41 protein-coding genes and 1 pseudogene are annotated in these 45,382 nt (G+C 61.5%); 17 read left to right on the forward strand and 25 right to left on the reverse strand.

The genetic code is table 11. The features are described from left to right. Positions 1–136: 136 nt before the first annotated feature. From CRO06_RS18645 to lnt, 6 genes are all read right to left on the reverse strand, one after another. Complete coding sequence (locus tag CRO06_RS18645) at positions 137–1,594, reverse strand: SLC13 family permease (RefSeq protein WP_097059121.1); 1,458 nt, start codon at positions 1,592–1,594, stop codon at positions 137–139. A gap of 344 nt (positions 1,595–1,938) precedes the next feature. Beyond that, complete coding sequence (locus CRO06_RS18650) at positions 1,939–3,693, reverse strand: SulP family inorganic anion transporter (protein WP_022996045.1); 1,755 nt, start codon at positions 3,691–3,693, stop codon at positions 1,939–1,941. Positions 3,694–3,721: 28 nt separating this feature from the next. After that, positions 3,722–5,395, reverse strand: a complete 1,674-nt coding sequence (locus tag CRO06_RS18655; protein WP_097059122.1) for a bifunctional protein tyrosine phosphatase family protein/NAD(P)/FAD-dependent oxidoreductase — start codon at positions 5,393–5,395, stop codon at positions 3,722–3,724. Positions 5,396–5,410: 15 nt separating this feature from the next. Further along, a complete protein-coding gene (locus tag CRO06_RS18660; RefSeq protein ID WP_022996047.1) occupies positions 5,411–6,277 on the reverse strand; it encodes an MBL fold metallo-hydrolase in 867 nt (288 codons plus the stop codon). A 110-nt stretch (positions 6,278–6,387) separates the two neighbouring features. After that, positions 6,388–6,771: a nuclear transport factor 2 family protein gene (locus CRO06_RS18665; RefSeq protein ID WP_097059123.1), complete on the reverse strand. Its 384-nt coding sequence runs from the start codon at positions 6,769–6,771 to the stop codon at positions 6,388–6,390. 99 nt (positions 6,772–6,870) lie between these two features. After that, positions 6,871–8,340 carry an apolipoprotein N-acyltransferase gene (gene lnt / locus CRO06_RS18670; protein ID WP_097059124.1) on the reverse strand — a complete coding sequence of 490 codons (1,470 nt, stop codon included), beginning with the start codon at positions 8,338–8,340 and terminating at the stop codon, positions 6,871–6,873. A 355-nt stretch (positions 8,341–8,695) separates the two neighbouring features. Between lnt and cynS the strand changes: the two genes are divergently transcribed. The 9 genes from cynS to CRO06_RS18715 all read left to right on the forward strand — a co-directional run bounded on the left by cynS (position 8,696) and on the right by CRO06_RS18715 (position 19,037). Continuing rightward, positions 8,696–9,136, forward strand: coding sequence for a cyanase (gene cynS, locus CRO06_RS18675; RefSeq protein WP_022996050.1), 441 nt, complete (start codon positions 8,696–8,698; stop codon positions 9,134–9,136). Between the two features lie 153 nt (positions 9,137–9,289). Continuing rightward, complete coding sequence (locus tag CRO06_RS18680; protein ID WP_022996051.1) at positions 9,290–10,240, forward strand: LysR family transcriptional regulator; 951 nt, start codon at positions 9,290–9,292, stop codon at positions 10,238–10,240. A gap of 122 nt (positions 10,241–10,362) precedes the next feature. Next, the gene (locus CRO06_RS18685) at positions 10,363–11,316 is read left to right on the forward strand and encodes a Bug family tripartite tricarboxylate transporter substrate binding protein (RefSeq protein WP_097059125.1); all 954 of its coding nucleotides are present in this window, start codon (positions 10,363–10,365) and stop codon (positions 11,314–11,316) included. Between the two features lie 3 nt (positions 11,317–11,319). Beyond that, positions 11,320–11,787, forward strand: coding sequence for a tripartite tricarboxylate transporter TctB family protein (locus tag CRO06_RS18690; protein WP_081706002.1), 468 nt, complete (start codon positions 11,320–11,322; stop codon positions 11,785–11,787). A 10-nt stretch (positions 11,788–11,797) separates the two neighbouring features. Next, entirely contained in the window at positions 11,798–13,300 is a 1,503-nt protein-coding gene (locus CRO06_RS18695; protein ID WP_097059126.1) for a tripartite tricarboxylate transporter permease, read from the forward strand. Between the two features lie 231 nt (positions 13,301–13,531). After that, entirely contained in the window at positions 13,532–15,079 is a 1,548-nt protein-coding gene (locus CRO06_RS18700) for an acyl-CoA synthetase (protein ID WP_097059127.1), read from the forward strand. A gap of 60 nt (positions 15,080–15,139) precedes the next feature. After that, on the forward strand, positions 15,140–16,333 hold the full coding sequence (locus CRO06_RS18705) for an acyl-CoA dehydrogenase family protein (RefSeq protein ID WP_097059128.1): 1,194 nt from the start codon (positions 15,140–15,142) through the stop codon (positions 16,331–16,333). A 240-nt stretch (positions 16,334–16,573) separates the two neighbouring features. Further along, complete coding sequence (locus CRO06_RS18710) at positions 16,574–17,713, forward strand: porin (RefSeq protein WP_097059129.1); 1,140 nt, start codon at positions 16,574–16,576, stop codon at positions 17,711–17,713. Between the two features lie 103 nt (positions 17,714–17,816). Next, positions 17,817–19,037, forward strand: a complete 1,221-nt coding sequence (locus CRO06_RS18715; protein WP_218839904.1) for a serine hydrolase domain-containing protein — start codon at positions 17,817–17,819, stop codon at positions 19,035–19,037. A 223-nt stretch (positions 19,038–19,260) separates the two neighbouring features. On the opposite strand, the gene CRO06_RS18720 is transcribed toward CRO06_RS18715, so the two are convergent. The 9 genes from CRO06_RS18720 to miaB all read right to left on the reverse strand — a co-directional run bounded on the left by CRO06_RS18720 (position 19,261) and on the right by miaB (position 28,826). Then, entirely contained in the window at positions 19,261–20,136 is an 876-nt protein-coding gene (locus tag CRO06_RS18720; RefSeq protein WP_022996059.1) for a CorC family transporter, read from the reverse strand. A gap of 47 nt (positions 20,137–20,183) precedes the next feature. Further along, positions 20,184–20,672 (reverse strand): rRNA maturation RNase YbeY, encoded by a 489-nt coding sequence (gene ybeY / locus CRO06_RS18725; protein ID WP_022996060.1) that lies wholly within the window; start codon positions 20,670–20,672, stop codon positions 20,184–20,186. After that, on the reverse strand, positions 20,644–21,633 hold the full coding sequence (locus CRO06_RS18730) for a PhoH family protein (protein WP_022996061.1): 990 nt from the start codon (positions 21,631–21,633) through the stop codon (positions 20,644–20,646). Before CRO06_RS18730 ends, ybeY begins: the two co-directional genes overlap by 29 nt. A gap of 117 nt (positions 21,634–21,750) precedes the next feature. Further along, positions 21,751–22,845 carry a sulfate/molybdate ABC transporter ATP-binding protein gene (locus CRO06_RS18735; RefSeq protein ID WP_022996062.1) on the reverse strand — a complete coding sequence of 365 codons (1,095 nt, stop codon included), beginning with the start codon at positions 22,843–22,845 and terminating at the stop codon, positions 21,751–21,753. Between the two features lie 14 nt (positions 22,846–22,859). Next, positions 22,860–23,660, reverse strand: a complete 801-nt coding sequence (cysW, locus tag CRO06_RS18740; RefSeq protein ID WP_022996063.1) for a sulfate ABC transporter permease subunit CysW — start codon at positions 23,658–23,660, stop codon at positions 22,860–22,862. A gap of 166 nt (positions 23,661–23,826) precedes the next feature. After that, the gene (locus CRO06_RS18745) at positions 23,827–25,419 is read right to left on the reverse strand and encodes an oleate hydratase (RefSeq protein WP_097059131.1); all 1,593 of its coding nucleotides are present in this window, start codon (positions 25,417–25,419) and stop codon (positions 23,827–23,829) included. A 92-nt stretch (positions 25,420–25,511) separates the two neighbouring features. After that, entirely contained in the window at positions 25,512–26,351 is an 840-nt protein-coding gene (gene cysT, locus CRO06_RS18750) for a sulfate ABC transporter permease subunit CysT (protein WP_055098739.1), read from the reverse strand. Further along, positions 26,352–27,353, reverse strand: a complete 1,002-nt coding sequence (cysP, locus tag CRO06_RS18755; RefSeq protein ID WP_022996068.1) for a thiosulfate ABC transporter substrate-binding protein CysP — start codon at positions 27,351–27,353, stop codon at positions 26,352–26,354. Between the two features lie 135 nt (positions 27,354–27,488). After that, positions 27,489–28,826, reverse strand: a complete 1,338-nt coding sequence (gene miaB, locus CRO06_RS18760; protein ID WP_055098738.1) for a tRNA (N6-isopentenyl adenosine(37)-C2)-methylthiotransferase MiaB — start codon at positions 28,824–28,826, stop codon at positions 27,489–27,491. 340 nt (positions 28,827–29,166) lie between these two features. On the opposite strand from miaB, the gene CRO06_RS18765 reads away from it, so the two are divergent. Genes CRO06_RS18765 through CRO06_RS18775 form a run of 3 tightly spaced genes read left to right on the forward strand, consistent with a single transcriptional unit; the run spans position 29,167 to position 31,139 of the window. After that, positions 29,167–29,760, forward strand: a complete 594-nt coding sequence (locus CRO06_RS18765) for an SCO family protein (protein WP_097059132.1) — start codon at positions 29,167–29,169, stop codon at positions 29,758–29,760. Next, entirely contained in the window at positions 29,741–30,169 is a 429-nt protein-coding gene (locus CRO06_RS18770) for a copper chaperone PCu(A)C (protein WP_097059133.1), read from the forward strand. The genes CRO06_RS18765 and CRO06_RS18770 overlap by 20 nt, the downstream gene beginning before the upstream one ends. A 1-nt stretch (position 30,170) precedes the next feature. Then, positions 30,171–31,139, forward strand: coding sequence for an endonuclease/exonuclease/phosphatase family protein (locus tag CRO06_RS18775; protein WP_080530574.1), 969 nt, complete (start codon positions 30,171–30,173; stop codon positions 31,137–31,139). Positions 31,140–31,254: 115 nt separating this feature from the next. On the opposite strand, the gene CRO06_RS18780 is transcribed toward CRO06_RS18775, so the two are convergent. The 3 genes from CRO06_RS18780 to CRO06_RS18790 form a co-directional block, all read right to left on the reverse strand. Beyond that, the gene (locus CRO06_RS18780; protein ID WP_097059134.1) at positions 31,255–31,917 is read right to left on the reverse strand and encodes a TorF family putative porin; all 663 of its coding nucleotides are present in this window, start codon (positions 31,915–31,917) and stop codon (positions 31,255–31,257) included. A gap of 228 nt (positions 31,918–32,145) precedes the next feature. Further along, a complete protein-coding gene (locus tag CRO06_RS18785) occupies positions 32,146–32,616 on the reverse strand; it encodes a hypothetical protein (protein ID WP_022996074.1) in 471 nt (156 codons plus the stop codon). A 325-nt stretch (positions 32,617–32,941) separates the two neighbouring features. Continuing rightward, a complete protein-coding gene (locus tag CRO06_RS18790; RefSeq protein ID WP_055098734.1) occupies positions 32,942–33,979 on the reverse strand; it encodes a M14 family zinc carboxypeptidase in 1,038 nt (345 codons plus the stop codon). A 136-nt stretch (positions 33,980–34,115) separates the two neighbouring features. Between CRO06_RS18790 and CRO06_RS18795 the strand changes: the two genes are divergently transcribed. Further along, complete coding sequence (locus CRO06_RS18795; RefSeq protein WP_022996076.1) at positions 34,116–34,880, forward strand: YiiX/YebB-like N1pC/P60 family cysteine hydrolase; 765 nt, start codon at positions 34,116–34,118, stop codon at positions 34,878–34,880. Here CRO06_RS18795 and CRO06_RS20345 read toward each other — a convergent pair. Further along, positions 34,858–35,217, reverse strand: a pseudogene (locus CRO06_RS20345) (methyltransferase family protein); the annotation flags it as partial. The gene CRO06_RS18795 and the pseudogene CRO06_RS20345 overlap by 23 nt on opposite strands. A gap of 230 nt (positions 35,218–35,447) precedes the next feature. Between CRO06_RS20345 and CRO06_RS18805 the strand changes: the two are divergent. Further along, positions 35,448–36,899 carry a PhoH family protein gene (locus CRO06_RS18805; RefSeq protein WP_022996078.1) on the forward strand — a complete coding sequence of 484 codons (1,452 nt, stop codon included), beginning with the start codon at positions 35,448–35,450 and terminating at the stop codon, positions 36,897–36,899. A gap of 42 nt (positions 36,900–36,941) precedes the next feature. On the opposite strand, the gene CRO06_RS18810 is transcribed toward CRO06_RS18805, so the two are convergent. Further along, positions 36,942–37,952 (reverse strand): hypothetical protein, encoded by a 1,011-nt coding sequence (locus CRO06_RS18810; protein WP_022996079.1) that lies wholly within the window; start codon positions 37,950–37,952, stop codon positions 36,942–36,944. A 208-nt stretch (positions 37,953–38,160) separates the two neighbouring features. On the opposite strand from CRO06_RS18810, the gene CRO06_RS18815 reads away from it, so the two are divergent. After that, complete coding sequence (locus CRO06_RS18815) at positions 38,161–38,835, forward strand: OmpW/AlkL family protein (protein ID WP_014993480.1); 675 nt, start codon at positions 38,161–38,163, stop codon at positions 38,833–38,835. Positions 38,836–38,895: 60 nt separating this feature from the next. Here the strand turns inward: CRO06_RS18815 and glpE are convergent, their stop codons facing one another. The 5 genes from glpE to CRO06_RS18840 form a co-directional block, all read right to left on the reverse strand. After that, complete coding sequence (gene glpE / locus CRO06_RS18820) at positions 38,896–39,213, reverse strand: thiosulfate sulfurtransferase GlpE (RefSeq protein ID WP_022996080.1); 318 nt, start codon at positions 39,211–39,213, stop codon at positions 38,896–38,898. A 69-nt stretch (positions 39,214–39,282) separates the two neighbouring features. Next, complete coding sequence (rhlB, locus tag CRO06_RS18825; protein ID WP_022996081.1) at positions 39,283–40,515, reverse strand: ATP-dependent RNA helicase RhlB; 1,233 nt, start codon at positions 40,513–40,515, stop codon at positions 39,283–39,285. A 135-nt stretch (positions 40,516–40,650) separates the two neighbouring features. Beyond that, positions 40,651–41,232 carry a DUF938 domain-containing protein gene (locus CRO06_RS18830; RefSeq protein ID WP_097059136.1) on the reverse strand — a complete coding sequence of 194 codons (582 nt, stop codon included), beginning with the start codon at positions 41,230–41,232 and terminating at the stop codon, positions 40,651–40,653. 82 nt (positions 41,233–41,314) lie between these two features. Next, entirely contained in the window at positions 41,315–42,151 is an 837-nt protein-coding gene (locus CRO06_RS18835; protein ID WP_097059137.1) for an SDR family NAD(P)-dependent oxidoreductase, read from the reverse strand. Positions 42,152–42,267: 116 nt separating this feature from the next. Continuing rightward, positions 42,268–43,020 (reverse strand): lysophospholipid acyltransferase family protein, encoded by a 753-nt coding sequence (locus tag CRO06_RS18840; protein ID WP_167374817.1) that lies wholly within the window; start codon positions 43,018–43,020, stop codon positions 42,268–42,270. Positions 43,021–43,328: 308 nt separating this feature from the next. On the opposite strand from CRO06_RS18840, the gene CRO06_RS18845 reads away from it, so the two are divergent. Continuing rightward, complete coding sequence (locus tag CRO06_RS18845; protein WP_026949581.1) at positions 43,329–44,609, forward strand: sialidase family protein; 1,281 nt, start codon at positions 43,329–43,331, stop codon at positions 44,607–44,609. Beyond that, positions 44,609–45,238, forward strand: coding sequence for a hypothetical protein (locus CRO06_RS18850; RefSeq protein WP_022996087.1), 630 nt, complete (start codon positions 44,609–44,611; stop codon positions 45,236–45,238). Before CRO06_RS18845 ends, CRO06_RS18850 begins: the two co-directional genes overlap by 1 nt. Positions 45,239–45,382 lie beyond the last annotated feature (144 nt).

The following is a 45,382-nucleotide window of genomic DNA, read 5'->3' on the forward strand; positions in this document are numbered from 1 at the left end:
ATTGAGGCTTCCTCGAACAGGCCTGATACATAGATGCCACCGGGTAGCCATGTTCAAGGCAGGGTTGACAGCAACGGGCGAGTCCATACATAGGAGCTTGCCGGCAAGCTCCTACAACGGCTAACGGGTTAAAGGTTTACCAGATGGTCCTCACCAGCACATAGCTGAGCAGGGTCACCACCACGATTCCCACCAGGTTGAGGAAGAAGCCGGCGCGGATCATGTCGCCGATGCGCAGATGGCCGGTGCCGAAAACAATGGCGTTGGGCGGCGTCGCCACCGGCATCATGAAGGCGCAACTGGCGGCGATGGCGGCGGGAATCGCCAGCAATTCCGGTGACATGCCCTGGGATACCGCCAGGGCGCCAAGCAGGGGCAGAAAAGCAGCGGCGGTGGCGGTGTTGGACGTAACCTCGGTGAGGAAAATGATCACCATCACCACCATGCCGATCAACAGGATCAACGGCAGGAAACCAAGCGCGCCCATGCCCTGGGCAATCCAGTCGGCAAGGCCGGTGGCGCGGATCTGGGCGGCCAGGGACAGGCCGCCACCGAACAGCAGCAGCACGCCCCAGGGCAGCTTGCCGGCGTGACCCCAGCTCATCAGGAATTCCCGGTTCTTGAGACTCACCGGCACCAGGAACAAGGCGATGGCCGCCGCCATGGCAATACTGGTGTCGTTGATTCCCGGCACGACTTTGGCGATCAGAGGCTGGAATACCCAGGCGAAGGCGGCGCACACAAAGACCACCGCGACCCCTTTCTCGCCTCGGGACAACGGCCCCATTGCCTTGAGCTCGTCGTGGATCAGGGCGTCGCTGTCGGCCAGCTTTGCCGCTTTGCGCAGGCCGCCCCGGGTCAGCCACAGCCAGGTGACGCCCAGCATCACCACCGACACCGGCACCCCCACCAGCATCCACTGGCCGAAGCCAATGTGAATATCGTAGTTGTCCTTCAGAAAGGCAATCAGCAGCGCGTTGGGTGGCGTGCCGATCAGGGTGGCGATGCCGCCGATGCTGGCGGCGTAGGCGATGCCTAGCAGCAGCCCGATGGAAAGACGCTCACTGTGCGGGTTGTCATCGCCCAACAGAGTGATCACCGACATACCGATGGGCAGCATCATGATCGAGGTGGCGGTATTGCTGACCCACATACTGAGGAAGGCGGTGGCCAGCATGAAGCCCGCCACCTGGTAGGCGGGCTGGCTGCCGACGGCACGCAACGTCATCAGGGCGATGCGTTTATGCAGATTCCAGCGTTCCATGGCCAGCCCCAGCATGAAGCCGCCGAGAAACAGAAAAATCGCCGGGTTGGCGTAGGGCGCGGACGCCTTGTCCACGGTGCTGATGCCCAGAGCCGGAGCCATCAGGATCGGCAACAGGGAGGTGACCGGAATCGGGATTGCTTCGGTGGACCACCAGGTGGCCATTAACAAGGTCAGGCCCACGGTGCGCCAGCCCGCTTCGCTCAGGGTGCCGGGCGGATCGGTCAGCAGACAGGCCAGTAGCAATAGAGGGCCGAGGAACAGGCCGATCCAGGCGGCGAGATCGGTGTCTTTCTTGATTTCGGCCTGGTGCCGGGCAGCGTCGGTCATTGACGACTCCTGAGGCGCATAACGAAAAACAAACAAGTGTGCACTCGGAGCCGGGCGTGGGGAATTAGACTTATTGCTAGGGCCTGTTCACGCTATTTTTATCCCGTCTGCTGGGTGCCCTTTTTGCCTCCAGCCAGGCGGAGGGCGCGCGGTTTGGTCATTCCAAATGAGCAACCGACAACGACGCGGGAGGTAAAAAGGGTTCCAGCCCTTCGGGTTGCGGCTAAAACGTCACCACTCTGCGTTACTCGTCGTTCATTTGGAACGACCAAACTTCTCTCCTCACGCCTGGATTGGTGACGTTTTAGCCGCAACAGGCGGGATGAAAATAGCGTGAACAGGCCCTAGGGCGGCGGGGCGAGACTCGCCGGATCCAGGGCGCGCAGGGCATCGAAGTGCGTCAGAAAGATCCGGCCGTGCAGGTGCTTCGGGAAGGGCGAACGGCGCAAACGATCCATCACCGGGCCCTTGACCTCGGATAAATGCAGTGTGACACCGGCGTCCCCCAGCCGTTGATTGAGACTCTCCAGGCTGTCCAGGGCGCTGGCGTCGATTTGATTCACCGCCGAGCACAACAGCACCACATGGCGGATTTGCGGCCGCTGCATGACGCAGTCGTAGATCTGATCCTCCAGATGGCGGGCGTTGGCGAAGTAAAGGGATTCGTCCACCCGCAGCGACAGCACGGAGGGAGAGACTTGCACCTGATGCCGCTGCACATTGCGGAAATGCTCGGTGCCCGGCACCTGACCCAATTCCGCCACATGGGGCTGGCCGGTGCGCCACAGAAACAACAGCAGCGACGACAGCACCCCGGCGATCACGCCCACCTCCACGCCCATCAGCAACACACCGGCCATGGTCACGGCCATGGCCAGGCCGTCCGCGCGGGAATAGCGCCAGGTACGGGCCAGGGCGCCGAGATCCACCAGGCTGAGCACGGCAACGATGATGGTGGCGGCCAGGGTGGCCTTCGGCAGGGCCTGGAACCAGGGTGTGAAGAACAGCGCGGTCAAGGCGATCCCCATGGCGGTGAGAATGCCGGCCAGGGGGCTGCGGGCGCCGGCATCGAAATTCACCACAGAACGGGAGAAGCCGCCGGTAACCGGGAAGCCGCCGCTGACCGCCGAGGCCAGGTTGGCCATGCCCAGACCGGTCAGCTCCGCATTGCTGTCGATGCGTTGCCGGCGTTTGGCGGCCAGGGTCTGGGCCACCGACACCGACTCGACGAAGCCGATCAGGCTGATCAGCAAAGCCGGTAACAGCAGAGCCCGCCACAGTTCGGCATCGAAAGCAGGCAGACTCAGGGCCGGCAGGCCGCCGGGAATGGCTCCCACCGTGGCCACCCCGGCCCGCCGCAGATCCAGGCCTTCCACCGCCAGGGTGGTGAGGATCACCGCCAGTACCGGCGCCGCTTTGCTGACGAGATCCGCCGCCGATGCGGAAAGACGAGTGCGGGCGAGAAGGGATTTCAAACCTGAGCGGGCCCAGAACAAGAACGCCAGAGTGAGCAGGCCCAGGATCACCGTGGTCCATTGAATCCGGCCGGTTTGCGCCAGCAGGGAAGCGCCCAGGGCCCACAGCGTGTCACCGTGCAGAGGAATCCCCAGCAGATGTTTAAGCTGGCTGGCGGCGATCAGCAGGCCGGAAGCGGAAATAAAACCGCCGATCACCGAATGGCTGAGCAGATTCGCCACCCAGCCGAGACGCAGCAGGCCCATGCCGACCAGCATGAGTCCGGAGAGTAGGGCCAGCACCGTGGTGGCGAGCAGGAAAGTAGCGCTGTCGCCGCCGGCCACCTGGCCGGCCGCCGCCGCGGTCATCAGAGAGATCACCGCCACCGGCCCCACGGCCAGGGTGCGGCTGGAACCGAACAGCGCATAGGCCACCAGCGGCAGTATGCTGGCATAGAGGCCCATCTGGGCCGGAACGCCGGCCAGCAGCGCGTAGGCCAGGCTCTGCGGGATCAGCATGAGGGTGACGATCACCGCCGCCAGACCGTCGGCGCTGAGATCCCGGCGCTGATAATCCGCCAGCCAGCGTGACGCCGGCAGCCAGGACGGCAGCGGCAGGCGACGGCGAGGGGAGGCCGGACTCACCGCTGGTGAGTCCGGTGGGGGAACAGGGTCATTTGGCTGGACCGGTGAGCCATTCGTGGCCTTTCAACATCAGATCGAAATAGATGCGTGGCATGGCCTTGGCCTTGAGCCACCAATACAACGAGCGGGCCTGGGTGGGCGCCAGCGGAAAGGTGGGTTGCAGCACGCCCTGGTAACCGAATTCCGCCAGGATCACCTTGCCTTTCTCCACCGTCAGCGGGCAGGCGCCGTAGCCATCATAGGCCGCGCCCGGAGACCGGCCATCGAGTACCGACAGCAGATTTTCCGCCAGTACCGGCGCCTGCTTCCGCACCGCCGCGGCGGTTTTGGCGTTGCTGGTGCCGGCCACGTCGCCGAGGGCGAAGACATTGGTGAAGCGGGGATGTTGCAGGCTGGCCGGATCCAGATCGACCCAGCCGGCGTTGTTGGCCAGCGGGCTGTCGGCGACAAACGCCGGGGCTTTTTGCGGCGGTGTCACATGCAGCAGATCAAAGCTTTCTTCCCGCTCCCGCGCGTTGCCGTCCTGATCCCTGTCCACGAACCAGGCTTTGCGATGGCCCGCGTCCACCGCCTGCAGAGTGCTGCGGAAGTTCAGGGTGGCGTTATAACGGCGTATGTATTCCATTAGCGGCGGCACGAAGTCGGCAACGCCGAACAGGGCCTCTCCGGCATTGTGGAAGTGCACTTCGATGTTCTTCAGCACACCGCGTTGCTCCCAGTGATGACAGGACAGGTACAGGGCTTTCTGTGGCGCGCCGGCGCATTTGATCGGCATTGGCGGTTGCGTGAACAGGGCGCGGCCGTGTTTCAGGTTCTGTACGCATTCCCAGGTATAGGGCGCGTGCTCGAACAGATAATTACTGGTTACGCCATTGTGACCGAGGCTGTCGCGCAGGCCTTCCACCGCGTCCAGATTCAGTTCCAGCCCTGGGGCGACGATCAGCGCGCGATAGCCGAGGCGATCACCGTCATCCAGGATCACCTGGTTGCGCTCCGGATCGAAACCGGCGACCCGGGCCCGGATCCACTTGCTGCCCCGAGGCATCACCTGGGTCATCGGCCGGGCGGTGTCGCGGCGGCGGAAGGCGCCGGCTCCCACCAGAGTCCAGGCGGGTTGGTAATAGTGCGTGTCGCGGGGCTCCACCACCGCCACGTTCAGGGACGGACGCCGCTTCAGCAGGCTGGCGGCGGCGGCCAGACCACCGGCGCCGCCGCCGATGATCAATACGTCCCAATCGTTGGCCGGCGAGCGTCGGGCGGCGTCGGCGTTTTGCCCCTGCTGCCAGCGTTGCTCCAGGCGAGGACGCTGTTTTTCCAGGTCGTAACCGGCGGCGGAAGTTGTGGCCAGAACCGTTTGCGGATCCAGCCGTGAGGATTGCGACAACGCCCACAGCGTGCTGGAGCGGTTGCCGGTGCGGCAGAAAGCCATGACCGGGGCGCGGTTGTCCGTCAGCAGTTGCCCGAAGCGCTGGATCTGTTCATCGCTGATCTCGCCGGGGATGATTGGCAGATAGTGATATTGCAGGCCGGCTTCGGCGGCGGCTCCGGCCAGCGCATCGCTGGTCGGCTGATCCTCGCCTTCGCCGTCCGGGCGATTGTTGATGACGGTATGAAAGCCGGCTTCGGCCAGGGCTTTCATGTCCTCGGGCTGCAACTGACCGGCCACCGAAATGGCCGGGGTCAGAGTCTTGTAGTCGTTCATTGCGCTCCCGTTCGTTCAAATCGAATTCAGTGGAATCTTCAGATAGTGGACGCCGTTGTCCTCCGCCGGGGGCAGATGGCCGGCGCGCATGTTGACCTGTACCGACGGCAGGATCAGGCGTGGCATGTCCAGTCCGGCATCGCGGTTCTCGCGCATGGCGACGAACTGATCTTCGTCGACACCGTCGTGAACATGAATGTTGGCGCGTCGTTGCTCCTCCACCGTGGTTTCCCAATGATACTGGTCGCGTCCTTCCGGCAGGTAATCGTGGCACAAAAACATACGGGTGGAGCCGGGCAGGGCGAGAAGCTTGCGAACCGAGCGATACAGGGTGCGGGCATCGCCGCCGGGGAAGTCACAGCGGGCGGTGCCGTAGTCGGGCATGAACAGGGTGTCGCCGACGAACACCGCGTCGCCGATCAGGTGGCTCATACAGGCCGGGGTGTGGCCCGGAGTATGCAACGCCACGGCCTCCAGATTACCGACCCGATAGTGTTCACCGTCTTCGAACAGGTGGTCGAACTGGCTGCCGTCACGGGCGAATTCGGAACCGGCGTTGAAGATTTTACCGAAGGTGTTTTGTACCGTTCGAATATGGGAGCCAATGGCGAGCTTGCCGCCCACCTGTTGCTGAATCCAGGGCGCCGCCGACAGATGATCGGCGTGGACGTGGGTTTCCAGCAGCCATTCCACGATGAGATCGTGCTCATGCACGTAATCCACCAGCCGCTGGGCACTGTGGTATCGGGTGCGCCCGGCGGCCGGATCGTAGTCCAGTACCGAATCCACCACCGCGCAGTGGCGGGTACCGGGGTCGATCACCACATAGCTGACGGTATTGGTATCAGTGTCGAAGAAGCTTTCCACTTGCGGACCGGTCATGACCCTATCCATCCAAAACGTTGCGGGATGGCACCGTTATAGGGGGCACGGAAGCGAAAGTCAAATAAGTTATATGCTTATTCTTTTTAGGGATAAGCAATTCGGGCCGGTTATAATACCGGGGCTCCATAAAGAGCCTCGCCGTAGACCTGGCGCCCGTTGTCAAAGCGCATGATTTCGCAGGCGAAGGCCCGTTTGCCATTGGCGCTGGCGATGTAATGCACCACCAGCTGCTGTCCCGGTTCGTCACAAATAGCGGCCACCAATTCGAAGTGCAAACCCGGCCGGTCGGCAAGAGCCGCTACCCAGTAATCGCGCAATGCCGCTTTGCCCTGAATGCGGCTGGTGCCCACGTAGAGTTCGGCCACCGCGCTGATGAACTCGGCGTCGTCGCTGAAGGCGGACACCACCGCCTCCACATCACCCCGGTTCCAGGCCTCTATCCAGTGACGGGCATGGTTCTGCAGATCGGCATGATTGAGTCGGTGGGGCATGGGACCTCCGCAAGGGGACATGGAATTACTCAGTATGCGCGCAACCGCGAAGGGTCGTCACGGTACAGATGACGGCCGGTTTAGCGGTACTGGCGCGGCTCAGCGTGAGGCACGGCGGCGGCCTTCTCCGCCGGCCAGCACCGCCATGGCCAGAGCCAGCAGCAGCGTGGGCCAGACGCCGGCCACCATGAACGGAGTCTGGCCCCGGCGCGGCTGGTATTCGCTGATCAAAACGCCGCGCTCGAATTGCGGTAACCGGTCGCGCACCTGGCCGTGCGCGTCCACTACGGCGGTGACACCGTTATTAGTGCCGCGCAACAGCCAGCGTCCGGTTTCCAGGGCGCGCAAACGGGTCATCTGAAAATGCTGCAGGGGCCCGGCGGAGTGGCCGAACCAGGCATCGTTACTGATGGTCAGCAGTACGTCCGCGTTGCCGGTGCGCTCCGCCACCTGGGCCGGGTAGAGCATCTCGTAGCAGATCGCCGGCGCGATCTCCTGGCCCAGGGCGAAAAGGTTGGGTTGGTCGGGGCGGCCTGGCGTGAAGCTGGACATGGGCAGATCGAAGAACGGAATCCAGCCGCGGATCAGACTTTCCAGTGGCACATATTCGCCGAACGGTACCAGCTTCTGTTTGTGGTAAACGCCGTCGTGACCGGTGCCCACCACCGCCACGCTGTTGTGGTAGCGCGGCGGGTAGGTGTTGGCGTCGCGCCAGGGCAGGCCGCTGATCAGGGCGCCGCCGTTGGCGGCGATCCGTTCGCCCTCGCCATCCACGAAGCCGCGAATATCCTGATAGAACTCGATCATCGCCGACTCCGGCCAGATCACCAGGGTGTCCTCGGGCAGGTCGGCGCTGAGCGAGTGATAAATCTCCTGGGTCTCGTCACGCATGGTGACCAGCCACTTCAGATCCTGCGGAATATTGCCCTGTACCAACGCCACTTGTTGGCGAGGGCCGGAAGGGTGGGTGAAGGCATGGCGCCCGGCCAGCAGGCCCGCGGTCACCAGGATCAGTACCACCGCCAGAGCCGCCCCGGCGCTTACCCGTGGCCGCGCCAGATCCACCGCCGTGGCGGCGGCCAGTACCAGCGTCAGTGTCAGGGCCCAGACGCCGCCCAGTGGCGCCAGCCCGGCCAGTGGCGTATCAATGGCGGCGTAACCGGCATAGAGCCAGGGGAAGCCGGTCAACAGCCCGCCACGCACCCAGTCCAGCACCAACCAGGCGCCGGCGAAGACCATGGCGCGGGTGCCGCGCCGCTTGGTGAACCAGAAAGCCAGCCCATAAAACAGCGCCAATCCCATGGCGAACAAAGCGGTGAACGGAATCGACATCCACAACGGCATGAAGCCGTAGTCGGTCATTGAGACGTGCAGCCAGCTGATGCCAAACCCGAACATGCCGACGCCATACAGCCAGCCGGCGGTGAAAGCGCGGCCCGGGGTCGGCGACCGTACCAGAGCCGTATAACCCAGAGCGGCGCTGACCAGCACCAAAGGCCACAGATCATAGGGGGCAAAGGCGAGGGGAAACAGTAGCCCCGCGATCAGGGCGAGCAACAGGTTGGGCATGGCTATCGGCGATCCCCGAGGTGAAATGGGAAACAGGGCGTATCAGTTGGCCCCAACATAATGAGGCCACGTTATACGCAAATTAATCGCGGGGTGCCATGCCGAAAAAAACGGTTGTTCGGGGCACTCGCGCCGCTCTGGTACAGCACTTGCAAATGAACCTGATTAAGACGCGGCCAATATGAGGATGGCAACAGCGGAGCCTCGCGGTTGGTTGCCTGAAAGAGCCGCCGCGGGATGTGACGGGGGTAAGCGGGTGCCCCCGAGAAACTTAATGTGCACCGATATGGGGCGTTCTGACGGACCGGATACCGGGCAGAGCGCTGGTCGAACATCAATGATCAGGAGAAACACCGTGGATAAACAGCAAATGACCGACCTTATCGTCACCACCAAGGCCGCGCGCGGTCTGACCTGGGAAAAAATGGGCGAGGACCTGGGGATGTCACCGGTGTGGCTGGCGTCCGCCTGCCTCGGCATGAACGGCGCGCCGCCGGAAAAAGCCATGGCGATCACCGAGTATCTGGGGCTGGATCAGGACGTGGCCAAGGCGCTGGAAGCCTTTCCCACCAAGGTCTGGGATCAGACCGTGCCCACCGATCCGTTGATTTACCGGTTCTATGAAATCGCCGGTGTGTATGGCCCCACACTGAAGGAAGTGATCCAGGAAAAATTCGGTGACGGCATCATGAGCGCCATCGACTTCACCATGGAAGTGGACAAACAGGAAGATCCCAAGGGGGACCGTGTGGTGGTGACCATGAACGGGAAATTCCTGCCCTACAAGCACTGGTGACAGGAACACCGGCCGGCGAGGAAAGTGCCCGGCTGGCCGGTGTCCGGCTAGCGGGAATCTTGCCTTGCCATAAAAAAATAGTATATAAGCTGCTTGTGCATTAAAAAATGCGATCCGGAAGGGCCGCCTCAGGCCTGTTGAGAGAGCAGACTCATGAATCTCAAGCAGCTTCGCGCGTTGGTCGCGGTGTTCGAGGAAGGCAGCTTCTCCGCCGCCGCCAGTCGTCTGAATATCGTGCAACCGGCGCTCAGCCAGCAAATCATCGGTCTTGAGAAGGAACTCAACGTTCAGTTATTCGAGCGCACCAATCGTGGTGTCGCTCCCACGCCCTATGGTCAACGGTTGGTCAACCATGCCCGGCTGATCCTGCGGCAGATGGAGATCGCCCGCAACGACCTGAGAACCTCCATGGAGTCGGAACCGGCCGGGGAGGTCATCATTGCCCTGCCGGTGACCGCCACCGCCAATCTGGCGCCAAGGTTGCTGGTCTGGTTGGAACAGCGCTATCCGCGTATCACCCTGAACATCGTCGAGGGGCTCAGTTCCGAAAGCGGGCATGTGGTGGAGACCGGCAAGGTGGAACTGGGGGTGATTCCCAATGCGGCGGAACTGGATGACGTGGAATCCATCCCGGTGCTGCGGGAGTACCTGTATCTGATCGGCAGCCCGGAGCTGGTGGGGCCGGAGAGCGGAGACATTACGCTGGCGGAGGCGGTGCAGCGGCCGCTGGCGCTGGGCGACCGGACCCATTACCTCAGGCGCGTGATCGATGAGCACGTGGTCGCCGCTGGCGCCACCCTCAATCTCCGCTATCAGCAGAACGGGCCGAAGACACTGGCCAGCCTGGTGGACCATGGCCTGGCCTGCATCATTACCAGCTATCCGCAGCCGCTGGAGCGCAATCGGGATCTTCCCCGCATGGCGCGGCGCATTATCGCGCCGGAAGTGACGCGTCTGATGGCGGTGGCCTGGCCGCGCAAACGGCCGTTGTCGAAACCGGCGGAGAAGGTCCGTGATGGCTTGATCCAGTTGATGGTGGAATCCGCGGAGCAGGGAGATTGGAAGGCCGATATCGTGCTTCCCGGCAGCCATAAAGAAACATGATGCCAGATATCGCGAAATAGTATTTTTTTCTCCACAGACCCCGCCGTACCCTGCATGCCACTGAATTGGGGCCGATTGGCCCTGTAGACAGACAAAGGCCACAGGGCCTCTGGAGAGACACAATGACACTAATAAAACGAATCGCCGTCGCCTTGCTGGCGGCGCTGAGCATCACGTTCGCTTCCTTCCCCGCCCTGGCGGTGGCCGGGGAATGGCCGACCAAACCGATTACCCTGATGGTGGGGTTTTCCGCCGGCGGCGGTGCCGACACGCTGGCCCGATTGGTCGCCAAGGCGCTGGAGGAGGAATTGGGCCAGCCGGTGGTGGTGGACAACAAGGCCGGTGGCGGTGGTGTGGTCATGGCCACGTTGCTGCAGCGCGCCAAAGCGGATGGTTACACCATCGGCTTTACTTCCGATTCCACCTTCGATGGCCTCCCTTTCATCGTCCGCACCGCCTACAAGCCGGATGATTTCGACTACCTTGTTACTGTCACCGAACTGCAGAATGCACTGGTAACCGGTGCTTCGGCGCCCTTTTCCAACTGGCGGGAAATGTTGGACTACGCGCGCGAACAGGGCGGCCTGACGTTCGGCTCGCTGTCTCCGATCACGGCCAAATTCGCCGAGCGCATCGCCGCTCAGGAAAATATCGAGATCCGCACGGTTCCGGTCAAAGGCGGCCGTCAGGTGCTCACCGATGTGATGGGGCGTCATCTGGATGTGGGCTGGAGCGCCGGCGTGCACCAGGCCTATCTGAACGATCAGGGCGTCAAGGTGCTGGCGGCCCTCAACGACAAGCGTATCGCCACGTCTCCGGACGCGCCGTCGCTGAAGGAATTGGGCTACGACCGCAGCTACACCAGTTATTTCATGCTGGCGGCGCCCAAAGGCCTGCCCGACGACATCCGGGCACGGTTGGTGGAAGCCTTGCGCAACGCCGCCACTTCCAAGGATGTGGCGGATCTGACCGAGAACAAAATGAAATTTCCCAATGTGGTGCTGAGCCCCGAGGAATTGACGCGCTTCATCGAAAAGCGCAGCGCTCTCAACGCGCAAGAGTTCGGTCAAGAATAATCGATGACGAGGTATTCCCTGATGAATGCTCGTACCGTGGACCTGTGGGCCGGGGTCGGCATTGCCGCCGCCGGCCTGATCACGCTGTTCTATCTGATTCCCAATTACGTCAGCGCCGGTTTCGGTTTTGGCTTGTCGCCGCGCGCTTTCCCCTATCTGTGCGCGGGTGCGATCACGGTTCTGGGGGTATTTCTGGTGTTGTTGAACCTGAAAGCCAGTCGCCGCGATCAGATCAAGGCGCCGGTGGCACGGCCGGCGTTGCGCCGCTTGCTGGTGGTGCTGTCGGTGCTGGTGGTAACGCTGGCGTTGATGCAGTGGGCGGGCTATCTGGCCGCCGCCGTGGTCTGCGTGGCGTTGCTCATGTGGATGATGGGCGAGCGGCGCTGGCTGCCGATCCTGCTCACGTCTGTGGGCTGGAGCCTGTTCCTGTGGTTCCTGTTTGATCGTCTGTTGGGAACCCCGCTGCCCTGAGGCCCGTACCATGCAAGAGATTTTAAACGGCCTCTCCGAGGCCCTGACGCTGACCAATGTGCTGTTCGTGATCCTCGGCGTCTTGATCGGCCAGATTTTTGCCGCGGCGCCGGGTGTGGGATCCTTGATCGCCATCACCATCGCGGTGCCTTATACCTTTTATATGAGTCCGGTGGCCGCGCTGGGCTTTCTGATCGGCATCAACAAGGGCGGCACCATCGGTGGTGCCGTGTCGGCGATCCTTATGAACACCCCGGGGTCGCCGGAAGCCACCGCCACCACTTTCGACGGCTATCCGATGACACGCCAGGGGCAGGCCCGGCGCGCTTTGCGCACGGCGCATTTCTCCTCGGTTACCGGCGATACCCTGAGTGATCTGGTGCTGATCTTCGTGGCCGCGCCGTTGTCGGTGGTGGCAATGAAAATGGGGCCGCCGGAAATGGCCAGTGTGATTCTGGTGGCGCTGGTGATCATTGCCGGCCTGGTCGGCAGCTCCATGGTCAAAGGACTGATCGCCGCCTTTCTGGGATTGCTGGTGAGCCTGATCGGCATGGATTCAGCCACCGCCGCGGAGCGCCTTACCTTCGGTGTGCCGGAATTAATGGATGGGATCTCCATCACCGCCGCCGGCATTGGTGTTCTTGCCCTGGGTGAAATTCTTCGGCAAATCGTCTATGTGGAAACGCTGCCGAAGCTGGAGCCGGATGAGGCGAACTCGGTAAAGCTCGGTGGACGTTTTACCTGGAAGGATTTTCGTACCATTTTCCCAACCATTCTGCGTTCCACCTTTATCGGTACCTTGATTGGCGCCATCCCCGGCATCGGTTCCAGCGCCGCCGGGTTCCTGGGCTACACCGCCGCCAAGAAAGCCTCGAAAACACCCGAGCGGTTTGGCAAAGGGGAGATTCGTGGTGTGGCGGCGTCGGAGGCCGCCAACAGTTCCGTCGTCGGGGCCAACTTCATACCTTTATTGTCGTTGGGTATTCCCGGAAACGTGGCGGCGGCGATCATTCTGGGTGCCTTTTTGATCCATGGTATTACACCGGGGCCACAACTTTTCTCGGAGCAGCCGGATCTGATTTACGCATTGTTCGCGGTCATGCTGATCGGTGACCTGGTCAACCTGATTACTGGCCTGTTCACCATGGGACTGTTCGCGCGGGTCATCCGTATCCCTCTCAGCTATATCATCCCCTGTGTGGTGGTGCTTTGTATAACCGGTGTCATCGTCGCCGACAGTCTGTTCAACGCCTGGCTGTTGATCGGCATGGCAACGGCGGGTTTCTTCATGCGCATGCTCAACTTCTCGTTCGTCACTTTCATTATCGGTTATGTGCTGGGGCCGATGTTCGAGGAGGCATTTGGCCAGACGTTGATCATGGCCAATGGCGATCCACTTTATCTTCTGCAAAGGCCAATAGCCTGTTTGTTTATTGGCATGGCCGTGCTGGTTCTGTTCGCGCTGTTACGGCAGCACCGCCGTAGTAGAAGAACTGCGGTGATGGCGGAATAGCGCCTGTATTTCTCCCTTGTTTGAGCCGGTCTTCATGGAGGGCCGGCTTTTTTTTATCTGAAGGAAATAATTCGGATACGACGGAAATAAAAAACCATGATGGCAAGAATCATAAAATAATATTTTTAAATCGAAATCGGGTTCTTCATTCTCTCCTGGCCTCGCCAAAGCGTGTGCTTTCGCTGTCGATCACCGTCCGGCGAATCGAATAAAACGAACAGGGAGAATCTAGTGAACCTTGGTCATCTGGTCACTCGTAGCGCTCGATACTGGCCCGGCCGCGTGGCCGTCGCCGATCGGCATCGCAATGTCACCTATCGCCAGCTCGAAGAGCGTTCCAACCGTCTCGCCAACGCCCTGTTGGGGCTGGGGCTGAATCCCGGTGACCGCGTGGCAATCTACAGCCTTAACCGTTCCGAACTGGTGGAAGTCGAAGTCGCGCTCTATAAGGCCGGTCTGGTCAAGGCGCCGTTGAACGCGCGGCTGTCCACCGAGGAAGCGCTTCATGTTCTGGAAGATGCCCAGGCCCGGGTTTTGATCGTGGGGCCGGAGCATGCGCCCGCCATCATGGACCAGAGCACGGAGCTGCCCTGTGTCGAGCACGTGGTGGTTATCGGCAGCGAAGGCGGCTATGAATCCTTGGTGGAAAAAGGCGCCACGGATCTGCCCGCGGTGGAGGTGGACCCCGATTCTCCTGCGGTGCTGCATTATACCTCCGGCTCTTCCGGCCGTCTGAAAGCCGCGGTGCAGACCTTCAACAACCGTATGGCGCTGGTGCGAAAATCACTGATGCTGCCCACGGAAGGCCGTTACAGCGATCGTGAATGCGTTGGCCATGTGGGCCCGGTGACGCACGCCAGCGGCATGCAGATCATGCCAACCCTGACCACGGGAGGCTGCAACTACCTGATCGACCGCTTCGATATTGATGAGCTGTTCGCCACTATCCAGCGCGAAAAGATAACCCGCTTTTTCGCCGTGCCCACCATGCTTTACCGGTTGATCGACAGCGGTCTGGCGGAACGCTATGACCTGTCCAGTCTGACGCGCATCACCTATGGCGCCGCACCCATGGCGCCGTCACGGTTGCGCGAGGCGATGGATGTATTCGGCGCCATTTTCACCCAAGGCTACGGTGCCGGGGAAACCACCTCCACCATTTCCATCCTGACGCTGGAAGATCACTTGCGGGGGCTGGAGGAAAAACCGGAGCTGTTGGGTTCCTGCGGCCGTCCCTATGGCGAGTCCGATGTTATCGTCGCCGATGATGACGGCAATCCTCTACCCGACGGTGAAGCGGGTGAAATTCTGGTGCGTGGTCCGGACGTCATGCAGGGCTATTGGAACGCGCCGGATCTCACCGCGGAGGTGATCAAGAACGGCTGGTACCACACTGGTGACGTGGCCCGGCGTGACGAGGAAGGCTTCTTTTTCATCATTGACCGCAAGAAAGACATGATCATTTCCGGCGGCTTCAACATCTACCCGGCGGAGATCGAAACCGTGTTGTTCCGTCATCCGGCGGTGGCGGAGTGCTGCGTTATCGGAGCTCCCGATCCGGAGTGGGGCGAACAGGTGATCGGCTTCGTCGTCCGCCGGCCGGGAGAGGAGGTCTCCGAGGCGGCACTGGTCGAGTATTGCGCCGAGCATCTGGCCGGTTTCAAGAAGCCGCGACAAGTGCGTTTCGTCGATGAATTACCCAAGAACCCGAATGGCAAGGTCGCCCGCCGGCTGGTACGCGACACCTTCTGGAAAGGGCATGACCGGCAGGTGGGCTGAGCCTGAACCGCCTGGAGAGAACCGATCCGGCGGTAGCCAATAACGAAACGGAGCCTGAACATGTACGAGTATTTCTCCGGTAGTGAGAACGGCGAGCGAGTACGCGCTGAAGCCCGCGATTTCATCGAAAACTATCTCAAACCGCTGGAGGCGGAGCACGGTATCGACTTTGAAAGCGAGCCGTCGATGGATCTTCTGCGCGGGATCTGGAAAGCCTCCCGCGAGGCCGGCCTGTATGGTGCTCAGTTGCCCGAGGAACAGGGAGGGCGCGGTCTGAGTGTCTATGACCAGTGCTTGCTCAAGGAAGACGTCACTGCCTCCGGTGCCAAGCTGGCGGCCCATGTGCTGGGCGAGCTGGGCGGCCCGGGACGGGTCGGGCATCTGTTCCACATCGCCACCGAAGGACAACTGGAAAGTCACTTCCTGCCGGTGGTCCGGGCGGAGCGGACGGTCTGTTTCGCTCTGACCGAGCCGGAAGCCGGCTCGGACGCCAGCCGTCTTACCACCACCGCGGTGCGTGACGGTGACGACTATGTGCTCAATGGTCACAAGCGGTTTATTTCCGGCGCGCCCTACGCGGATTTCGCCATTCTCATGGCGGTCACCGATGCGAACGCCGGGCCGCGCGGGGTCACCGCTTTCCTTGTTGATTTCGATCTTCCCGGCGTGACCATGGGCGCTGATTACACTCCCATTTCCGGTAAGCGTATCCATGCGGATATTGTCCTCAAGGGCGTCCGTGTGCCGGCTACACAGGTGCTGGGTGGCGAGGGGCAGGGCTTCTTTCTCGGTATGTCCCGGATCACCGTGAACCGTCTGCTGCATTGCCCGACCATGACCGGTCTGGCGATTCAATCACTGGACGCGGCGGCGCACTACGCCACCCGGCGCCAGCAGTTTGGCCAGCCCATCGCAGGGTTCCAGGCGATCCAGCACATGCTGGCGGATATGGCCACTGAGCTGCACGCGGCGCGTTCGATGATGTTGGATGTGGCCCGGCGTATTGATAACGGCCAGGACACGCGGGAAGCATCGGCCATGAGCAAACTGTTCTGTTCGGAGAAAGCCTTTGCTATCGCCGATCGGGCCATCCAGGTACACGGTGGCGTCGGTTTGATGCAAGGCTCCACCGTGGAGTGGGTGTTCCGCATGCTGAGGATGTACCGCATTGTCACCGGCACCAGTGAAATCCAGCGTAACACCATCGCCAAAGGCTATCTGAAGCGCTTGTCCGGGAAGGGAGTTCAGCGGTGAGCGCGGCGGGATTCCTCGGCGCCTTCTAGCGTCGGACTTTCATTCTTTCCACTTTTTCAGCGGACCGCCGGGCTCCGTCGGAGCCCCTTGTGTCCTGGTAAACGCCGCCAGCAGGGTGACGCGGCGTAAGTGACGACATGGAAGCGCTTCCTGGTCGGGCTCCGCGAAGCGGAGAGGGAAGCCAGGTCATTCCCGACCTTGTATCCAATAACAACATCAGGCTCCAGGAGGCCTAATGCCATGAATAACAAGATAACGGCCCTGTGTGTGGGCACCGCTCTGACAATGCTGCCGGCGGCGGGCTTCAGCGCCGGAATTTCCACCATCGAGGACATCAAGAACATCGTTCACCCCGGTGTCATTACCGGCAAGAAGATGGAGTTGTACGGCGCCGTCCGGGTTTCGGTGGATTATGCGGATTCCGATGTCAGCAGTGCCGAAGCGGAAGGCGGGGACCTGCTTACCGACGGCGGCCTGAGTGTTTCCAGCAACACCAGCATGATCGGTTTTCGCGGTGAAGTGCCCTACAACGACAAGGTCATCTTTCTGTGGCAATACGAGCAGCAGGTGGATATCGACGACAAGGATGAAGGCGACACCTGGACCACCCGGGACAGCTTTCTTGGGCTGAAAACACCGGTAGGGCGGTTTCTGGTCGGGCGGGTGAACACGCCATTCAAGAACATGAGCACGGAGTACGCCCTGTATTTCGCTTCCAGCGTAGGTGAGTCGCGCAGCATCCTTGGCGCGCCATCCTCGGGGGCGGGTGCCCATGTGGATCTGATGGGGGCCAACAGCCTGAACTGGCGTTTCCAGTATCGCAGGGTCAATTTCGCTTTGCAGTATTCCGCGGATCAAAGCGGTTCGGTCAACGCGGTGGACGACAACGACCGTGACAGCACCAGCGCCTGGCTGGACTGGAAAGGCGAGCATCTGCAACTCAGTGGCGCCTATATCCACTACTCGGATTTCTTCGCCACCGGAAAACTGGAAGGTTATCGGGCCTTTGCCAAATACACGATGGGACCGGTGACCCTGGGGGCGATCTACGAGGATCTTCAGCCGGAACAGTTCGATACGCTGGATCGCGAGGCTTACGGTGCTCAGGTCACCTACCGTTACCTGCCGCGCTGGGTGTTGGTGGGACAATGGAACCATGCGGACGAATCCGAACGCGGTGACGATGCCGCCGATCAGTACAGCCTCGGACTGTTTCATCATCTGAGCAAACAAGTACTTCTGCATGGCATGCTGACCCATACCGACAACGATGGGCAAGGTACCTACCGTGCCGTTAATTATGCCCATGGTGACAAGGTCGCCACCTTGCCGGGACGGGATCCCTGGGCGGTTTCCGTTGGTGCCCAGCTGCGATTCTGAAGAGGACGATGTCATGGCAATGATGTTACGAACGACGGCGATGGCGGCACTTTTTACCATTACTCAGGTAGGAAGCGTTTCCGCGGCTACCAGGAGCGACACCATGGCGGAAGGCGTTATGCAGGGTTTTCCACCGCCGGCGGACAAACAGGTCAATCGTGGCAATGCGATGACGATGCCCTATATGCGCTGGACATTTCGGCATACAAGAGAGCGGGCTCCCACCGCCGGGCTGCGCCACTCCGATACGCCGCTACCCTTGCCGGAGGGAACAGCGCTCAATCTCGATAAAGTGACCTTCCGCGCAGGCAAGGAAACACTGTCGGTGGCCGAGTATCTGCAACGCACTTTCACCGATGGGTTCATGGTTCTCCATCGGGGCCACGTGGTGGCGCAAGGTTATTACGATGGTCTTGATTACCACGACACCCATATCTGGGCATCGATGACCAAGTCCGTCACCGGCCTGCTGGCGGGGTTCTTCATCGAGGAAGGGCTGCTCGATCCGCGGGCGAAACTGTCGCGCTATGTTCCGGAACTGGAAGGCACGCCGTTCGGGGAAGCCACCTTACAGCAAAACCTGGACATGGAAGTGGCGGTGAGCTATCCGGAAAAAATGCCGCCAGACCTGGGATTGTTCGCCGCCGTGGGGGTGGTTCCCCGGCGCGATGGCATGCCGGACAACATTTACGATTTTCTGCGGGTTCCATCACAAACGGAGGGGGTCGACAAGGTCTGGTTTTATCAGAACGGATCCGCCGAGGCGGTGGCCTGGGCCATTCGCAAAGTGGCCGATGAGCGTTGGAGCGAGTTGGTGTCACAGCGGATCTGGTCGCGCTTCGCCGACGATGACGCCTATATTCTGGTGGACCGTTTGATGACCGAGATGGCCAGTGGCGGCATCAATGCCACCTTGTCCGATACCGCCCGCTTCGCGGAAAGCGTGCGCCGGGCGCTATCCGTGACGGAGCCGCGAACAGCGTTTGACCGCGCGGTGCAACGGGTGTTGTCGCCACGGGACAATCGTGACCTTTTCGCCACGGGTAACTTTGCCAAGGCCCGTCCGGGATACGCTTACCACAATTTCTGGTATCACCGGAACGACGCCAATGGCGGCCTGGAATGTGCAGGCCGGTTTGGCCAGAAAATTTATATCGACCCGAAGCGGGAATTGGTCGTGGTCAAACTGGCGTCCACTCCGGACACCGCCCGCCGGGCGACCAGTGCGGGCACCTCCGCCGGAGCCATCAACCGGGCCCCGCTGGACACCAGCGCGGTGTTCAACGCCATGGTGGATGCCATCGGAAACGAACTCACGGACTGAAAAAATCGTCAGGAACGATTTTTAACGTCACCTTGGTGACGGCCCCTCGGGGTGACCGCCATGGACGGCGGTCATAAAAATCGTCAGGAACGATAGCCCTTGCTGTGGGAAGCGGCCTTGGCCGCGAATACGCCTTCCAGTAATTGACGATTCGCTTGCAAGCAAGCCTTCCACAGTGGCTCCGTAGTGACCTGCGAATCTATGTCTCCAAGGCTCCGAAGGATTACTCCGGTGAGGCGTCCAGAGCCGGATCATCCTGCCGGTGAGTGACCCGCAGCAGCCGGATTGTGCGGCCGTCCGCGCTTAGCACGGTGAACTGGAACGGCCCCAGATCGATGGACTCTTCGCGTCCGGGCAGGCGGCCGAAGGCGTGCATCACCAGACCGCCGATGGTGTCGAACTCCTCGTCGCTGAGTTCGCACTGAAAATGTTCGTTGAAATCCTCGATCGGCGTCAGTGCCTTGACCGTGTGCTCGCCGTTCTCCAGATCCTTGATCAGGTAATCGTCTTCCTCGATGTCGTGCTCATCCTCGATCTCGCCGACGATCTGTTCCAGCACGTCCTCGATGGTGACCAGGCCGGCGATGCCGCCGTACTCGTTGACCACGATGGCCATGTGATTCTTGGTGATGCGGAATTCCCGCAGCAGCGAGTCCAGGCGCTTGGACTCGGGCACCACCATGGCCGAACGCACATGATCCTTGATCTGGAAGCGTTCCATGCGGGCCGGCTCCAGAATCAGCGCCAGCAGATCCTTGGCCAGCAGGATACCGATGACTTCGTCCGGATCATCGCCGATGACCGGGAAGCGGCTGTGGGCGCATTCGATGATGGTGGGCAGGAAATCGCGGGGGTCGCTGCTGGCACGGATGCTGACCATCTGCGTGCGAGGGATGAGAATCTCCCGGACCTGCATGTCGCTGACGCCGATGGCGCCTTCGATGATGCCAAGCGTGTCGCCGTCAATGACGTGACCGTCGCGCATGGAGCGCATCAGATCCAGCAATTCCTCCCGGGAGCCGGGAGTGGAAGTGAAGAACTGGCCAACGCGCTCCAACCAACTTCGACCGTTGTTCTGGTCTGAATAGTCGTCCGACATCAGGGGTAAGGCTCCATGTTATGGTTTCGATATTATGGGTTTGTGAATTATGGGGGCAACGAGTTATACGGATCCGGAAAGCCCTGGCCGGCAAGAGCGAGGATTTCCAGGGATTCCATCTGTTCGGCGTCGTCATCGTCGATATGGTCGTAACCCAGCAGATGGAGTACGCCGTGGATGACCATATGCGCCCAGTGCGCTTCCACGGTTTTGTTTTGTTCGGCGGCCTCGCGCCGGACCACGTCCGCGCAAATAACGATATCCCCCAGCAGCGGGGCGATGGCGTCGTCGGGCAGGCCTTCGGGCATGTCGAAAGGGAAGGACAGCACATTGGTGGGTTTGTCCTTGCCCCGGTAGTCGCGGTTGAGAACGCGGATTTCCTCGTCGTCGACGATCCGCAGGGTGATATCCCCGACCACGCCGCCGGCAGCCTCCGCGGCGGCCAGAGCCCAGCGTTGCAGGTCGCTCTCGTCCGGTGCGTCCGGGGCATCCGTGGCCCACTGGATATCAACGGTTGGGGTCGGTATTCCGTTCATGACGGTCGTAAGCTTCCACGATACGTTGAACCAGCGGGTGGCGAACCACGTCGCGGCTGTCGAAACGGGTGACGCCGATGTCCTGTTCATCGGCCAGCACTTCGAGGGCGTTGACCAGCCCCGAGCGCTGGTGGCGCGGCAGGTCCACCTGGGTGACGTCACCGGTGATCACCGCCCGGGAACCGAAGCCGATCCGGGTCAGGAACATTTTCATTTGTTCCGGTGTGGTGTTCTGGGCTTCGTCCAGGATCACGAAACTGCCGTTCAGGGTGCGTCCGCGCATGTACGCCAGGGGGGCCACTTCGATGACGTTGCGATCCATCAGCTTGGCCACGTTTTCGAATCCCAGCATTTCATAGAGGGCGTCGTAAAGCGGGCGCAGGTAAGGGTCGATTTTCTCCGCCAGATCCCCGGGCAGAAAGCCCAGCTTCTCGCCCGCCTCCACCGCCGGCCGTACCAGCAGGATGCGCTGAATCTCGGCGCGCTCCATGGCGTCCACGGCACAGGCCACCGCCAGCCAGGTCTTGCCGGTGCCGGCCGGGCCAATACCGAAATTGATGTCGTGACGGCGGATATTGCGCACGTATTCCCGTTGATGGGCGCCACGTGGCCGGATACGGGCGCGTTTGGTGCGGATCACCATCTCGTCGCTGGGGAAGGCCACGGTATTGTCCAGCTTGTCGGTCAGACCGGATTGCTGCAGGTGCAAATGGACCAGCTCCGGCGTGATGTCGGTGCCGTCCACGGTCTGATCGTAAAGATCGTGCAGAACGGAACTGGCGGCCTTTACCGAGCGTTCGTCACCGGACAGATGAAATTCATTACCACGATTGTGGATATCCACGCTCAGGCGTTTGGCGATCTGCTTGATGTGCTCGTCCAGCCGGCCACAGAGATTGGCGAGCCGCTGGGAATCGTAGGGTTCGAGACGGAGTTTCTGGGAAGCGAGTGGTGTGTCCAAGTTGGGAAGCGAGGCCCCGCGGGCGGTTGCGATGGATTCAGCATACCCCGAAAAGCGCTTTCGGGGGAAGATTTCCCGGCACTGTAGCCTGCCCGCCGGGGGGCAGGCAAGAGGGGCTCAGGCCGGCGCCACCTGGGGGCCCAGGTCGCCGTCGCAGGTCACCGTTTGCAACCGCCGGGGCAGCAGGTACAAGGCCGGCTGCCGGTCGGGCTGGAGCGCGTCCCAGCGCACCCGGTCCAGCTCCACTTCAAGCACCTCACCGCCCCAGCCCTGGGGTTCCAGCTCCACCGTCACGGTACCGCCGAACACGCTGCGCCCGGCCACCCGCACCGGCAGATGGGCGGCCTCGGTGGGCGCCGCCGCCAGATCCGCTTCGTGGGGGCGCAGATAGAGCGTGAGCGCGCCGTCCGGGCAGGCGCCCTGGGTGTCGAGACGCAGAAAAGCATCGCCGGAGCGCCAATTATGGCCATCGTAGAGCCCTTCCAGGCTGTTGATGTGGCCGAGGAAATCGAACACGAAGCGGCTGGCCGGTTGCTCGTACACCTGCAGCGGCGACCCCATTTGTTCCACCCGGCCCTGGCTCATCACCACCACCTTGTCGGAGACCTCCATGGCCTCTTCCTGATCGTGGGTGACGAAGATGCTGGTTACCGAGATCTGCTCGTGCAGACGCCGCAACCAACGGCGCAAATCCTTGCGCACCTTGGCGTCCAGCGCGCCGAACGGCTCGTCCAGCAGCAGCACCTCCGGTTTCAGCGCCAGCGCCCGGGCCAGCGCTACCCGTTGCTTCTGACCACCGGACAGTTGCGCCGGGTAGCGCCCGGCCAGATTATCCAGTTGCACCAGGCCCAGCAGATCGCGCACCCGGTCGCGAATATCCCCGCGCGAGGGGCGCTCGGCCCTTGGTAACAGGCGCAGTCCAAAGGCAATGTTGTCGGCCACGGTGAGGTGCCGGAACAGGGCGTATTGCTGGAATACGAATCCGACCCGGCGGCGGCGCGCGTCCAGGTGAGTGACATCCTCGTTATTGAACAGCACCCGTCCGCCGTCCGCCCGTTCCAGACCGGCGATGATGCGCAGCAGCGTGGTCTTGCCGGAACCGGACGGCCCCAGCAACCCCACCAACTGATTGGTGGGCACGTCCAGGGAGATGTCGTGCAAGGCGGTGAAGGCGCCGAAGGATTTGCGGATATTCTCGACTTGAATGCTCACTTTCTGGCTTTCCTTTAAACGCGTTGACGCCATTCCAGCACGGTTTTCAGTAACAAGGTGATCAAGGCCATGGCGGCCAGCAGCCCGGCGGCAGTGAAGGCGCCGACGGTGTTGTAGTCCTCGTGCAGCATCTGGATCAACAGCGGCAGGGTCAAGGTCTCGCCGCGAATCAGGCCGGACACCACGCTGACCGCGCCGAATTCCCCCACCGCCCGGGCATTGGTGAGCACCACGCCGTAAAGCAGCGCCCAGCGGATTTTCGGCAGCGTCACATACCAGAATACCTGCCAGCCCGAGGCGCCCATCAAAACCGCCGCTTCCTCCTCGTCCTGACCCTGGCTCTGCATCAGCGGAATCAGCACTCGGGCGACGTAGGGACAGGACACGAAAATGGTCACCATCACCATGCCCGGCAGAGCGAACATCAACTGCACATTCCAATCGCTCAGCCACTGACCCAGCAGGCTCTGACTGCCGTACACCACCAGATAGCAGAGGCCGGCCACCACCGGCGACATGGCGAAAGGAATATCGATCAGGGTGGTAAGCAGCTTGCGGCCGCGAAACTCATAGTGGGTCACGCACCAGGCCAGCAGGATACCGAACAGCAGATTCACCGGGACGGTGATGGCCGCCACCACCAGAGTGAGCCGGATGGCGTGGCCCATATCGCTGCTGGAGAGGGCTTCGAGTACCGGTGCCACGCCCTGGGCGAAAGCCTGGTGCAGAATCAAGGCCAGCGGCAGCACCAGCATCAGAATGACGGCGGCGAAGGCGGCGGCGATCAGTGCCCATTGGTGCCAGTATCGAGGCATGCGCGAGCGGCTCCTGGTGGGATGCTCAAAAAGATGGTGCTGATTCTATATTCCGGGTCAGCAAAATAAAGGGGAAAGCGGGGATTTCGTCGTGTTTCCCCGGGGGAGGGTGCCGGTGGTGGCCGGGATGACGGTGCCAGGCGGGCGCCCGACACCGCCGGGTCTGTCAGCGAAAGGCCGCTTCCAGAGCTTTCAGGCCCACACGGGGATCGAGCAGTCCGTGGTAGATGGGCGGGATCGGTTTGTCCACGCCGAACAATTGGTAGACCGCCTGCATGGCGCCGTGCACCGAATACTCGACGGTGAAGACCACATCTTCCGGCATTTCCGTGAACTGCCCCAGGAAGGCGAAATTGGCGGATCGCTCCGGTACCACCAGGGGCCGGTCCTGGGGCGAGCGGGGGCTGAATACGGCGGACGCGTAGGGCATCATCACGGTGGTGACGTCGGTGCTGGCCAGCACCTGCTCCAGCAGGTCGCCGGCCCCCAGTTGATGCACCAGCTCGGTGAGAATTTCATGGCCGGTGCATTGGCTCATGGGTTTTTTCACGAAGTCACCGGGGGCGTCGATAAACAGCCCATAGCCCCACACGGTGTGAAGGTCCTCCGGCATATCGGCGAAGTGGGGTTGGTACGGCACGACGATGGACATGAGCCAGCCGGAGTCGACGAAAGTCATCAGTGCGCCGGTGCCCGGCTCGTTGTTACTGAATTCGATGATATGCCTGAGCAGGGCGCCGTCGCGCAGCGTCAGGGTGAAGGATTCCCACTTGTTCTCGTCGACGTTGCCGCAAAAGGCCAGGGGCCGCCCGAAATCCGGTGCCTTGCGGGCGATGTTCCGCCACAGCGACCAGGCGCCGTCGCGCTGATCCCGGATCAGTTCCGGTACCGAGTCGTTGCCGGCGTAGGTGGCGTCGGCGGTGATGGAGCCGAGGGTGATAAAAACACTGTCCCGTTCGCCCAGGTCGATGCGGGTGTCGCCGGAGCCGGTGTGGACCCGCAGGCCGGTGGCGCGCCGCTCGCGGCTGGCGCCGGGATCGTCGAAGTCCACGTCGGTTACCCGGGCGCCGTGGCGCCAGTCCACGCCCTGCGTCAGCAACCAGCGTTGCAGCGGGCGTACCATCGAGTCGTGCTGGTTGTATTTGGTGCGGCGTACCCCGGACAGGGTGTGGATACGAGGGAATTCCTGCACGAAGCGCAAAAAATAACGCTTCAGTTCGATGGCGCTGTGCCAATTCTGAAAGGCGAAGGTGGTGCGCCACATTTGCCAGAAAGGGGTGCGGAAGAAGTGCTCGGAAAAGATTTCGTCGATGCGGCGGGTGCCCAGCGCCCATTCCGGCGTGGCCAGCAGGCGAATCATTTCCAGACGGTCGCGGTCATTGAAGCCATAGTCGGCGGCGGAGAGGATGCGCGGGCCGGCCCCGACCAAACGGGCATGGGATTCGGTCTTGATTCTTTCATTGAAGGCAAGAATCTCCTGTCGGACGGTGACGTGAGGGTCCTCCAGAGAGGGAATGTGTTCGAGCAGGTTCCAGAGGCACTGGTAGGCTTCTTCCTCCAGCATCCGTCCTCCGCGGGTAACGAAACCCGCCTGGAGCGGAGAGCGGGCGCCGTCCAGGGCGCCGCCATCCTCGCCGGAAGCCTCGAGAATGTGGATGTGCTCCGCTGGCATGCCGGCGTCGCGAATCAGAAATACCGCGGTGGCGAGGCTGGCGATGCCGCTGCCAACCAGCCAGGAGTGAGAGGTCTTTGGATTCATCTCGCATGTCCTTTGCCATGGAAAGATGATCCTGACTATAGGTCCGCCGTCACCGGCCGGGATTGAGCCTTATCAAGAAAACCGTCGGGGGGTCAGCCGCCGCGCCAGCGGCGGGTCAGACGGGACTGGATGGACTGAATGCCGAACAGCAGCACCAGGGAGGCGATCAGGATGATCGAGGCCAGGGCGCTGGCGGAGGCAAAATCGTATTCTTCCAGGCGGATATTCACCAGCAAGGAGACGATCTCGGTTTCGTAAGGCAGATTGCCGGCAATGAAAATCACCGCGCCGTATTCACCCAGACTGCGGGTGAAGGCGAGGCCGGTGCCGGTGAGCAAGGCCGGGGTCAATTGTGCCAGGATCACCTTGAAGAAACTGGCGGTGGGCGAGGCGCCCAGGGTGGCGGCGGCTTCCTCCACGTCGGGGGTCAGGTCCTCCAGTACCGGCTGCACGGTACGGACCACGAACGGCAGGCTGGTGAAGCTCATGGCGATCATGATGCCGACCCAGGAGTAAGACACCTTCACGCCGGCGATCGAGAACCACTGTCCCAGCCAGCCATTGTCGGCGAACAGCGCCGCCAGGGTCAGGCCGGCCACCGCGGTGGGCAACGCGAACGGCAGATCCACCAGCGCGTCCATCAGCCGCCGGCCGGGAAAACGATAGCGGGTGATCACCCAGGCCAGCAGCAGGCCGACGACGGCGTTGATGACGCTGGCGCCGGCGGCGGAAAGTACCGTGACCTTGAAGCTGGCGAGACTGCGCGGATGGCTGATCACCCCCCAGTAGTTGTCCCAGCCCATGCCGGCCACATGCATGGCCAGCCCGGACAGAGGCAACAGGATCACCAGGCAGATAAACAGCACGCTCAGCGAAAAGCTGAGCGTGAAGCCTGGCAGAACCGAGTGGCGGGTGCGCAGCAGAGCGATCAATTAACGCAGGCTCCGAGCCTTGGCTTGCAGCTCGTCGAGCATGCCGCCGGAAGCGAAGTGCTGGTCGGTCACGTTCTCCCAGGAGCCAAAGTAGTCTTCCACCTTGAGCAGTTTCACCGGCGGGAAACGGTCGGCGGTTTCTTCGACTACTTTCTCGTTGTGCACACGGTAGTTGAAGGACGCCAGCAGCCGCTGGATTTCTTCGCTGTAGAGGAAATCCAGATAGGCGGTGGCCACCTTGCGGGTCCCTTTCTCGTCCACCACCTTGTCCACCACGGTGACCGGGAACTCGGCCAGGATCGATGTCTTCGGTACCACCACTTCATAGTCGCCGGTGCCGTATTCCTTACGGATGTTGTTTACCTCGGACTCGAAGCTGATCAGCACGTCACCGATTTCGCGTTCCGCGAAGGTGACGGTGGCGGCGCGGCCACCGGAGTCGAACACCGACACATTGGACAGGAAGCGGGCCATGTAGTCCTTGACCTTCTCCTCGTCACCGTCAAAGCGTTCCACCGCGCTCATCCAGGCGGCCAGATAGGTGTAGCGGCCGTTGCCGGAGGTTTTCGGGTTGGGGAACACCACATCGACGTCGTCCCGGGCCAGATCGGCCCAGCCCTGGATGTTCTTCGGGTTGCCCTTGCGCACCAGAAAGGCGGTGGTGGAGTAGTAAGGGCTGGAATTGTTCGGCAGTCGCTGATTCCAGTCCGCCGGAATCAGCTTGCCCAGATCGTGCAGGACATTGACGTCGGTGACCTGGTTGAAGGTGACCACATCGGCTTTCAGGCCCTGCAGGATGGCGCGGGCCTGCTTGGAGGAACCGGCATGGGACTGCTTGATGGTGACGTCCTCGCCGGTCTCCGCCTTCCAGTGCTCCTGGAATTTCGGGTTGATGGCGGCGAACAGTTCCCGGGCGATGTCGTAGGAACTGTTCAACAGGGTTTGTTGCGCGGTTCCCAGCGAGGCCAGGGACAGCAGGACGGCGGTCAGCAAGACGCGCATCTCGGGCTCCTTGAATGGTGAGTCATAAAGGGCTCATTTTATATAACCAATCCTGAGGTTAAAGGGGGTTGGTTATACCAAATTGCCATTCGTATATGCGTTTAAGCGGATCCGGCGCTGTTCAGCCCCCGGGGATCACTCCACCCGCCGGTAGTCGGTGCCGCGCAGGGAGTTGGGCAGCGCTTCCTGGATGGTCAGGTCCACGAACTGGCCGATCAGGTCCAGTTCGTCGGTCTGGAAGTTCACCACCCGATTGTTTTCGGTACGGCCCTTGAGCTGGCCGGGATCCTTCTTGGAGAAACCGTCCACCAGGATGCGCTGGGTGCTGCCCACCATCTTGCGGGAGATGTCCTGGGTATTCTGGGCGATGCGCTGTTGCAGGAGGCGCAGGCGCTCCTTCTTCACCGCCATGGGCACGTCATCGGGCAGATCCGCCGCGGGCGTGCCGGGGCGGGCGCTGTAGATGAAGCTGAAGGAATTGTCGAAGCCGATATCCGCGATCAGATTCATGGTGGCTTCAAAGTCGGCGTCGGTTTCGCCGGGGAAGCCGATGATGAAATCCGAGCTGTAGGAGATATCCGGGCGGATACGCCGTAATTTGCGCAGCTTGGCCTTGTACTCCAGCACCGTGTGGTTGCGTTTCATCAGCGCCAGGATGCGGTCGGAACCGGACTGCACCGGCAGATGCAGGTGGCTGACCAACTCCGGAATCTCCTCGTACACCTGGATCAGGGCGTCCGAGAATTCCACCGGATGGCTGGTGGTGTAGCGAATACGATCGATGCCGTCGATATCGCGGATCAGCAACAGCAGGTCGGCGAAGTCCAGGATTTCGCCATTGGCGCCCTGGCCCCGGTAGGCGTTGACGTTCTGGCCCAGCAGGTTGACCTCGCGCACGCCCAGATCCGCCAGATGACGGATCTCATCCAACACCGGGCGCACCGGCCGGCTGACCTCCTCGCCACGGGTATAGGGCACCACGCAGAAGGAGCAGTATTTGGAGCAGCCTTCCATGATCGAGACGAACGCCGAGGGGCCATCCACGCTAGGCTCGGGCAGGCGGTCGAACTTTTCGATCTCCGGGAAGGTCACATCGATGGCCAGTTCCCGCGTGGTGGCCGCCTGCTGGATCAACCCGGGCAGCCGGTGCAGGGTCTGCGGGCCGAAGACCACATCCACATAGGGCGCGCGATCACGGATCGCCTCGCCTTCCTGACTGGCCACGCAGCCGCCGACGCCGATGATCAGGTCCGGCTTGTGCTCCTTGAGCTGTTTCCAGCGGCCCAGTTGGTGGAACACCTTTTCCTGGGCCTTCTCGCGGATCGAGCAGGTATTGAGCAGCAGCACATCCGCTTCGTCCGCGTTGTCGGTGGGCTCCAGGCCATGACTGGATTCCAGCAAATCCGCCATGCGCGCCGAGTCGTACTCGTTCATCTGGCAGCCGTGGGTCTGAATAAACAGCTTGCGTGCCATGGGTCGCTCAACCGTGGTTGTGGATCAATGCCGATGCGTCATTTTGCCGCATCGGGGTGTGCCGGGCGCCGTGATGGGCTACAACGGGCCGCCACTGGCACTCCGGGAAAATGGGCGCGAATTATACCGCCGCCCTGATCAAACTGCGAACCGTCGCGGTGGCAAAATGTCGGCCGGGCCCGTGGCCACGGCGCGGCCGTGGGGGTATGGTCCCTGGGCGTCATCGAAAAGCCGCCGGCGAATCGGGTCAACAGGGCGCGCGCGGGACCGGGGGTAAGCCGTGAAACCGGGTAAACCGGGGCGGCCGACGCTGATATCTTCTTCATAATGGCTAACAGGTATGAACAACAAAGACGGTTTCACAAGCGCATTCCTTTTCCGCATTCTGGTCGCTGGCGCCGTGCTGTTACTGGCGGCCTGTTCCGAGCCGGCCAGGGAGTTACCGGTCAATACCCGTCTGGGCGGGGATTTCACCCTGACCGACCACAACGGGGAGCGGTTCAGTCTGTCGTCCCTGAACGGCGAGGTGGTGATTCTGTTCTTCGGCTATACCCACTGCCCGGATATCTGCCCCGCGGTGCTGGCCCGCGTGTCCCAGGTGTACCGGAATCTGAAAGAGCAGGGGGAGGCGGACCGCGTGCAGCCGGTGTTCGTGACTTTCGACCCGGAACGGGATACCGCGGAACATCTGCGCGAATATCTACCCTGGTTCAAAGCGGACATCATTGGGCTGACCGGTGATGTGCCGGCGATCCAGAAGGTGGCGGAACAGTACGGGGTGGTGTTCATCAAAGAAGAGGGAGACAGTGGGGGCGCGGACTTTTCCCACAGTGACTATATCTACCTGCTGGACCAGCAAGGCCGGGTGCGCAAGCTGTATCCGGCGGATTTCAATATCGACGAGGTGGTAGCCGATGTTAAAACGCTTCTTTAGTGCGGTGCTGTTGGCGGCCGCCAGCTCCGGCGCCTTCGCGGAGGCACGTATCGAACAGGCCTGGCTGCGCGCGGTGCCGCCGGTATCGCCGTCCATGGCCGGTTATTTCGTGCTGGTGAACGATACCGATCAGCCGCTGGTGCTGACCGGCGCCAGCGCGGAATTCGCCGGCATGGCCATGTTGCACGACACCAGTACCGATGGTGAGGGCCGCCGCAGCATGTCCCATCTGAAGGAAGTCACCATCCCGGCCGGTAAGAGTCTGTCCTTTACCCCCGGTGGCCGCCATCTGATGCTGATGAAAATGGACTCGGTGCCGGAGGCGGGAGAGACTCCGAAGGTGTGTCTGGCCTTCCAGAATCATGCTGACCTGTGTGGCGCCTTCCAGGTGCGCCACAACGAGCCCTGACATGACCGGCCGATACTGGCGGTGCTGGCTTCTGGCCGCGGCGGTGCTGGTCACCGGACCGGTACTCGCGGACTGCCGTGATCTGGCGCCGGCGCGTCCGTTGCCCTCGGCGGAGGAGGGCCAGATCAGTCTGGCCACGTTCAATCTCTGGCGTCTGCGGGATGCCAGAAAGGACAGCTCGCTCGACCGTCCTTTATCGAAAGCCGTGTACCAGGCCCGCCTCGAGGCAGTGGCCCGGTACATTACCCGGGACCTGCGGGCGCCGGCTTTGCTGGCGGTGCAGGAAGTGGAAAGCGCCACGGTGCTGAAGGCGCTGAGCCGGGCTATTTCCACGGCGGGCGGGCCGGACTACAAGGTGGTGCTGCTGGAAGGGCACGACCCGGCGGGCATGGATGTGGGCCTGTTGTACCGGGCGCCGGTCACGCTGGGACGTCACCAGGCCTTGTTCGCCGACGACCGCTTCCAACGGCAGCCGTTGTTCACCCGGCCTCCCTTGAAGGTCGAGGTGCGCACCCCGGTGGTCTTCGATCTGGTGGTGGTCCATTTGCGCAGTGCCCGGGATCTGAATCAGAAGGACTGGGTGGCGCCGAAGCGCCGGCGCCAGGCCGCCGCCATCGCCGGCTGGGCGGCGGACCAGACCCGGCCCGTGGTGGTGGCGGGGGACTTCAACAGCGCGCCGGACAGTGGCCGCTTCAGCGAGCCGTTGGAGCAATTCGAGAACGGGGACCTGATCAGTGCCTGGTCGCGATTGCCCGAGAAAGAACGTTATTCCTTCCGGCATCAGTGCCGTCCGCAGGCTCTGGATCACATCTTTTTCTCCCCGTCGCTAAAGCAGCATGTCCAGAAAGTGGCGGTCAGCCGTGGCAATGCCGGGCGCTACGACGTGCTCTACGATCACGACGGTACCCGGGTGGTGTCCGATCATGATGTGCTGGGGATTTATCTGAACGCCGGGGCGTTGGCGGACTAACCGAAGAGGATGAAAAGCACCGTGGGACCTGCTTGCGTTGTTTGCGAGGACCAGGGAAGGCCCCACGGTGAAAAACGGTGGGCGGCGTCGCCGCCCGGGAACCAGCGCGGTTCTGTTAGATCTCGAAGGCGTAGGACACGACGAACAGAGTGTCGTCGTTGTGATACCCCTCGCTCCCATCATCTGCATCAACAATTTTTGAGACGGTAAAGCTCAGGTTATCGGTCAGGGCATAACCCAGATCTACGTGAGTATAGTTGGTGTCGTCTTCGTCACGATCCCAGGTACCTACCAACACGCTGTATTTGTCATAGCTGTAGCCGACGGTAAAGTAATTGTCTTTATTGTCGGTGGAGTCGCTGCCGTGACCGTAATCACCAACGCCGAAATAACCTGCTGCGCTGAAGCCGGCATAGCCCAATGACAGGATAACTTCCTGCAAGTCGGACTCGGTGTCGTTGGGATAGTTGTAGCTGATGTAGGACAGGTCATAAGAGAGGTCACCAAGGGCGCCGCCATAACCGACATACAAATCATATTCGGTGGTATCGGTTTCGGAACTGCCCCAGACACCGGCGTAAAGACCGGAAGAGTGGCTGTAATCCAGGCTACCGAAAACCTGAGCCGCGCCGTTGGAAATATCCTGACCACGCCAGAAATACATGTTGGAAATGCCCAGGCTACCGCTGATTTCCGCTGCCGCCATGCCCGGCATGATCATGCCGGCGGCGACCGCCGCGGCCAGTACGGTTTTTTTCATCCCGAATGCGTGTTTCATGTGCAACCCTCTTTGCAAATGGCAAGTGTTTCTAATGTGTCCTGTTGTGCGCTCCTGGCGCACTGGCCTGGGAGGCTTGTCACTTTGCAAAGCAGGGTCCGTGCCAAAATATAAAAAGCCAGAAAAAACAGTGGGATGCGAAGGTCTGGCTGAGAGGGAAAGGTAAAATCGGGAGAGGACGATAAGGGGTGGTGCGCCGTTATGGTGCGGCGCACCGAAGTGGGGCGCTTATTTGGGGCATTTCCAGTCAACAGGGACCGCGTCCGCTTGCAGGCCGCCTTCTCCGCTCACTTCCAGGCCGCACTGATTGTTGTCGTTGGTGAAGCGAGCGGCGTAGCTGGCGCCGGCCTGGGCGTTGAACTGCACGGCGACGCGGCACAGATCCCGATTCCCCGCCGAACCTTTCTGGTAAATGACACCGATGCGCGCCTGCTCGTCCGCTCGCACGGTCGTGGTGACTTCCGGCGCTTTCTTCATGGTCTTCAACAGTTCATCGAAGGCTTTGGTCTCGAAGGGAACCTGCTGCAGGGAAGTGGGCGTGGACTGAAAGCCCTTGCCCGGTACGCATACGACTGGTTGTGCGGCGATGTTGTCGCTGGAGAAAGTGACGGTGGCGACGTCTCCGTCGGTGGGTGCCGTGTAGCTGAGCATCTGGCAACCGGCGAGCAGAAGGGCGGGGAGGGGAAGCAAGTATTTCATGGTGGGTCCTCATGACAAATAAGGGCGAAGCCGTCAGGCGAATATAAAGCGTGCCCAAAATGATGCAAAACCAGGGCCACTTTGGCGCACGCTCCGGAAAGGCCCGCAACAGGCTTGGGATTTAACGCGACCGCAGCGGCTGAAAGGACATCCATGGTTGCCGATTACCATGAAGCGGAGCCGGGTCCGGTAAAGGCGTAGCACGGTTCCGCTGTGCTCGATGGAGGGTGACACCATATCCTTTCAAACTGGCGATGAACCCAAAATAATCTCATTGAATGATTACCAGAGCGGTAGGCCTGACTTCTGCTCTTTGGCGTCCGGATCACCCGAACCAGTGCTTCATCGCCTGCCGGGTCAGATTCTCCCTCGCCTCTCCGCGTGGCAGCCAGTTGCCGGCGTTTACCGCCATCGCCACCAGGAATTCGAACAGCGGCAAATGCTGACGCAGCACCCGGTTGTGGCGATGGCCGATGATCGGATTGAACAGGCCGAAGAAGTCCAATAGCTGGCGGGGGTTTTTTCGTACCCACAGCCAGGACCCCATTTCCAGGGTGAACGGCAGGAACAGCCGGTCCGGGTGTTGCTCCCGGGCTTCGTCGTAGAGGTAGTCCCACAGATCGCCGTGGGTGGTGTAGTTCACCGATTGCGGTTCGATCAGATAAGGATGGTGGTAAGGGTAGGTGTGCTCGAGGATCTGTTTCAGACGGTACACCTCGGCGAGGTGCGCAATGGGCTTCTGGCTGCGGGCGTAACAGCACCAGATGCGGTCGCGGCGGCCAAAACCGCTGTGGCAGTCCAGGCTGATCGATACCGGAGCGTTCATCAGGCGCTGCCGCACCGTGTTCACCAGCGCCTGCGCCTCGGTTTCCATGGGCTCACCGGCGCGCCCCCGATACCAGGGCAGGTGACGGCTCAGGCGCTGGCCGCCGGCCAGAAAGGGGACCTTGCCTTCCGCATCCACCGGGGCGTTGCGCATCAGGTCGACGCCATTGGGGTTGCTGCGGGTACGCCGCCAGATGCCGCCGGGATTGATCATCGGCATGAACACCAGCCGCACCCGTTCCAGCCGCCGGTGCAATTGATCATCCCATTGCAATCGATGGATCAGACTGTGCAACCACGACAACAGCACCTGGGAGCCGATCCGTTCGACGCCGTGCACGCCGCCAAAGAAGCCAACCACCGGTGCGCCGGGGGAACGGCTGCCCATCTCCAGCACCCGCAAGGGCAGCGTGATATCGCCCATCTGGATGGTGTCCACGTCATACACACGCAGGTGCCTTTGACCCAGCCGGATCAGCGACTCCAGGTGTAACCATTCGGGCAGGTGGCGTTGAAATTGATACAGGCGTTGTTCCATCGGCGCGCGTCAGTGGGTGACGGTCGGCGCCCGTCAAAGCAGGCGCACAGGGCAGGATGGCGGATTCCGGTTAAGGTTTCATGACGATTGCGGCGCTGCATTTTTGTCATGGAACTGCGATGCAACTGTCAGTGTAGTGTCATCCGCGCTGGCCACTCTGCCCTTGACGCTGGCGGCGGGAATCACCGTGATGCAGAGCCTCGACAACTTCGCCTTGAACCTGGAAACCGGGGATGTGCTGTTGTTCGCCGGACGAGGGGTCACCAGTACCGTGATTCGCTGGTTCACCCGCAGTCCCTGGAGCCATGTGGGCATGGTGGTGCGCCTGCCGGAAGTGGCGGAACCGCTGGTGCTGGAATCCACCGGCCTGAGTGAATCGGCGGACTGGATACTGGGACACCCGGTGATGGGCGTGGCGCTGGTGCCGCTGTCACGCAAGATCGCGGAGTATCCGGGTGATGTGGCGGTAAGGCGTCGTGAAGGGCCACCGCTGACACCGCTCCAGCAGCGATTGATGCAGCGGCTGGTGCGGCGGTTGCTGCACCGGCCTTACAAGAACTATCTGCTGTGTAATTTCTACGACGCCCTGAGTGGCTTTTCCGGACGCCGCCGTCGCTCCGGCTGGTTCTGTTCGGAGCTGGTGGCGGAGTGCTACCGGCGGCTCGGCTGGCTGCCGGACACGGTATGTCCCCACCGTTTCGTTCCCGGCCATTTCGGCTCCCGCCGGCTGAGCCTCACCGCTGGCCGGCTCTTGCCGGCGCAGTGGCTGAAACAACTCAAATCCAGCGCCGTACCCGCTGCCGATAACGCTGCCACTGATCCCCGAACCGTTGCTCGTGAAACGCTTCTTCCGCGGCGATCACGTGGTGATGCATCACCCACAGAATCGGCGGCAGCATGATCAGCATGCCGGGACTGGAAAGACTGAGAGCGCAGCCCAAATGAAGCAAGGCGAAGGCCAGATAAATGGGATTGCGAGTCAGGCGGAAGACGCCGCCAGTGATCAATTCCCGCGCCGCGCGATGTGGCAAAACCGTGGTACGGTGCCGATAAAACTGCACCATCGCGCCGGCCAGCAACAGCACCGCGAACAACGCCAGCGCCGTGGCCAGTGCGTACTGGCCGGGCCACGCCGGCAGGGTCCAGTGCAGCGCCTGGTCCAGGCCATAACCCATCAGCAAGCCGCCCAGATGCAGCAAAGGAGGGGGAATGCGAACCTCGGGATGTTCCAATGCCATGTTCAGAGGCCTATCGTTGTCAGTGAAGAAAAGCTGGGTTATGGTAATTCACATCCCGCCATTGCGGGAGTGATCGCGATCCGCTGGAACAACTGTTGTTGAAGCTCGGCGAACAGCACTGCCGGTAAAGCCATCGGCGGCGGGCGCGAACGTCACTTGTGAATCGCATATCGCGTGACATTTGTGAAGGGCTCCGTCGCCATGTCCTGCAACCTTGAAAGGGGAAACGCATGGAAGAGCGCGCGGCCACCTTGCACAGCGTAACCGCAGCATCCCAATCCCGCCTCCATCACGAACCGGAACACCGCCCGAAAGCCTACGTCCTGGACACCAATGTCCTGATCCACGACCCCAACTCCCTGATGAATTTCGAAGAGCACCGGGTGGTCATTCCGATGACCGTACTGGAGGAACTGGATCGGTTGAAAACCGGGAAGTCCCATACCGCCGCGGATTGCCGCGCGGCCATTCGTTTGATCGACCGGGTCATCGGCAAAGCATCGCCCGCGGAAGTGGAAGCGGGAATTCCCATTCAGCGTGGGGAAAATCATCATCAGGGGACACTGACCGTTCTGATGCCACAGAGCGGACTGACGCCGCCATGCCTTCCCGAACATCTGAACGACAACCGGATCATCAATGACGTGGTGGCCATGATCGCCGCCGATCCGGATCGCCATTACGTGCTGGTCACCAAGGATATCAACATGCGCCTGAAGGCGCGGGCCTGCGGGATTGACTCCGAGGATTACCACAACGACCAGCTGGTTTCCGATATCCGCCAGCTCAATCAGGGCTATTTCATGATGGAGGGTTCGTTCTGGGACCGGGTTGATGCGGTGGAGACCGAGCAGCACGGCGCGGAAACCTTGCACCGTCTGTCGCACGGTCTGCTGGTCGGTGACATTCTTGGCGAGGAGGTGTACCCGAATCAGTTCATTCTCGATGAGCAGGGTTTCGTTGGCCGAATCATGTCGGTGGAGGCGGGTGTGGTCACCTTGCGCCACTACAGTGAGCAGACGTTGATGGATCAGCAGGCCTGGGGATTGAGGCCGATGAACATTCAACAAGCGGTGGCGCTGCACCTGCTGCTGGACCCGGACATTCATCTGGTGACCCTGACCGGTGCGGCCGGTTCCGGCAAAACCATTCTGGCTCTGGCCGCTGCCATTGAAATGACGGTGGAGCAGAAACGCTTCAATAAAATCATCGCCACCCGTTCCACGCCGCCGCTGGCGGAAGAGCATGGCTTTCTGCCTGGCACCGAGGAAGAAAAGATGGACCCGTGGCTGGGCGCGATCAATGACAATATCGAAGCGTTGCACCTGAACGATGAGAATCCTTCCGGCAGCATCCAGTACGTCAAGGAAAAGGCCAACATCCAGTTCAAGGCGATGAATTACATTCGTGGCCGCAGCTTCCAGAAATCGCTGATCCTGATCGATGAAAGCCAGAATCTGACGCCGCACCAGATGAAGGCGATCGTCACCCGGGCCGGTGAAGGGTCGAAAGTGGTGTGCCTGGGTAACCTGGCGCAGATCGATACGCCATACCTGTCGCCCACCAGTTCCGGGCTGACTTATATGACCGAACGCTTCAAGCATTTCGCCCATGGCGGCTCGGTGCAGCTCAATGGCGTGCCGAGATCGCTGCTGGCGGAGTACGCGGAAACCTGGTTGTAAGGAGAAAACGCCGGACGTCTGGTGTCAGACGTCCGGCCTTCCTCACTCCCGCAGCGCCTGCCCCAGCACCGACAAGCACGCTTCGCTCTGGTAGAAATCCCCCAGCGCCAGTTCCGCCCAGGCGCTCAATACACCTTGCTCCTTTAGTACTTCCGCGCCACGCGCCAACGCCGGCGCCAGTGTGTCGCGGCGCGCCGCCGTATCGGTGCGCATGGCCTGGAGCAATGCGGGCAGACTCCATGCCATCAGGGCCTCGATTGCCGCGCGAATGCCTTCCATCACCAGTCTCCGGCTGTAGTCCAGCGCGGCGGCATGATCAGACAACAAAGCCCCCTGACGCACCAGGCCCGGCAAGGTGTCGTCCGGCACATCACGCAGTAACGCCGCCGGCTTCATCGGGGCGATACGGCCATAGGCATCGCGTGCCAGCTCGGCGATGCGATCGTTGCTCAACTCCCGATTCAACCACTGTTCACCGGTCTTGAGCGTGGCACGAATATTCTGTCTCAGGTAGGAACGAATGGGCTCTTCCAATCCACCCATGGCCCGGCCCACGCTTTTGCGGCCCAGCTTCATCATGCTGCTGACGCCCGGCAGTTTGGCCAAAGCATTTTCTTCCAGCAGAAAGTTCTTGATGCCGGTATAGAGCATCTCGCTGACCATCTGACTGATCAGCGGATGATTCAGCACCGCATGAATGGTCCGTTCACGCAGACTCCGCAGTCGCAGTAGTTGTTCCAGCAAAGCCTCGAACTGGGCTTCGTCGAGCAATTCGCCAAAGGTCACCGGATCCTGGCGGGCGTGGTTCAACAGGGCGTGGGCCACGGATTCGATCACCGGCTGCAGACCTTCCACGGTGGCCACATGCGCCAGCCAATCATCCACCACCTGAGCCAGCACTTCGCCATCCACCAGGGTCCCCAGCGGCTTATCCGCGATTATCGCCACGCCCTGGTCCAGCAGGTCGTGCCAGTAGTCCTCCGCGCACAGACGCTGGCAGGCGTGTTCCACATGAGCTTGCTGTAAGGCTTCGGCCAGTTCTTTCCGCTTCATCAGTGTCGGTTCCGCTTTGTCCGTTTTACTGCTTGTGCCGCCGACCGTCGAATCCTTCTGGATCTTGATCCACGACAAGAGACGGCGCCCATGAGCCGGGTGTAATACCACGGAACCCTGGCGATGCCGAGGGTTCGTGTCCAGACCCGAGCGGTCGGGACGGCACCATTGTCGGTGCGGACATGATGAGCCAAGAAGGGAGCTAAACATGCAACTATGGGGACGTGGCGCCTTGGCGCTGGCGCTAATCGGCAGTGTGGGTCTGGCCCAGGGGTACGAGGCCGGAGATATCTTGGTACGTGCCGGCGCGGCCACGGTGTCGCCCCGCGTGGACAGTGACGCTTTCTCGGTGGCGCCGTTGACCGGCGCCAAGGTGGATGTGAACAACGATACCCAGTTCGGCTTCACGGTCGCCTACATGATCAACTCGCGTTTCGGCGTCGAGCTGCTGGCAGCCACGCCGTTCAAACATGATCTCTATGTGGAAGGCGCGGGGCTGGGCCGTACCGACATTGGCGATACCAAACATCTGCCGCCGACCTTGATGGCCCAATACTACCTGCCGGAGCTGGGGCCGGTGCGTCCCTATGTGGGGCTCGGCGTCAACTACACCTACTTCTTTGACGAGAACATCCACGATGGCGTGGTCAGCCCGCTGATCGGGGGCGCCAACGCCGACGTGTCGCTGTCCAACTCGGTGGGCTGGGCCGCTCAGGTGGGGGTGGATCTGGCCATGGGCGACACCTGGTTCGTCAACCTCTCCGCCTGGCGGGTGGATATCGATACCGAGGCGCGCCTCAAAGTGAACGGCTCCACCGTGGATAAAATCGATGTGGAACTGGATCCGCTGGTGTGGATGGTCGGTATCGGCCGGGCGTTCTGAATCCGGCCTATCTTGCCGGGGTATGCTATGCCGGGGCGCTCCGCCCCGGCTTTGCCGTGGTCAGCCTTCCTCGACCCGGTCTGGGTAAGCCTGGCGCCAGTGCTCGAAACCGCCGTCCAGACTCACCGCCCGGGTGAAGCCTTTTTCCGTCAGAAAGTCACAGGCCGACTGGCTGGAATGGCCGTGGTAGCAATAGACCACCAGGGCCTGGTCACGGGACGTGGTGGCCAGAAAATCGTCCAAGCTGGCCTGGGTCAGTGGCATGGCGCCGGGAATACGCGCCATGGCATGGCTGCCCGGGTCCCGCACATCAATGAACAACGCTTCTCCGCTGTCCAGAGTTTCCCGGCCTTGTTCCGGTGAGATTCGCTGGGCCATGACGCCTTCCTCGTTGAGTTGCGTTGAGTTGAGCTGCGTTTGCTGGTCTTTCCGCTTACCAGGAATGTTTCAGGCCTGACGCCGGTCTTCCAGTAGCGGTGCCGGCGGATGCTCGCAGGGCAGTTTCATGCCGATGGCTTCTTCCAACTGCGGCAGCAGGAAGGCATCGTCCTCGCAGGCGAAACTGATCGACACGCCGCTGGCTCCGGCGCGGCCGGTACGGCCGATGCGATGGACGTAGTCCTCGGGATCTTCCGGCAGATTGAAGTTCACCACATGGGAGACGCCGTCGATGTGGATGCCCCGCCCGGCCACGTCGGTGGCGATCAATACCCGAAGGTCGCCGGCGCGGAAGCGCTCCAGGGTCTTCATGCGCTGATTCTGCGGCACGTCACCGGAAATCAGCGACACTTTCAGGCCCTTTTTCACCAGCCGGTCGTTGAGCCGGCGGGTAATGTCCCGGCGGTTGGCGAACACGATCACCTTTTCCATGTTTTCACTGATGATCAGGTTATACAGCAGATTGAATTTGTCTTCCGTGGCGGTGATATAGACCTTTTGCTCCACGGTCTCCGTGGTCACCTGGGCCGGCTCGATTTCCACCGTCACCGGGTCCTCGGTCCAGCGCTGGGCCAGCGCCATGACGTCCTCATTGAAGGTGGCGGAAAACAGCAGGGTTTGCCGGTGGCGGTTTGACGGCGTCATCCGCACGATGCGTTTGACGTCCGGAATGAAGCCCATGTCCAACATCCGGTCGGCTTCGTCCAGGACCAGTGATTCCACCCGGTCCAGCCACAGGTCACGGCGTTTGGCGAAATCCAGCAGGCGGCCGGGGGTGGCCACAAGGATGTCGATCAGACGGGTTTGCAGGCGTTCCTGCTGACGGTTGAAGTTCATGCCGCCGACCACGCTCATGACCTGCAGGTCGGTATAGCGGGCCAGTTGCAGCGCATCTTTTTCGATCTGCATCGCCAGTTCCCGCGTTGGCGCCACGATCAGAGCGCGTGGTTCACCGGCGTAGCGGGGCACCGTCAGCGGGTGACGCAACAAGTCGTTGATGACCGTGATCAGGAACGCGGCGGTTTTGCCGGTGCCGGTCTGGGCCCGGCCGATGGCATCCGCGCCGGCCAGAGTGTGGCGCAGCACCTCCGCCTGAATGGGGGTGCAATACTGGAAGCCCGTTTCGGCGATGCCGCGCATCAAAGGCAGTTCCAGATCGAAGTCATGGAAGCGGACCTCGCCTTCTTTCTCCGGTACCTGGAACTGGTCCAGATCCCAATCGCTTGTTTTGTCTTGTCGCATCACGTTGCTCGGATTGCTCTCGCCGTCGGGTGGAAAGCACGGGCCATCACGGAAGAAATGGCCGGATCAGGGAAACGTCGGCCTGTGCCCATGCAGTCATTCATAGTAGTGAAAGGGCCCCCCGGGAAACAATCGTCAGTGGAATACCAGCAGGCGATTGTTGGCGGGCATAGCGTGGTCAGCCAATAAAACACGTCCGTGGCGTGCAAACAAGGCCGCCACCCACTCCTGGTCACGAATTCCCATGCTCAGGGACTGGCTTTTGAGGTGCAGATCGAAGCGGCGATTGCTGTCGCTGGTGTAATGCCCCTGGTAATTGAATGGGCCATAAATGTAAGCACGAGCCTGCGGCGTCAGGTGCTCACAGAGACATTGCACGCACCGCTCCACCAGCGGTCGGGACAAGATGTGGAAGGTGTTGGCGGTGTAGATGTGACGGAAACGATGCTCCGGCCAGCGGCCCTGTACCCGCAGAATGGTGGCGGCTTGCAGGGAGGGGCAGGGATGGGCCTCCAGCCAACGGTTCAGGCCGGTCATGTTCTCCGGCTGTTCACTGGGGTGCCAGCGAACAGCCGGGAACCGGGGCGCCATCCAGACGGCGTGTTGACCGGTACCGGAGCCGATCTCCAGCAGGTCGCCGTGATCCAGATAGTGGGCCAGTATCTCGGCGATGGGCCCCTTGTTGTTCTCGGCGGCTTGGGAAAACGGTCTTTGCATAGGATGTCCGGTCGTGGTGGGATCGTCCCTGTCTTCGGGCTGCCGCCGCCACGACCGGTGCGGTGGGTAGGGCGAACAGGCCCTAGCGCCGCATCAGCTTCTGGCCGGCCACCATCAGACGTTGGTAGCTGGTCGGCAGCAGCCGTTGCATGCCATCGATGGCCAGGGCGTCGGAGCCGATCAGTACCCGACGTTTGTTGGCCCGCACGCCCTTGAGGATGGTCCGGGCCGCTTCCTCGGGGGTGGTGCGGAACAGTTTTTCGAAATCCCGGCGGGCCTTGTCGGCATCGGTGCCGGTGATCTTTTCCATGCCGCTGCCCATGCGGGCGTTACGGGCGATATTGGTCTTGATACCGCCCGGATGCACGGTGGTGCACGAGACCCCGCCGTTCTCGATCTCAAGCTCCTGGCGCAGGGACTCGGTGAAGCCCCGAACCGCGAACTTGGCGGCGTTGTAGGCGGATTGGGTCGGCACGCCAATCAGTCCGAAGACACTGGAAACGTTGACGATGTGCCCTTCGCCCGCGGTTTTCAGGTGTGGCAGGAAGGCCTTGGTACCATACACCACGCCCCAGAAATTGATGCCCATGAGCCACTCGAAGTCCTCATAGCTCATCTCTTCCACGGACGCGCCCAGAGCGACGCCCGCATTATTGATGACCAGATGGACGGCGTCAAAGTGGGCGATCACTTCGCCGGCGAAGGTATAAACCGCGTCCCGGTCAGCCACATCGAAAACCTTGGACATGACTCGTTCCGAATCCAGGCCAAGCGCTTCGACGGTCTCCCGCAGGCCTGCCTCGTTGACGTCGGAGAGTGCCAGTTTGGCGCCCTGGGCAGCCAGTTGGCCGGCCAATGCGCGGCCGATGCCGGAGCCGGCGCCGGTGATCACCGCAACCTTGTCCTTGAAACTTTTCATGTTGGAAATCCCCATGAGTACGTGGAGCGGAGTGTACCGGCATCGATCATGCAGAACGGGCCAATTGCCGGCGAGGGACTGGCTGTGACGCCGCTGGTGGCGGGCCCTGATGTCGATCAGTGGGAGTCGGGCTGGGGGCTGAACTGGCCGCTTTCCAGGGCGGAGGCGATGGCTCGGCGGCTGATCGCCATGGCGTTTTCCACTGCCTGCTCATCGTCGCCGTCGACAATAATCGGAGTGTGAAGGGTGATCCGCGCCGGACCGGGCTGCATACGCAGGGTATCCGGCGGCAGGATGTCGCGGGTACCGGTAAGGGTGACGGGCAGAATCGGCAGCTCAAGATCCTGGGCCATGCGGAAAGCGCCTTTCTTGAACGCCAACAGCTCGCCGCTACGGCTGCGGGTGCCCTCGGGGAAGAACAGGATGCTGGTGCCACCGACCAACTGGCGCTTGGCGTTTTCCAGGCTGGCCAGAGCCTGCTCGTGATTGCTCCGGTCGATGAAGATGTGGCCCAGTACTTCACAGGCGTAGCCGATCAGCGGCACGCGCCGCAATTCCTGCTTCATCACCCAACGGAAATCCACCCCCAGATGGCCGTAAAGCACCCAGATGTCGTACTGGCTCAGATGATTGGCGACGATCACATAGCTCTGATCGGGATCCAGCTGTTCGCGGCCATGGATGTGGACGGAAACGCCACTGAGCAGCAAGCCCAGGCGGGACCACGGCACGGCGGTCAGACGCCCGGCCCGGCGTGGCCCGACGAAGGGGCTGAGCACCATGCACAGGATCCACAGTGCCACGGTGGCCAAGACCATGAGAGGAACGAAAACCAACCAGCAATAAACAAAGAAAAGGGCGTTGACCACGACCGCGACTCCCGATCCACCACTGCGTGCCCGAACACGTCCGTCCAAACAAGGATATGCACTATGTTAGAGCAGATGGCCGAATATGACAGGTGGATTTTGGAATTGTTACGCTTTTGTCAAAGTGTTGCCGCAGTCGACGTTTTTCGGCGGAATTTCCGTTATTAATGCGGCGCAATGTTAAAAATAGCGGCTCAAGTGCAAGTAAATGGATATTGAGCGCCGCGGTCGGAGCGAAGAACGCTAGAGGATAAATTGTAACCAGTGTTAACCTTCGTTTTTCATACGAATAGAAGAAGCCGATCTACATGGCCTTGAACAAATGGATGCATTGGGGGATGGGCGCCTTGTTGGTAGCGGCTTTCCTGGCGGGTTTGCCGGGGCATGCGCTGCAATCCGATCCTCCCTTTATAGCCGAACACGTTCCCTCTCACGATGTGGTCGATGGGCAGTGGCAGATGCGTTTCGCCTCCGATGCGGAAACCGCTCTGGTCCACGCCGCTTCCATGGTGGAGCTGCCGGATGGCCGTCTGCGTGCCTTCTGGTTCGCCGGCAGCCGGGAGGGAGCCCAGGATGTGGGCATTCACTCCTCCGTTTTTGATCCCGGCACCGGTGTCTGGAGTGAAGAAACCACCGTGGTCAGCCGGGATCAGATCAGCCAGGGCTGGGGCCGCCATGTGCGCAAGTTGGGTAATGCGGTGCCAGTTCTCGACGATAACGGCCGCATGCGCCTGTTCGTGGTGGCGGTAAGCTTCGGTGGCTGGGCCGCCAGCCGTATGGTGGTGCTGGAATCCTGGGATCAGGGGGCATCCTGGAAGTTTGATCGGGCCTTGACCACTTCGCCCTTCCTCAACATCAGCACGCTGGTGAAGACGCCGCCGTTGCGATTCGCCGATGGCTCGGTTGGGCTGCCGGTCTATCATGAGATGATCGGCAAATTCGGTGAGATGCTGCGTCTGGATGAGGATAACCGGATTCAGGACAAGTCCCGCATCGGCCATGGCCGCAAAGCGATTCAGCCGCTGGTGCTGGTGGACAGTCCGCACCGCGCCACCGCTTTCCTCCGCAACGAGAGCGACGACCACCCGGGCATGCTCTACCGCAGTGATACCTACGACGGCGGTGTCGAATGGACGCCGCTGGTCTCCTCCGGACTGCCCAACCCCAGCGCCGCTGTTGGCGGTGTGGCGTTGAGCGAGGGGCATTGGTTGCTGGTGGCGAACTGTAATTCGGTGGAACGAGACGATCTGTGCATGCGCGAAACCCGGGACAGCGGCCGCACCTGGACCGATCGCATCTACTTTCATAATCGCGCATCCTGGCGCGGTGGCGACCTGGAAGAAAACCGCTTCCTCAACATGATCGGCGAGGAACTGGAAGGCACCTTCGGCGTTATCCGCGATCAGCCCTATCTGCAACGGGTGGAACACAACAAGTGTTTCCCGCGCGGTTGTGAATTCCAATACGACTATCCCTACGTTATTCAAGCCAGCAATGGTGATCTCCACGTGCTTTATACCTGGAATAAATCCGCCATCCGGCATGCCTGGTTGCCGGCCAGACAGCCGGGCAAAGGGGGGAGAGGGTGATGCTGGTGTCCGTAGTGGTTTGCGCTTTTATTCTGGTGGCGGTGTCGCTGCGTCTGTCCAGCCGCTGGCCGGTACGCCGCCGTGCTCTGGTGGCGGCCGCGGTGCTGGTGTTGTCGCTCCTGCCGTTTCCTTATGGCCTGGCGCCCTGGGTGCTCAGTTACCTGGGGGACTTCAGTCTGACCTCCGGCATGTTGGCGTTGCTGGCCATTCTGCATCGCCTGCGCGGCCATCAGTTCCTTTCCATGGGGCAGACCCGAATGGCCTGTCTGCTGCTGGTGTTTCTGGCTCTGTGGTTCTATCCGATGAGCCTGGGTTCCAGCTACGAGGACCCGTATGCCTGGGGGTTCGGTGATCTGATATTCAGCTGCATGCTGCTGCTATTGGGTGTGGTGGCCTGGCTGAGCCGCGCCTATGCCAGTTGCATTATTCTGGTGGTGGCGCAACTGGCCTACGCCTGGCGTCTGCTGCCGTCCGATAATCTCTGGGACTATCTGATTGATCCCTGGCTGGTGTTCTGGGCCAGCGGCTGGCTGATCCGTGATCGCCTGCTGGCGCGCCGGGCCCGTCAGCGTCTGGCGGTGAGCCAGCCGGAGGCGGCATCGGCGGCGCCTGTCCGTACCGAATCCTGAGTAGAGCGCGGGTACAAGCAGGCGAACAGGCACACTCTCACGAAGCCGCTGTAATCGGATGGACTCGCCCTCGCCGAGGCGTCTAGGCGCCACGGTGGCATTCTAAACATGTCAACGACAGCGAGGGCGAGCCCATGAAACAGC

It is taken from the genome of Alloalcanivorax xenomutans, assembly GCF_900217905.1.
Lineage (GTDB): Bacteria > Pseudomonadota > Gammaproteobacteria > Pseudomonadales > Alcanivoracaceae > Alloalcanivorax > Alloalcanivorax xenomutans.

Excerpts from the sequence above, each read along its gene's own strand:
- CRO06_RS18645 (WP_097059121.1), bottom strand. The coding sequence starts at position 1,594 with ATGACCGACGCTGCCCGGCACCAGGCCGAAATCAAGAAAGACACCGAT.
- CRO06_RS18655 (WP_097059122.1), bottom strand. The coding sequence starts at position 5,395 with ATGAACGACTACAAGACTCTGACCCCGGCCATTTCGGTGGCCGGTCAG.
- CRO06_RS18660 (WP_022996047.1), bottom strand. The coding sequence starts at position 6,277 with ATGACCGGTCCGCAAGTGGAAAGCTTCTTCGACACTGATACCAATACC.
- CRO06_RS18665 (WP_097059123.1), bottom strand. The coding sequence starts at position 6,771 with ATGCCCCACCGACTCAATCATGCCGATCTGCAGAACCATGCCCGTCAC.
- lnt (WP_097059124.1), bottom strand. The coding sequence starts at position 8,340 with ATGCCCAACCTGTTGCTCGCCCTGATCGCGGGGCTACTGTTTCCCCTC.
- CRO06_RS18680 (WP_022996051.1), top strand. The coding sequence starts at position 9,290 with ATGAATCTCAAGCAGCTTCGCGCGTTGGTCGCGGTGTTCGAGGAAGGC.
- CRO06_RS18685 (WP_097059125.1), top strand. The coding sequence starts at position 10,363 with ATGACACTAATAAAACGAATCGCCGTCGCCTTGCTGGCGGCGCTGAGC.
- CRO06_RS18690 (WP_081706002.1), top strand. The coding sequence starts at position 11,320 with ATGACGAGGTATTCCCTGATGAATGCTCGTACCGTGGACCTGTGGGCC.
- CRO06_RS18695 (WP_097059126.1), top strand. The coding sequence starts at position 11,798 with ATGCAAGAGATTTTAAACGGCCTCTCCGAGGCCCTGACGCTGACCAAT.
- CRO06_RS18705 (WP_097059128.1), top strand. The coding sequence starts at position 15,140 with ATGTACGAGTATTTCTCCGGTAGTGAGAACGGCGAGCGAGTACGCGCT.
- CRO06_RS18710 (WP_097059129.1), top strand. The coding sequence starts at position 16,574 with ATGAATAACAAGATAACGGCCCTGTGTGTGGGCACCGCTCTGACAATG.
- CRO06_RS18715 (WP_218839904.1), top strand. The coding sequence starts at position 17,817 with ATGGCGGAAGGCGTTATGCAGGGTTTTCCACCGCCGGCGGACAAACAG.
- CRO06_RS18720 (WP_022996059.1), bottom strand. The coding sequence starts at position 20,136 with ATGTCGGACGACTATTCAGACCAGAACAACGGTCGAAGTTGGTTGGAG.
- ybeY (WP_022996060.1), bottom strand. The coding sequence starts at position 20,672 with ATGAACGGAATACCGACCCCAACCGTTGATATCCAGTGGGCCACGGAT.
- cysW (WP_022996063.1), bottom strand. The coding sequence starts at position 23,660 with ATGCCTCGATACTGGCACCAATGGGCACTGATCGCCGCCGCCTTCGCC.
- CRO06_RS18745 (WP_097059131.1), bottom strand. The coding sequence starts at position 25,419 with ATGAATCCAAAGACCTCTCACTCCTGGCTGGTTGGCAGCGGCATCGCC.
- cysP (WP_022996068.1), bottom strand. The coding sequence starts at position 27,353 with ATGCGCGTCTTGCTGACCGCCGTCCTGCTGTCCCTGGCCTCGCTGGGA.
- miaB (WP_055098738.1), bottom strand. The coding sequence starts at position 28,826 with ATGGCACGCAAGCTGTTTATTCAGACCCACGGCTGCCAGATGAACGAG.
- CRO06_RS18765 (WP_097059132.1), top strand. The coding sequence starts at position 29,167 with ATGAACAACAAAGACGGTTTCACAAGCGCATTCCTTTTCCGCATTCTG.
- CRO06_RS18770 (WP_097059133.1), top strand. The coding sequence starts at position 29,741 with ATGTTAAAACGCTTCTTTAGTGCGGTGCTGTTGGCGGCCGCCAGCTCC.
- CRO06_RS18775 (WP_080530574.1), top strand. The coding sequence starts at position 30,171 with ATGACCGGCCGATACTGGCGGTGCTGGCTTCTGGCCGCGGCGGTGCTG.
- CRO06_RS18780 (WP_097059134.1), bottom strand. The coding sequence starts at position 31,917 with ATGAAACACGCATTCGGGATGAAAAAAACCGTACTGGCCGCGGCGGTC.
- CRO06_RS18785 (WP_022996074.1), bottom strand. The coding sequence starts at position 32,616 with ATGAAATACTTGCTTCCCCTCCCCGCCCTTCTGCTCGCCGGTTGCCAG.
- CRO06_RS18790 (WP_055098734.1), bottom strand. The coding sequence starts at position 33,979 with ATGGAACAACGCCTGTATCAATTTCAACGCCACCTGCCCGAATGGTTA.
- CRO06_RS18805 (WP_022996078.1), top strand. The coding sequence starts at position 35,448 with ATGGAAGAGCGCGCGGCCACCTTGCACAGCGTAACCGCAGCATCCCAA.
- CRO06_RS18810 (WP_022996079.1), bottom strand. The coding sequence starts at position 37,952 with ATGAAGCGGAAAGAACTGGCCGAAGCCTTACAGCAAGCTCATGTGGAA.
- CRO06_RS18815 (WP_014993480.1), top strand. The coding sequence starts at position 38,161 with ATGCAACTATGGGGACGTGGCGCCTTGGCGCTGGCGCTAATCGGCAGT.
- glpE (WP_022996080.1), bottom strand. The coding sequence starts at position 39,213 with ATGGCCCAGCGAATCTCACCGGAACAAGGCCGGGAAACTCTGGACAGC.
- rhlB (WP_022996081.1), bottom strand. The coding sequence starts at position 40,515 with ATGCGACAAGACAAAACAAGCGATTGGGATCTGGACCAGTTCCAGGTA.
- CRO06_RS18830 (WP_097059136.1), bottom strand. The coding sequence starts at position 41,232 with ATGCAAAGACCGTTTTCCCAAGCCGCCGAGAACAACAAGGGGCCCATC.
- CRO06_RS18835 (WP_097059137.1), bottom strand. The coding sequence starts at position 42,151 with ATGAAAAGTTTCAAGGACAAGGTTGCGGTGATCACCGGCGCCGGCTCC.
- CRO06_RS18845 (WP_026949581.1), top strand. The coding sequence starts at position 43,329 with ATGGCCTTGAACAAATGGATGCATTGGGGGATGGGCGCCTTGTTGGTA.
- CRO06_RS18850 (WP_022996087.1), top strand. The coding sequence starts at position 44,609 with ATGCTGGTGTCCGTAGTGGTTTGCGCTTTTATTCTGGTGGCGGTGTCG.